Source organism: Levilactobacillus tongjiangensis (genome assembly GCF_003946345.1).
GTDB classification, from domain to species: Bacteria; Bacillota; Bacilli; order Lactobacillales; family Lactobacillaceae; genus Levilactobacillus; species Levilactobacillus tongjiangensis.
In genome coordinates this window covers 1-57,671 of record NZ_RHNY01000013.1, presented here as the reverse complement: position 1 = coordinate 57,671, position 57,671 = coordinate 1, and the positions used below count along the sequence as shown (strand labels likewise).

The following is a 57,671-nucleotide window of genomic DNA, read 5'->3' as shown; positions in this document are numbered from 1 at the left end:
TGCCGTGTGCAAATGACGAACGGCAAATGACAATTCAGGCGTAGGCCGCATATCATCGAAAACAAAACTAGGAATGTGGTGCGCTCCTAAAACGTGAGCTGCTTCATGGGCAAACTCAGTGGAATGATACCGGGAGTCAAAACTGATAGCGACCCCCTGTTGTTTCGTGGCGTCATCCAACGTGTCTAAGTACCGGGCCACCCCTTCGGTTGCTTGCCGAACGGTGTAAACGTTCATTTGGCCAATCCCGGGGCCCATCACACCACGCATCCCAGCGGTCCCAAAACTCATGGGGGCTGTGAAAGCGGCCTTTAAGGCATCGTCATCGTCCGCAATGGCGGTCAATTCTTTTTTAATGTAAGGAATCATGGTTGGTTGTTGTTGCCAAACCTGATAATTTTCTTGCCAACTCATTCTAATCTCTCCCTATTTCCGTAAGTATTGATAACTGATTGTGTGTTGTACCGGTTGGTTAGCTGGAAGGACCACGTCACCGAAGTCTGTGTGATGAATTGCGTCTGGCAACGTCTGTGCTTCCATGGCTAAAGCATTATAGTCATGCTTGGCCATGCGGTCGGCATCGGTGACGTTCGCCGTGAAGACCACCAGCGCGTTACGGTCGGAGTAAACCTGCACTTCCCGATGGCCCGTGGTGTCACCGATTTCAGCGATTGGTTGATCCTTGCTAGGAACCACGACAAAGGCGTCATCGTACTCAACGTGGCCATCCTGATTCAGCTGAGCCAACCCGTCCTTAACGGTCCGAGGTTGACTGAAATCGTAACCAGTACCAGCTGTCTTAACCATTTCACCAGTTGGAATCTTTTCTTGATTCAAAACTAAGCGCTTGTCGCCACTCAGCTTGACCCATTGATTGTCTAAGCTTTGTTGGTCATCGGTCACGTTAAAGTAAGTGTGAACCGTTGGATTGAACAACGTCGCGGCGTCACTCTCGGCATCAAACGTAATGTCCAGGCGATTTTCTTCAGTCAACGTGAAGGTCACCGTCGTCTTAATCGTCCCAGGATACTTGTCTTCCGCTTCAGTTGCCGTATGGGTCAGCACAACGCTAGCCGTGTCTTCAGTCTGCTTAGTGGTGGCATCCCAGTTCACAAAGGTAAATCCGTGAGGGCCCCCGTGACTGGCATTTGGTTTTTCGTTGGCATCCAAGTGAACCGTCTTGCCGTCCAGGTCAAACTGGGCACCAGCAATTCGACCAGCAACCCGGCCAAGTGTCTGGCATAAGTAAAATGAGTTATGATCGTAATCCTTCAGATTAGGGCGGTTCATGATTAAGTTATGTTTCTCACCATCTTCAACCACGCTAAATTCCTGCAGTGTCGCACCCCAGGTCAGGATAGCTACCCGAGTGCCCTGTTGATTCGTCAATAAATACTTCGATACTGCTTGCTGGTTTAATGTCCCAGCTGAGCTCTTCGTAATTTCCATGTGAATCACACCTCCAAAAAAAGAATCCGGTTTCATTGTATAATACTCGGGCTCTAAAGGCCAACATTTTAGTAAAATTTTTCTAACGTTTTTACCATTTTAACCTATAAATAGAATCACAGATATATAATTTTGGAATTAGAAAATATGTAAAAATAAACCATTTTCACTGGACTTATCATTTGATAATTAGTTATACTCATACCGAATAGTTCAACTTTACACAATTAATAACGTTTTGAATAAGGAGGAATTTTTTTATGCCATCTACAACTGCTGCCGCAGAGAAGCTCCTGTTACAAATGGTCGACGACTATACGGAACGGGAAATTAGTCCCCAGGATATGCCCATGGATAAGGCCGGTGACTTTCCCGCTGGCTTCATCCAAAAACTAACGAACACTGGCTTCTTAGGCATTATGCTCCCACAAGAATTTGGTGGCGCCGGCTTCGGACCTGAAGTCACCGCTGATGTGTTAAACCACATTGCCCGGGGGAACGCCAGCACGGCTGTGACTCTGGAAGGTCACTTCAAAACAATTGATCAGATTCTCAAATATGGGACTCCCGCCTTACAGAAGGCGCTGCTCCCTTCAGCTACTGACCGGATTTTTGCTTTCTCCATGACGGAAGCCAGTGGTGGTTCCAATCCAATGGGAATCGGCTCAACTGCTACCCGCGAGGGCGACCACTGGGTCATCACCGGTGACAAAATCATGATCACAAACGGTGGCCTGGCTCAGGTCTACTGCGTCCTAGTTAAGACGGCCCCTAAAGAACTCTCCGTATTCGTAGTTGATCAGGACATGCCCGGTTTTTCCTTTGGTAAACGGGAAGACTTCCTCGGCCTCAAAGGCACCCCAGTTGGTGAAATTGTGATGGATCACATCATTGTAGATGATGATCATTTGCTGGGTAAGGTTGGCGACGGTGGTATTATTGGTGATTCTGCTCACGATGACGCCCGTATCTTGATGGGTGCCGTGTTAACGGGCATCATGGAACACGATTTAAAGATTGCGACCGACTACGCTAAGGAACGGAAGGCTGGCGATACACCACTGACCGACCTGCAGGTTACGCATCGCAAGGTTGCCGACATCGCTATGCGAAAAGAAACAACGAAACTACTTTACCAAAAAGCTGCACAATTGAAGGCAGCTGGCCAACCATATAGCGAAGAAGCAGCTATGGCCAAGGCTCATGGTTCACGGGCTGCTGTCAGTGCCGGCGACGACACCCTCCAGATTCTAGCTGGTTACGGCTATAGTCGAGAATACCCCGTTGAGCACCTAATTCGGGACGCCCGGGCAATGGAAATTGCTGAAGGAACCGTTGAAAAGATGCGGTCCGCCATCGCCAAAGCTGAATTTAACAAATAGGAGGTTTCCCCATGAAAATTGTGGTTTGCATTAAACAAGTTCCTGAAACCAACAACGTCAAGATCGACCCAGTGACGCATAACCTGGATCGTCGTGGCTTAGCTGGTGTGATGAATCCATTTGATAAGAATGCCGTTGAACTGGCCTTGAATCTAAAGGACACTACCGGCGCTGAAGTGGCTCTACTAACCATGGGTCCCGATGACTACGCTGAATCCGTGCGTGAAGGCATGGCCATGGGAGCTGACTCCGGTTACCTCCTCTCCGACCGCGCCTTTGCTGGAGCCGATACCCTGGCCACTGGTTACGTTATTGCCCAAGCCTTGAAGAAGATCGGTGACGCCGACCTGATTCTCTTCGGTCGTCAAGCCGTCGATGCTGATACCGGTCAAGTGGGTCCCATCGTGGCTGAGTTTCTCAACCAGCCACAAATCACCTATGCGGCTAGCCTGCGGATGAGTGGTCCCAACGAAGTCACTGCTGAACGTCTACTCGAAGACACCAAGCAAACATTAGTGGCCCAACTACCGGCCGTAGTCAGCGTCCGGAGTGAATTGAACACACCCCGTTACCCCACGCCCCGCAACATTCAACTGAGCTTTGAAAAGCCACTAACCGTATGGCACCATGATGACCTCGACTTGGATGATACCCGGCTGGGTCAATCAGGTTCACCAACTGTTGTGACCAAGGTCTATGCACCGGAACCTGTCAAGCGTGAATTGACACCCCTCACTGGCACACCGAGCGAGGCTGCCAGCCAGCTGATCAAGGCCTTGAAAGAACATCAATTAATCTAAGGAGGAATCTGCTATGTCAAAACCAGAATTATGGGTCATTGCGGAACGCCGCTTAGACCACATTGAACCCACTACCCAACAACTGATTACTAAAGCGCGTGACTTAGCCGGTAACAGTTTCAAAACCGTTGTCATCTTGTTAGAAGCGACGGCGGACCATTTGGAAGACGAATTAACCCCCTACGGTCCCGATGAAATCCGGGTCGTTCGGGATGACCGGTTCCCAACAGCTACCGACGCTGAACACGCCGATGCCCTTCAACAGCTAGTTGAAACCTATCACCCTAACGGTATTCTCTTCGGTGCCACCATCACGGGTCGCTCGATTGCTCCCCGTTTACAGGCAAAACTGCAGACCGGGCTCACCGCCGATGCATTGGGCTTACGCTACGATGGTGAAACGTTAATTGCCGTGAAGCCTTCCTACGGGGACAACATTATGTGTGAGATTACCATCCCCGAACGTCGACCACAAATGGTCACGGTACGGCCCAACACCTTCGTTGCCGAAGAAGCTGCTGGTACCGCTGAAGTCACGACCACGACGGTCACCTTCCACCCGGTTGACCGGTTACAAGTGACTGCGGCAACACCAGTCGTTAACACTGCCACGACAGTTGGCGATGCCAGTCGCGTCGTCGCACTGGGCCGTGGTGCGGCTAGTGCCGCCATGGTCAACCACGCCACCCAATTAGCCGAAAAATTAGGTGGGCGGATTGGGGTCTCCCGGCCATTGACCGATCAAGACCGGTTCACCCATGACGATCAAATCGGCCAGAGTGGGAACACCATCCATCCCGAATTGATTATCAACTTCGGAATCAGTGGGGCCGTCCAATTCTTGGTTGGGATGCAGGACGCTAAGACGATTGTAGCGGTTAACTCCGATCCCGACGCACCAATTTTCGACGTTGCTGATTACGGCTACGTGGGTGATGCTCAAACATTCATGACTGCATTACTCGCCCAATTTAACTAAATTTTTCAATTTTAAAGGGATTACGCGTGCCAGTTGATGGCCTGCGTAATCCCTTTTTTTATCTTATATCGTTTGCGCTCCGGCGGCCAGGGGTGGGCCCTGCTGTGGGGAGAGAACCGGGCTTCTCGCTCGATTTGAAGCCAGGCCCAGCCCTGGCCGCCTCCGACTTAGACGGATAAAAACAGCAACAACCGTTATCAACTGGAACTGATACAAGGACAGCGCTAGAATTCTTGAACCTACAAGCTTGGCTCACAACGCTTTCACGCCTAGCCTCCTATTCATAGACCGCTTGCATTAAACAAACTTACCATAAAGCCTAATTAGAACCAGCTGATCTGCCACAAATACCACGGATAATGCGAACACCTCAACATAAAATTCGTACCGCTCACCTAAACCGGAGGTGGCCTGAAGTGGAGTTTGCTGTGAAAATGGCTTTGGCTAGTGTTTTACTAGCCTAGGCCATGGGCGACTTTGCAGACGCGTGAATTTCGTGGCTTCAAATCGAGCGGGAAGCCCGTCCTTTGGCTGGAGCGTCCCCACAGCAAGCGTAACTTCAGGCTACCGCAGTGCGCGGAAACGCTCTACAACTTAAGCAACTCTTGGAGTAATTTATGGGCGGAAGCATTGAGATTAGCCTGTGACTTGTCGCTACCCAGATGCGTGAAGATTTCACCAACGTAAACGTCATCCGCAAATAACCGGTCGAAGACGGCATCAATAATTGGTTGTGTCGCCGCCTGCTCCTGTACGGGTCCGAACGGATTGGCAAAGAAGGTGGTACTCATCCCCACTTCATCAGTCGTTCCTAAAGCACAACGTTTGCCGGCAACAAAGGTGGCCTTGGCCGTAGCCTGATCTTCAAAACGATGAACCCCAATTGCATCGTCATAGTTGTTGGCGTAGACCCACATATCGATTTCATGGTGCGCCACGACCCGGGGCCAAGTGTTCGCTGGAATGATGACTCGTGCATTCTTTTGTTCCGGATTCATATAGATTCCGCGGTCCATGTTGTTGAAAGCTACCTCACTGCTCAAGTCATCCAATCGGACAAAGGCCCCGGTTTCGGTGCCCTGCGCGTACAAGTGGTCGTCCTCTAACGTGAAGCTACCCATGTCATCAAAAATCGTTTCAATATTAGCAATCTGATCATCGGCCACCGCCTGCAAAGCTTCAATGGATTCAGACTTCCCAGCACCGGAATCCCCAAAGAAAACCACCGTCTTCGTTTGACCGTTGGCAAAAGTGATGCGAACCATCGAGCCGTGAATTGGTAACTTCTGCTCAGCAATCATGTGGAGGTTGTGCAGTGTCAGACACATTTTCTTCATGTAACCGAAGTAAGTTGTCTGGTCGTTGTAAGGAATCTGCCCCACGTAAAACCCATTCGTTTGATCGTAGTAGTAGTGGCCGTTTTCTGGATGATCGTCACTCACCACTCCCGGCGTCCCAAACAATAAGATGAGATCCGGCTGCTGCCCCGAGATTTCCTCAGTGTCTGCCATCTGAAAAAGATTAGCTAGGGCAATTCCCGACGCCAAATAGTCTCTGTGGAAGTAAATGTAGGCCAGGCTCTCGCCAATCTTAGCTGGATAACACAACCAGTCACGTTCAGTTCCCTTAAAGTTTTCCAAGGGATTCGTCTGCGTCGCTGTGAAGAGGCCCTTGCGCTTATTACTCTTCGTATGGAGCATCATTGGTGGTTGTAACATCATCCGACTAATAAAATGGATGTCCTTAAGGGCCTCGTAGCCAGTTGGCAATGGCCACGCAACTTCCCGTAGTAACAACGTGCCGTTAGTCCCAGCGTTGACTTCACGGTAAACGTGGTTCGCATGGCCCTTTAATTTTTCCTCAATGGCTCGGTATAACCGGATCACTAAATCGTTAAAATTTTGATCAATGGACATGAACTCACTGGCGACAACGTTATTCTCGTGGGCCGTCATTAGTGAGATTCGTAGGTACGTCCGGTAATACGTGTACAGGTCCTCAACGCTGGCCAAAATTTCGGCCGTCTTGAAGGGCTGGTACGCGGTCACTTGGTCCGTCAAAATGGCCTTGACTACGTCCATATAAGTTTCTGGCGTCGCTAGGTTAAAGGTCGTGACGGGGTCGGCATCGACTGGGACCTTATCGCGCTGTTGGTTCAAGAATAAACGAACAAACGCAATCAATTCCTCACTATTTACGAGGTCAAAAATACTTGTAATAAAGTGGGCATTGTAGTTTAAAACGGCAACGTTGCGGTCTGGGTTCGCGTAAAACGAAGGCGAATCGATCATGGTTGTGTTTGGCATAGGAAGGCCCCTTTCTGATTAAGCTTATCCGCTATTTTAGCGTACTTGCTCGTTCGATGGAAGCAACATTTTATTTTCTTTTTTGCTGACCAAATAACTTAAAGAGTTCGGCCAAATACGCGTGCTGGGGATTGTCCGCTCGATACATGGCGTAGATTACCCGGAGGTCTTCTGGAACCGCCACAGGAACTTTCACCAAGTCAAACGCCTCCAAATAGAGGGTATCGGCTACCAACCCCACCGCCGTCGACGACTGCACCATCCCCGCAATGGAAATCTCATCGGGATAAACAGCCTTCAAATCCAATTGATCACTTATCCCTTGCCGTGTCAGCGTTCGCTGAACCTTCTGCCCAATCAATAAATCCGGCGTATACGTGAGCACCTCGTAAGGCAACAAGTCGGTCAACGTCAATTGTGGTCGGTGGGCCAACGGATGGTTGGGCGCTACAACCACGATAAAGGGTTGCTTCAACAACGGATGATACAAGACACCCGGTCGCCGACCATCGACGGCGGCAATCCCTAGATCCAATGTTTTAGCTGCAAGTCCCCGTAACACGCGCTCCGTAGTTACACTGTGGAGTTCAAAGGTAATTTGGCGGGTGTGGGCTTGCTCAAATTCATGTAAAATCTTCGGTAAATACGTCCCAATAACAGTGGGAATGCAGCCAACCCGGATTTTAATCGGCTGTTGCGAGTCCGCCGCTATCACGGCCGCCACTCCATTGTCGAGTGTGGTCAGCGTTGTTTGTACCACCTGTAAAAGCGCATGACCGGTAGCGGTCAACGTAATGTGCCGACCCCGATGAGTGAAGAGTGTCAGGTTGAGTTCCGTTTCCAACCGGTGCACAGCGTTGGTCAGGCTCGGTTGGCTGACGTGCAACTCATTGGCCGCCTGCGTGTAGCTTTGCAACCGTCCCACACACGCAAAATACCGTAATTGATTTAGATTCATTGGCATCCCTCTGTTCTCTATTTCACAATCTATAGTCTCACGCTATAGGTGAAATAGCAATCAGTATTGGTAATTTCTAATCAAGCCTTCTAGCATTAAGTGTGATAGGAATAATCAGCATCTTTTAAAATTACATACATAAGCTATAGGAGGTAATTTTATGGAAATTGATGGACATACGCGGCTAGTTGGCTTAATTGCTCACCCTGCTGGCCACTCACAGTCACCCACCATGCACAACGCCGCCTTCGCCAAAGCTAATATCAATGCTAGATTTTTGGCCTTTGACGTTGCACCTACTCAGCTAAAGGACGCCGTCAACGCAATTCGTGCGTTTAATATGCTAGGCGCTAGTATTTCCATGCCGTTTAAACAAGCCATCATTCCTTTGCTGGACCACCTCGACCAGACGGCCCAGCTAGTTGGCGCGGTCAATACTGTCGTGAACCATAATGGTGAGCTGACCGGCTATACGACCGATGGTACTGGCTTTGTGGCCGCCCTCCAGGACAACGGCGTCGGCTTGCGGAACCAAACCATGACGTTGGCCGGAGTTGGAGGCGCGGGCACCCCCATCGCCATCCAGTCCGCCCTCGCCGGCCTCAAGACCCTGAACGTCTTTAATATCAACGATGCTTCGGTCAAAAACGCCAAACACATCGTCCAGATCATCAACGATCAAACCGACTGCCGGGCAAGTTTTTACCCATTGGAAGACCGGGAACAATTTCATAAAGCCCTGCAGACTAGTGACGTGTACGCGGACGCCACGGATCTGGGCATGGGCCAACTGGTCGACCGCTCCCTAGTCGATGAACCTAACTGGTTTCACACCAACATGACAGTCTTCGATACCGTCTACGCCCCCAGCGTCACGAAGCTCATGCGAGTTGCGCAACAAGCTGGTGTCGCTCACGTTTTGAACGGGCAAGGTATGCTATACAACCAAGGTGCCGCGGCATTCAAACTCTGGACTGGTCAGAAGATGCCCCAGAATTAAGAAATTAAGCTTATAGGAGGAATTTAACATGTCAGAATGGTTAGGATTAGCAGACAAAGTTTGTGTCGTTACTGGTGCCGTTGGTGGTATGGGCACCAAAATTTGTGAGGCTTTGGCTGAGCAAAAAGCCACGGTCGTTGCACTCGATATGGACCAGGAAAAAACGGCCGCCCTCGTGACTGACCTGATTAACACGTACCACGTCGCCGGTCTAGCGGTCAATTGTGATGTTACGAAAGAAGCCAGTGTGCAACGTGCTGTGGATCAAGTGAAGGATACGTTTGGCCGCGTAGATGTTGTGATCAACACGGCAGGCATTCTGAAATTCGATCCATTAGAAGATTTAGATTATCAAACGTGGAAGCAAGTACTCGACGTTAACCTTAACGGCTACTACCTGGTAACCCACGAATTTGGTAAGCTGATGATCGCGCAAAAACACGGGACCTTCGTCCACATCTCAACGGTGGCCAGTGACATCCCCGAAACTTATAGTGGTGCCTACAGTACCAGCAAGGCGGGCGTGAACATGTTATCCAAACAGGTGGCCGCTGAATGGGGCATGTTTGGCATTCGGAGTAACGTGCTGGAACCTTGCCTGGTCAAGACTCCCATGTCGGCAGCCTTCTATGCCGACCCCGCCGTCGAAAATGGCCGCAAGGAGTTGACCGCCAGCAAGCGAATTGGAACGACCGAAGACATCGCCAACGCCATTCTCTTCCTGGCCAGTGACCGGTCCAGCTACATTAACGCTGCTGGTATCGCCATTGATGGTGGTTTCAGCGTCATGATGCAAAACCAGATTCCCAAGCCAGGTGGCCGCCGTGGTTTTGCTGAAACGCACTAGTAACCTGGCCTTCTTTGGCTACACTTGATCACTGGTATTCCTAAATTAGTCTAAATTGATCGCACTCCGGTGGTCAGGGATTCTGCCCGCTGTGGGGACGCTTCAGACTGGAAAACCACCCGTCTTCTCGCTCGATTTGAAGCCACGAAGAACACGTGTCTCCAAAGTCGCCCGTGCTGTAAACTGGCTGAGAAAACGCCAGCTAACAGCACTTTCACAGCGGGCGCCATCCCTGACCACCTCCGGCTACGATTGCATTAGCATAATTGCCGCTGAAGAGCATACGTACGACACCCCGAACAGGTTAATTGCAGCAACTTTTGCTCAAAATGGGTGGTTTCTTAATTTTCAGACCTCTATCGTTGTCACAACAAGCCTAACTAACATACAAAGCTTTCAACATTAGGCTTACAACTAAAGGCTGAAAGCACTGAGACACTCACTATTCCTGATACAGCAAGGATTGGGTATTGGTGTTTAGTCAGACATTCAAGCTGGCTTAGATTCCAAGAAACCGTTTAACCGGAAGCGGTCAGAGGTGGAGCCTGCTGTGTCGACGGTGTTAGCCGATTTTCGGCTTACAGCGTGGGACGGGTTTGGAGACTGGTGGTTTTTCCAGGCTTCAAACCGAGCCGAAGGACCGCTTTTCAGGCCGTAGGCGTTCCCCACAGCAAGCGGAATCTCTGACAGCCGCAGGTGGCTGGGTGAGACTAATTTCACGTCTATAATGCCTTACTATTCTTGGTTTGATAATGGTTTTGGAACTTTCAACCTCTAGTCTTACAAATTTAAGTATAAAAAATGACTGTTGCAATCGCGCAACAGTCATTTTTATTTTCAGTATTATATAACACCATCGACAATCATCAAACGGTCCATCTAACAAACAGACTGTGACGACTATCTGAGCCGCTAGTGGTCAGGTACGGAGCCCGTGAAGGTCCTGTTAGCCCGAGTGGTTTTCTGGGTCTTACAGGACTAGGACGACCCTTAAGACTCACGGTTCTTGAGGCTTAAAGTCGAGTCTAAAGACCGCTTCACAGGCTTTAGACGGTCCCACAGGCGGAGTTGCCTGACCACTAGCGGCGGCAGGCAGCAATAAGTCACGCCTGTTTCCGACCGTCACGAAGCATAGCAGCGAAAATCCAGCCAACAACCGCAACCCCTAAAAATGTCCAGAAAACCGCATGGTACCCGGCTAGGTTAGCGGTAGCCGCTGAAGTCACCTTCAACTGTCCTGCCGTCACGGTGGCTAAAATAAGGGTTGCCACGGCAACCCCCGTCGATCCCAGAATTTGGCGAACCGTGGTAATTACCGCGGTCCCATGAGAAATCAACTGGTCCGGCAAGGAATTAGCCCCCAAAGTCACGGCCGGCATCATCACAAACGCGTTACCCCCTTCAATCAGGGCAGCAATCAAAATCATCGCAATCAGTGACTGCTTGCCACCAACCACGGCCAACCATAACCAGCCCAGGACAATCATCGACATCCCAGTCAGCATGGTGGCCTTAAATCCAATGCGGTCAGCCAACTTCCCTGTCAACGGGTTCAACAGGCTTAGGACCACGGCCCCAGGAACTAAGGCCATCCCCGAAGCAAATGGCGAAATCCCCAGGACTTCTTGATAATATAATGGAAAGACAATCGTAACCACGATTAAAGCGATATAGGAAGTTCCTGTCAATAGGACAGCCAAATCAAAGTTAACTGTCTTTAGGACCCGCAGATCCAGTAAGGGCGTGGCCACGTGAAATTGGCGAAAAACAAAGTAGGCTACTGCCAAAAGACTGATTACCAGCAGGCCGCCCATAACAGTCCAATTGACTGCCGCCTTGCCAATTTGGTTAACAACGTACAGGATTCCAATAAAACCAACACTACTGATGACGGACCAGTAGTCCAGGTGAGCCTTATGCTGAGGCATGACGTCCTTGATAGTTTTGATGGCAATCAAGAACACAATCGTGATAATCAGCATAAAGACAACAAAGAGGCCCTGCCAGCTGGTATATTTCAAAACAATTCCAGAAATAATCGGGCCAACCGCTAATGCCGAGCCCATGACCAGGCCAGCAAATCCCATGACGCTCCCCCGCTGTGCTTCCGGGGTGATTCGCAACATCACCGTCTGGTAGGACGGAAACATGATACCGACCGCCATGGCTTCCATGACCCGCCCCAGCATCATCAACGGAAAGCTGGTGGCTAAGTAGATAATAAAAGTCCCAACGTCAAATAACGCCAGCACGGTCACAAAGAGCACTGGAAACCGGATATTATTTAACAACCACGGACTGACCGGCATCATCACAACCATCACCAACATAAACCCCGTCGTCAGCCATTGAACTGTTGATGCTGGTACGTTAAAGTACCGCATCAATGTTGGGTACGCCGTCGACAGCGACGACTGGCTGATCGACATGGTAAAGGTCCCCGCCAATAGCGTCCAAATAAAGGCCAGATGACTATATGGCCGCCCCTGTAAATCAATTGCCTCTGAATCCAAGACACTCACTCCCTCATGCTACTTTAGAAACATTATCAACTGGTTTCTATCGTAGTCCTTTTACCGAGGACTGTAAACCGATTGGTCCCTGTTCAATCAAGTTACTTATGGTGCAAACTTTGGTACAATGAAATTATTATGTGGCTGGGCATTTATGACCAGTTATTGCGGACTACGCAAAGAATTGAGGGCGGACCATGGACTTAGTGACTTATTTAAAAGATGAAATTGACTTTCTCACGGAACAAATGAAACGCGCCGAGGATGAAAAAGATAACTCCATGCACTTCTTATGCGATGCACGGATCACCGAGGCCAAGCGAATCTTGACTCAGGTCAACGACGGTAAGATCAATCAGCTCAAAGCAGACTAATCAGCGGCCGAACGAGAAAGTCTCGTTCGGTCGTTCCTGCCGTATAGAACTTATTCGGCTGAGTCGCCTAAATGACTGATTAGGTGTACATTAGAAGTGAACATAATTTTTAGGAGGTAACACGTTGATAACCATTAAATCTGATCGTGAAATTAAGAAAATGGCCGAATCTGGTGCCGTTTTAGCTGGTGTCCACAAGGGCTTACGGGACATCATCAAACCAGGTATCTCTACCTGGGAAATTGAACGTTTTGCTAACAAATACATCGCTGAACACGGTGCCACCCCTTCAGAAAAAGGGTTTGAAGGCTACAAGTACGCCACCTGTGTCAGTGTTAACGATGAAGTCGCCCACGCCATCCCTCGCAAGGAACTCTTACTCAAGGAAGGCGACATTGTGGCCGTCGACATGACTGTCAACTTGGATGGCTTTGAAAGTGACTCTTGCTGGACCTACGCCGTGGGTAAAATCAGTGACGAAGCCCAACACTTGATGGATGTTACGAAGAAAGCCCTCTACTTGGGGATTGACCAAGCCGTTGTCGGTAACCGTATCGGTGACATTGGTCACGCCATTCAGGCTTACACGGAAGGTCAAGAACACATGGGCGACGTCCGTGAGTTGATTGGCCACGGGATTCAGCCAACCATGCATGAACAACCAAATGTTCCTAACTATGGGGAAGCAGGCCGTGGGTTACGTTTGCGGGCTGGCATGACGATTACCATCGAACCTATGATCAACTTGGGCACCTGGGAAATCATTTCTAAAGAAGTCCCTGACAAGTCGTGGGAATACTACGCAACGGCCGATGGCTCACTGTCCGCTCAGTACGAACACACGCTGGTAATTACCGACGACGGTCCTAAGATTCTGACATCGCAAGATCCCGACACTGACGCTAAGTACCTGCTGTAATTCCGACTAAAGGAGGTCATTTGCATGCCCCTGACCAATCAAACACCTGAAGACCAAGTGCAAGCCACTTTTGATGGTATTGCCCCCCAGTATGATCAGATGAATAATCTAATCAGTCTTGGTACTCACCGGCTTTGGCGGCAACGCGTGATGAACGCAACGACCATTCAATCGGGTGATTTCGCCCTCGACCTCTGCTGCGGCACTGGCGATTGGACGTTGGCGCTGGCAACTGCCGTTGGCCCGGCGGGTCGCGTAGTTGGCCTCGACTTTAGTGGCGTCATGTTACGTGAAGCCCGCTCCAAGGTTAAAGCGGCTGGACTAACCGACCGTATTACGCTGCGCCAGGGGGATGCCATGCACCTCCCTTACCCAGATAATAGTTTTAATCTAGTGACGATTGGCTTCGGCCTCCGTAATGTCCCGGATGCAAACCAAGTCTTACGTGAAATGGCACGGGTGGTTAAGCCGGGTGGACAAGTCGTTTGCCTGGAGACCTCACAACCAACCAATCCAGTTGTTCACACGGGGTGGCAGGTCTACTTTGGTCATATCGTGCCCCTGATGGGTAAGCTGGTGCACCATTACCAGGCCTACAACTACCTACAACAGTCGACTCACCAATTCGTGAGTGTGACTGAGCTGGCCACGATGTTTCGGGATGCTGGCCTCCGTCAGGTTCATTATCAGCAATTCAATTTGGGGGCGGCCGCAGTTCATTTTGGCCGTAAGCCTTACTAAATCTAAGATAAACAAAAGGTATCGAGACAACCGTCTCGATACCTTTTTGCTGTCTAACTAAAAGTTAGAAAGTTCAAAGAACGTTTTCAAGCCAAGAATCGATAGGCGTTATAGACTTTAGTCTCAATCAGCCGCCTGCAGCTGTCAGAAATTCCCGTTAAACAGGTTCTTGGAAACTAAGCTAGCTTACATGCCTGAATGACACGCAATAATATTGGCACTCTCTTAGGTAGCTGAGAGTGAGTCAAATTTGGACTCAGCCGTGAGATTTTCAAGTGAATTTCTTGAAAATGGCGACTTGAAGACGTGCTTTGCGGCTTCAAGCGAGGGACAAGACCGCCTTTAGGCTTGTCCCGTCCTCCCCACCGCGTTCCGGTCCAAATTTGGCGAACGGTAAGGCGACAATTTCCCACTATGTCTGACTAAATCTTAACAGTCAATCCTTGTTATATCAGGCACAGTGAGTGTCAGTGCTTTCACCTTTAGCTGTCTAAGCCTAACCGTCTAATCGTTCAGCGGGAACTCTTCAATCATCTGTAATAGCTTCGTATTGCTGTTCAAGCGGGCAAACGCGGCAGCATCTTGGAGGTCCTGCTTAATTTGATGGGAATCTCCTTGCAGTCTTTGCTGGTTCAAAGCGCGCTGATACAAGATACGTGCCAAGTAGTAGGTTACATGAAAGCGCGCACAGACCTCGACCCCATAGGTCAACAGGTCGTTACTATTCTTCAATTCACCATTGCGACCATAAAATTGACCCGTGTAAAAAATAATGTTCAAAGCGCGCCAAATGCTGTGGCGATTCTTAAAACTCAGATTCCGAATCTCTCCGGCAACCTTATTGAAATAAAAGCCAGCTCGTTCATCGTCATCCTCATTACTATAAGCAATCCCCATCCCGGTGTAAGCCAACATGGAGTACATGGAGTGATGGCCCTCATCGAACCGGTTCAAAATTTGTGAAAAGTCGTAGAGGGAGTCGGCAATTGGACCACCAGTCAACGCCGTGATATACCCCCGGATGAAGTAAAATCGCATTTGAAAAGTCAACGTGCCCGTCTCTGGATTGCCTAACTTTTTCAAACTAGCCGCGGCTTCCTTATATTCACCAATCAATAGTTGAAATTCTGCTTGTTCCAACGCTTGTGAACGAACGGAATCTTCATCGTGGTTCAACGGAAAAAGATCATTTAACGTTAATTCTAGCCGATCGCACAGTTGCAGAAGGATTTTTAAAGAAGGAACCTTGCCGTTACGTTCAAATTTACTAAGAGTTGCTTGTGTACAAATACCGTTAGCCAACTGGTCTTGCGACAAGTGCAGTCGCTTCCGTGTTTCAATAAAAATATCTATATTCATAAACTTATGCCATCCCTTAAAACGTTATGGGGCTATTATACCAAAGCCACCTCATCAACGCCTAGTTCTGCCAACCATGATCGTCCCGGTCCCAATCGCGTTTACGACTGCCGGAAACAAAGGGGTTGCCTGCAACCGTAAACCGCAATGGTCGATCCTGCCAGCTACCTGCACTGACCCCGACCCGCGATGTAGCCGCGACTTCCCGTGGTTGACGCGTCTTTTCTGCTGTAATTGTTAAATTATGTGTGCCAAGTAGCGTTCTGTTCAGGTCCTTGGATTGTAACCCGATAGCCGCTGTCAGTTTGCCTGGACCGTTACTAATATCTGGAACTGGCTTGTCACGGTGCTGCTGCATGAGGTCTAACCCTTCATGGGGTTCGATTCCCCGGATCAGGATTCCTTGCGGTGTGCCCGCTGCCTGAGTGGCCACGTCCAACATGTAGTAGCCGCGTAAAATATAAATGTAGATGGTTCCTGGTGCGTCATACAAAGCAGCGTTAGCGGCCGTATACCGGCCATTAAAAGCGTGTGCTGCGGTATCCTGTTCACCCAAATAGGCTTCCGCTTCAACGATCCACCCGCTCATTCTGCCTGCCGGCGTATCGTAGATCAACTCGTGTCCCAGCAGGTCTTGCGTAATCTCTGGGGTAGAGCGGCCCGCATAAAACTCAGCCAACTCATTTGTCATGGTCTCATTCGCTTCCTTTGCTTATTAACATACGTCAAGATTGTCCGCCTACGGCCGCCAGGGAGGGGCCGCTGTGGGGTCGCCTTCAGCCCAAATACCGGTCTTTCGGCTCGACTTGAAGCCCCGCCAAAACCGCGGGTCTCCAAGCTCGACCCATGCTGTAAGACCGGGGAAAACCAACCGCCCGGCCTAACACCATCGACACAGCCGCCCCTCCCTGACGACCTCCGGCTAAAATCCTGAACTAAATCCAACCTGGCGTCCTCTGCCAACGTGAAAAGCAATACGGTTACCAACATTAAGTTGGCCATAATACGTTTCCCTTGGGTCAAATGTAAACAGAGTACGCTATTAATTAAGACCTACTGTGTCTAACTTCATAAACATTACCCAACCCCTACGTCTCCGAATTGCTGCTCAGTATTATTATGACACCACCAGCTAATTCCGTGTAACGACCACAATCTAAGTCGGAGGCAGCCTGGGACGAAACTAACCGTGACAGTGGCGTTGACTCGAGGAGCAAGACCGCCCTTCGGCTTGCTCCGGTCCCCACGGCTGGTTTCGGCCCGGGCTGCCGGAGCACAGTAATATTAGTCACTCGATAAGATTTAATTCTCAGAACAGAGATGGTAAACTGGGAAACATGGAGATGGTATGAAAATGGCAATTAAATGCGAACGTATCTATACAAAACCAGCCGACCTAGACGGTTATCGCGTCCTGGTCGATCGGCTCTGGCCACGCGGTATTTCTAAGGTCAACGCCCAACTGGCCTCCTGGGAAAAGGAGATGGGCCCTACGACCGAACTGCGTAAGTGGTTCAACCACGAGCCCGCTAAGTTCCCAGAGTTCAAGGAGAAGTATCTCGTCGAACTCGCCGCTAACGCTGCCCTACCTGACTTTTTAAAGTTGGTAGCTGACCAGTTAGCCACTCAGGACGTTATCTTTTTATACGGTGCTAAAGATGAAGAACATAACCAAGCCGTTATTTTGAAAGACTTCGTGCTCACCCGACTGGCTGGCCAAGTGCCCGCAACACGGTTGCAAGACTAAGCTCCGTCGTATTTGCCAGCATGGCATCCGCGCCTGGTAATTCTTGCTGATTAATTCCTACCGTGTAACATCCCGCGGCCTTGGCCGATTGCATCCCAGTGACCGTGTCTTCAAATGCCACGCAATTTTTCGGTGGCAATCCCACTAGTTTCGCCGCAGCCAAATATACGTCAGGCGCCGGCTTACTGTGTTGGAGCTGATCTGCCGCAACAATCTTGGAAAAGAATCCGGTCAACCCCAACCGAACAATTTCAGCTGGCGCGTTGGTCGACGCTGAGGCCAGAGCCATTGGATAACCAGCCGCCACCAACTCCTTTAAAAACTTGGTTACACCAGGTAATCGGTTGGCTGGCGTCATTTTGGTAATCATTTGTCGATATAACTCATTCTCATGGGTGGCAATCGCTTGGAATTGTTGCGCCGTGAACTCGGACTGACGATTATCAGAACTCAAAATGGTCCGCAACGAATCACGCCGACTCATGCCCGGTAGCGTCTCAGCAAGCTGTGGCGTCCATGACACTTTAAGTTCTCGGGCAATTTGTCGCCAAGAGGCTAAGTGGTACTGCCACGAATCGGCAATCACCCCATGTAAATCAAACAAGAATCCCTGAACTGCTGGTTTCTGCATCAGAACTCCCCCTTTGAACACGTTTCGAGTATGCTTATTATACACCAAACTATGTGTGGATTAATAACTGATAGGCATATTTTGATTGAATAAACTAACTTAACCGCCAAACTGATTGAGTCGATACATCATCGATTGCCCGACAACTAATAAAAGTCCATTGAGCCTTCCACTTGGAAAGTTCAATGGACTTTTTTTGCTAAAGTACTCTAATCAAAAAACTAATCTTAACATTCGCCTTATTAGCCATATACTGATAGTTTTCCAGCCACCACCGACTACCGATGCCTAGCGAATCACGATAACTGAGACATCAGATTTTTTCGTCAATCGCAGTCCAATTGCCCCTGGATGACCATGGCTAGCAAAGTCCACGTCAGCCCCACAAACAATCAGGTCTGGTTGAAAGTCTGGTACGATTTTTTGCAGAATCACATCGTCCACGTCGCCACCTTCAGCCACAATGGGCCGAACCTGCTCAACGCCAAATGCGGTTGCCTTGTCAGCATATTCTTTAACGATTCGACGAAGATGATTCCGTCGTTCGTTCAATTTAGCTGGCATCAAGGACTCATAGATGCTGATGTCATCATTTTCCAAAACAGATGCAATGCCTAAATGTGCTTGATAATCGCGCGCCATAGTCATTGCGAACCGAAAAGCCCGGCTGGTCGATGGACGGTCGTCCTCGTCGATTGTAATTAAAATGCGCCGGAAAAACAGCGGATTGTTACTTTCATCTGCCATAAAGTTATTTTCCCTCCAATGGATGATTCGGCTTCATTGTATCATACCTCTACTCTCAAGAGTAGCACGCTAATTATCGAAAAAGTGTCCATACGCATCCAATTGAAACCACTAGATCCATATGAAGATATCAGAAAACGGTTCTCAACATCCCAACAGTAAGGCCGCAGAATTCCCGCTTAACACGTCTTGTTGAATGTCTCTGGTAGTTTAACCCGTAACGCGATGATTTACCCGGAATCTAATTAGTCACCCTTAAAACGCCATTCCTAGATATAAACCAATAATACCAATAATGACTGATTAGTTTCACCATTCAGACCTAACCATCGTGCTGCCCTGTAAAGAGACATTGGCGACCTCACGCAACCAACTTTGTCTGAATAACACAAAAACAGGTAACCTGCTAAATTCAGGGCTACCTGTTCGTTTAAATTCGTTTAATTAGCGTGGTCTGGTGATAAAATCATTGGTCCACGAACCGCTCGTGGCAATTCTACCGTAATCCGGCGAATCACAACTGGTTGTGGAACCACGACTGGTGCCACGGCATTCTTGGCCGTTAACATGTGCCAAATGGAATGCAGCAACAACAGACAAACAATCATCAGTGGGAATCCGGCAATCGTTGAGACCGTTTGAACAGTCTTGAAGCCCCCAACCATCACAATCCCGAAGGAGAAGATGATGAAGACAACGACCCAGATCATCCGGTTCCAGCGACTAGGTTCTTCTCCATCATCCAAGTGCAGGCTGGTGAATGAAGAAACGATAAACGCTGACGACGAGATGGTCGTGGCTAAGAAGATGAAACAAGAGATACAGTAGAGCGCCAAGATGATCATCTTAAATGGCAAGGTGGCAATGACTGTGGCAACCACAGCGGCCTGACCCTGTGTATTCAAGATATGGACCAGGTTAACGGCCCCGGTACGTTGCAGCCACAGAGAGTACCCACCAAAGATGGCGTAAAAACTCATGCAACCCAAAGCACCATAAGTCAACATCCCCACGAGAACCTGACGAATCGTCCGGCCTTTAGAAATCCGGGCAATGAACAGTCCCATAACGGGCATGTAGGACAACCACCAACCCCAGTAGAAAATCGTTTCTTGCTGAGCGGTACTGCTACCCCCGTTGGGCAACGTGTTGGTCGACATGGATACAAACTTTTGCGCCATCAAACCCAAACTGTTCGTTTCAGAATTTAAAATGTAAACCGTTGGTCCAATGACTAAGATAATGGCTAATAACCCCAGTGCCGTCCAAATATGAGCTGAACTCAACCGGTTGATCCCACCATTCAAACCATGGAACACCGTGACAGCAAATAAGATAAACAGAATAATAAAGAGCTCAATTTTTAGCATCAAATTGTCTTGCACACCGGTAAGCCGGCTCAGGACTTTGGAAATGATGGGAATTTCCATTCCGACTGAAGAGCCAATGCCCCCCATGATTCCAAAGACCACTAAGAAGTCGATGACGTGCCGTGCAACCACTTTACCGCGACTATCGCCCTGCAAACTGGTAATGGCAGCAGAAACCCGCTGAACCTTACCATGCTTGACGTACAGAACGTAAGCAATCGCAATCGTGGCTGGTGCAAACATCATCCAGGCCATGGGACCCCAGTTGAATTGCCCCAACATGTGGGCGGCACCGTATGCATCACTAGAGAATGGCTTCAAACCAAACGCTGGGTGTTGCAGGTACCGTAAGGGATCAACGATGGACAGCATTAAAATGCTGGCATCGATGGCCGTAGCGAAGACCATGCTTCCCCACTGAAAGTTACTGTAGTGGGGCTTGTCTTCGGGGTCACCCAATTTAACCTTACCAAACTTACCAAATGCCAAATACATAAAAAATAAAAAGTTGACCACGTACACCATCATATAGGCCCATGACATGCGAGTATCAATCCAGTTCAATATTGAACTCAGGCCGGCTTGTAACTGCCCACCGCCTAAAATAAATAGCAATGACGCGAGAATAAATAAAACGATGGTTGGTACGAATACTAACTTATCAATATTTTTACGCGCTAAAATAAATAATCCTCCTCATTTGTTTCCTGCAGGCCAAGCCTACAGCGGACGCTGCTTCGTGAGATTGTACGAAAAAAGCGCTAGTTCAGGGTCGTCATACGAGCCACCTGCACAGCGCTTAAACGTTAAATACAAATTGCTTACGTAAATCTCTTTGAAGCGATATCCAAAGTCTATTATACGCAGAAGGATTAATTAGTAAAATCTTGCGGATGAATAAGAAATTTCTACTGGAAATAAAGCGGTTACACATCCTATAGTCATTGGAATCTAAGAATTTGATTAGAATTTCAAGACAGGGCCCCTATTTCAGTAAATCTGGCCATTGTTCACGAGCCGCAGCATCACCAGTCGCACTATTATCAATTTGCTTAATGACCCGAGCTGGGTTACCAGCAATTACCACATCATCGCCAAATGACTTGGTAACCACAGAACCGGCACCGACCACAACGTTGTTGCCCAGCGTCACACCAGGCAGAATTGTAACCCGACCACCTAACCACGCATTATCACCAATTGTAATTGGCGCCCCCATCTCAACGTCGGCCTTGCGGGCCATCGCATTCAGTGGGTGCACCGGCGTGTACAGACCGATGTTGGGACCAAAGTAACAGTGCGAGCCAATCGTAATCGGACAGGTATCCAAGAGCGTCATATCATAATTCCCATAGAAATGGTCACCGATATGAATATTCCAGCCGTAATCAAACATAAACTCAGCCTCAACGAAGAAGCCTTCGCCCACGTCTGGCATTAAGCGCTTGTACGCCGCCATCCGTTCACCGTTGTCGTCAATCTGATTGGCTGCTCTCAGGGTCTTACGAGCCAGAACTCGGCGGTCGATCAGTTCCTTATCGAATTGATCATAGGGCTTACCGGCCGTCATATTTTCTCGTGCAGTTGCCATGTTTATCAATCACTCCTCTTGTTTTTAATCATAACACTTTTTAAAAAGGCCTTGCGAGCGACCGTTTTCTAGAACAACTGAAGGTTGAGAACTTTTAAAAGCCCATAAAGTCGGATATAGAAACAATACTAGGCAACCTAGTATGTCCCTTCCGCCTTACCGGCCGCCAGATATGGGCTGGAACGGTGCGGACACAACTTGAAGCCTCGAAAGCCCCGAGTCTCCAAGCTTGGTCTTCAGCTAAGTCAGTCGGAAAAACACCGACTAACTAAGCAGAACGACGCGCCTGAGCCCATATCTGGCGACCTCTCGGCTTACAAAGTATTTTGTTGCCAACTAATCTGCTGTCTATAAGGCTGCATACGTGTCGCAAGAAATCTTTCAGCGTTCACCATGACAAACCACAATCAAAAAACGGAGGTGGTCAGGGATGCAGCCAGCTGTGAAGGTGGTGTTTGCTGGTGATTTTTGCCAGCTTACAACACGGGCGACTTTGGAGACACAGGTTCTTCGTGGCTTCAAATCGAGCGAGAAGCCCGCCCCTTGGCTGAAGCGTCCCCACAGCAGGCGGAATTCCTGACCACCGGAGTGTGAATTTAGCAGTATCCATTTTTCAAATACTAATTTAAAACAAAAAATTTATTCTTCAACCTTTAGCAGAGCAACTAAAAAGTGGTGAAGACCTGCGCCTTCACCACTCTGAATACTGTTATGTCTATTCTGAATCATTCGCTGTATCTTCAGTGAACGTCATGCCTTGTTCCCGTAAGATCCAAGTAATACCGTACGCATCAACCACTTGACCCATCTTACCGCCGGCTCGTTGCGCCGTAAACGGACTGATGACCTTGACATCAGACTTCACCAACTGTTGATAAAGAGCAGACAGTGCCTTAACACTGGCACTGTCATCCTCATCCACAGCAATCATGAGTGAAATCTGGGTGGACGACGTCGGTTGCCCCATTAAAGCATCGGCACACTGAATATCTAGCCCCATAACTTGAAAACCACCACGCATGGTGATTTGCTCCAAGTCGACCGTGGGTTCCAAGCCTAAACGTTCGGCTTCTTCTGGCGTTGGACTGACTCGGTAGGCGTTCTTGGCGTCAAAGACATTTTGGTAATAAGTGATTGCCTCTTTCGCATTTTCAAATTCCAAATATGGAATCATTTTAACTTGCATCATCGGTACCCCATTCACTACAGTTTTTGTTCAGTGTTCAATTTATCATCTACCTTGAACGATTCCCCCAAATAAATGACCCGCATAATATTTATGAAACTATTATAGCCTTAATCGTCGCTAAAGGGTAGGTCTTGTAAATTTCTCGCAATATCAGCAACGGACTGCTCGCGACTTTGATGCGTTGAATCAGTCTTAGCTAAATCAGGCTTCTCAACTTGCGTATCCGTCGAAGTCTTCGGTGTTGCTTGCCCAGGAACCATTTGGTCCATCGTTTGATTCAGCAAATGATCGACGAACACGTTTCCTTGGTTAGTTGCGTGGCCCTTCGTCCAGGCAAACGTCAGCCCTGTAAATTGTGGTAACAACCGGTCGACCGCTTGCCACAGTTCCGCGTTGACTAATGGTCCGGCCGAGCGTTTCCAACCACGCCGTTTCCAGCCAGCTAGCCATCCCTTAGTCACAGCATTCAATACGTACTGGGAATCCAGAACGAACCGAATACCCGTTGCAGTCTCACCCAAAGATTCTAATCGCTTGAGGGCGTTCAGAAAAGCCATGATTTCCATCCGGTTATTCGTCGCACCAAATTCACCGTCTGATCCAGTGACAACCCGATCTGGTAATTCGATTCGGTAAGCCCAAGCAGCCTTATCAGCCGTCTTGACATGTCCACCGGCAACGTTCCCAGTATTTCGAGAACCCCCATCCGTGTACACTGTAATCGTTACTGGAAGCTGATTACTAGGCTGAGCTGGTTGGGAACGAGTAGCTGGTTGCCGCCGTCCTTTAGTTGGCACTGGCTTTTCACTGCCAGCCGTCCCCTGCATGAAGGCCTTGGCCTCAGTTGCCGAGGCAAAGCTTTTATATTGCGCACCAGAAAAGCCACTGACTTGTTTCTGTGTTTCTGGCCAGGTCCGGTAGATGCCCGGTTGCCGACCCTTCCTGACTGCGTAGTACTTTTGTGCCAATTGAATCCCCGCTTTCAAACTAATCTTAGCTAGTTTACCATACTTTACCGACCTATCAGTGAAATCGGCAATTACCATTTTTGTGTAGCCGTTACCATCTTGGTAACACCTAGGTAAACTTTTAACCAGCCTTTTCTAGTGATTCTTTTAAATTGCCTAAATTTAAAGTGTAAATTGTTTTCATAACTTTTAGATTATGCTAACCTAGTATGTGTGAGTAATTGACCGGAGCACCACAGAATCACTTAATTTTCCAACTCTAAGAGGGGGTTTTTCATGAAGAATCCGATCCGTGCATCCATTATTACCGTTGACCAAGCCCGTGAAATGTTAAAAGACCAGCGCGAACAACGCGATGAACGTTTTCCGCAGCTAGCTATCTCCGGCCAATACATTTTACCAGACTACCGGCTAACCCGTAAACGTGAAGCGTTTAAGATTCGCCGGCACACATTTCTTAAAAAGCATTTCCGCTCCTACGTGGCCTTTGATTCCGATAACGGTCAAACGTTATGGATTCACAACTTCCCTAGCCTTTCCGAAGCTTGTTTCTGGTTAAACACTGGACTCAAGCCTAACGACACGGATTCCGCGAAATCGTATAAGGAATGGAAGACGGAACATGTCGCAGAAATTGAAACTTTGAAAGAGCAATTACGCTCACTACACCTTGAAAAGAAGAAGGCTGCGCCAGCTGAGAAACCAATCAGCGTCACAACCGTCCAAAAGGCCAAGCGTTCCAAGGCCAAAAAATAACGCAAACAATAACGCCGCCATCAAGACCAGTCAACTGGTTGTGATGGCGGCGTTTTTATTTTATCAGATTAGGAAACCAAACAAAAAGCTGGCCCACTTTACTTATGTAAGATGGGTCAGCCATTAATTAAATTAAGTTTTAATAGTCTAAATGTGGTAAACGCCAAGCAACCTAACCCTTGCGCGTTGCATGTTCACGACAACGACTAAAGTTTTGTCCTTTTGGCAGAATCTTAGTGGCAAGCCAACCCAATTGTAGCCGTAGGATGCCAGGTACGGCGGCCGCTGTGTCAACGGTGTAGATTAGCGTTTTTAGCTAATCTACACCATGGGACGAGCTGAGAAACTCGGCGGGTTCCCGAGGTCCTCAGTCGAGGTGAAAGACCGCTCTTCGGCTTTCTCCGGTCCCCACAGCGGTTGCCATGCCTGGCAGCTGGAGGCGGCCATTTAAAACGACAGAATTACAGGTCCAAATGCACCTGCTTAGGATCGGTCTTCACCACAATCTTACCATGGTGAATCGAGTAAAGAACTTCGGAACGCTGGTTCAAAGCGTTGTAGAAGTTATCATTATTCATAATAATCAGGTTAGCTGGTTTGCCAGCAGTCAGACCATAGTGGTCGGTAACGTGCATCGCCTTGGCACCGTGGGTCGTCACAAATTGATAGGAATTCATAATGTCATCGTAGCCCATCATTTGCGTCACATGAATCCCCATGTGCAGGGAGTCTAACATGTTGCCATCCCCCATTGGGTACCATGGATCTTTAATGTCATCTTCACCAAAGGCCACGTTGACACCAGCTTCATTTAATTCCTTGACTCGCGTTAATCCACGACGCTTAGGATAAGTGTCGAATCGGCCACCCAAGTGGGTATTGATCAGTGGATTAGAAATCATGTTGATGTGGGACATCTGCAATAACCGCATCAATTTGTAAGCATAAGCATTGTTGTAAGACCCCATCGCCGTCGTGTGGCTAGCCGTTACTTGGTCACCCAGACCAGTCTCCAGTGCTAACGTAGCCAACGTTTCTAGGCCACGGGAAGCGGGATCGTCAATTTCATCACAGTGCGCATCGACTAATTTGCCGTACTTCTGAGCGAGGTCAACGGCAAAATGAAGTGACTCAACACTGTATTCTCGTGTGAATTCAAAGTGAGGGATGGCGCCAATGACGTCCACGCCCAACTTCGCAGCCTGTTCCATCAATTCCTTACCATGAGGGAACGATAGAATCCCCTCTTGTGGGAAAGCTACCAGTTGAAGCTCAATAAAGTCTTTAACCTCATCACGCACCTCAATCAGCGCTTTCAAGGCCGTTAAGCTAGGATCTGTTACGTCAACGTGAGAACGGACGAATTGAATACCATTAGCCGCTTGACGTTCCAGTGCTTGCCGTGCACGGGTCTTGACGTCTTCAATGCTCAACGTCTTCTTCCGCTCGGACCAAATACGAATTCCATCAAATAGCGTGCCAGACTGGTTCCATTCAGGATCCCCAGCAGTCATGGTACTGTCCAAGTGAACGTGTGGATCGACGAACGGTGGCAAAATTAGCTTCCCCGTTGCATCAATTACCCGTTCCCCATCTTGTGGGGTCAAATGGTCAGCAATAGCTGTAAACTTGCCATCCTCAATCCGAATATCTTGTGGTTGCGTTGCGTTCTCAATGTGTCCTTGTTGAATTAACATGCGCGTTAACCTACCTCCTGTACACGATTTTTTCAATAGAAACCGGGAATCGTCAGTCCGAGTAAGAGGACGGTACTATCTGCGACCATCCCTGCCGTGACCAAGATAGCCAAGCAGGTGGCCGGCACTAAACACCACCAAGGGCTCCGTCTAGCGAAGTGGACGATTCCTACTAAGCTTATCACAGTTAACCCTAGTCCGAGCGTCAAAGTCTCCGGTTCGTTGTGAAATAGTTGATAAAGACTATTGAACGCCCCCGACAAGGCCACCCAACTCGCCAGCGCACCGAATCCCAGCCAAATGCCTAAATACCCGATACTTTTGGTCATGCTGACTCCCCCCTGCCCCAGTATAAATAAATAAATTTAGCCTCAAGTGGTGGCGCTTCCACGGATGATTATGCTATGCTGAACTTGTTTTATATCTTTCATTTGGAGGTTTCGAGACTCATGACTAATTCTTACCCACAAGCCTTAACCATTGCTGGCTCTGATAGTGACGGCAGCGCTGGTATGCAAGCTGATTTACATACGTTTTTCGCCCGCGGTATTTACGGCGCTTCCGTAATGACTGCCTGTGTCGCCGGTAACTCCTATGGGATTCACGCCAGTGTTCCCATGCCCACGGATTTTATCGATCAAGAATTTGCCGACCTCGCTGATGATTACCAGATTCGGGCATCAAAAACCGGGATGCTGGCTGACTCAGCACTGATTGAAACCGTCGTAAAAAATTATCAAAAGGCAGACTTTGGACCGCTCGTTGTCGATCCAGTCATTATGACTAAGCACGGTAACCAATTATTGGAAGAAAGTGCCTTCAACACCCTGCGAACTGACCTATTGCCATTGGCTACTGTACTGACTCCCAACTTCTACGAAGCCGAAAAGATCGCCGAAATGTCAATCAAGAACGACGATGACATGGTACTGGCCACCAAGAAAATGCAAGCTATGGGTGCCAAGAACATTATCACGAAGGGAAGCCACGCCGACACCAATCAGCAAGAGGTCCGCGATTACGTGCTTCTCGAGTCCGGTGAGGGCTTCTGGTTAAGCGAGCCTTACCACGAGACCGACCGGGTCAACGGAACGGGAGACACCCTCTCAGCCTGCATTACTGCTGAACTGGCTAAGGGAACTCCTATGAAGAAGGCCATTCAAATTGCCAAGCAATTCGTGAACGCTGCCATCGGTGAACCAATCGAAGTCGGCCACAAGTTTGGCCCCATTAATCACTGGGCCGCTCTGGACCGTCAATTAAGCTAAGATCGATCACCTTTAATAAATCCTTGTAAAATCAATCAGTCGTGACCTAGCGCCACGGCTTTTTTAATGCCACTGGCTCACCAGCGGTCGGGACTCCAGGTCCGACCATCCACTTCGCCACCCAGTTGGTCATGGCGTTGGTCCTGCTCTCGAACGACCTCATCTAATGCTAGCCAGAACGCCCTGTCCGTAAACTTGGCCTGACGACTAGCTAACTTTTGAATGGCCTGGTGAAGCCACACCGTATCCTCTTCAGTCATCTTCCTGCTCCTTTATCATTGCCAGAGTATCCTGGAGTGTCTCCAGGTCCGTCTGCTTCTGCTTAAATGCTTCTTCAATCAGGCGGCCAGTTGACTGGTCTTGCTCAGCCAATTGCGCAATCATTGTCGCCAAATGGTCGCTAAACCACGCCTGACGGTTCTTTAAACTATCTGGTTGTTGCTGAGTCAAATACCGTTGATAGGCAATGACCAAACGTAATTTAGCCGGCTCATCCAGATAACTAAACTGATGAATGGCAAACGTTGGTAGCCAGGTCATTTTCGCTCGTTGTGCCACCGCCGCCAGCGGCGCGAGTGCGGCATCCAGTGTTAAGCCTTCCGCACCGCCCCGTTGAAATGCTTCGGCGGGCATACCGGTGGTCACGACCACCCCGAGCTCCTTGCCAGCTAAGGGGTATCGGTGATCACCATAGACAAAGGATCGCGTCAAAACGGTATCCTCCCACTGCTTCAGTCCGGCCGGTGCTGCATACCAATACAACGGAAACTGAAGGATTATGCGGTCCGCTTGCCGTAATTGGGCTTGTTCATACGCAACGTCTAAAACCGTCTGACTCTCAATGTGTTCCCACGAAATATTTTCTGCAGGCAAACTGGCCTTTAAAAATTCCTGCGTCCCGGAGTCCGCAATTTGTGGATGGGAAACCAATACTAACGTGTTCAATAACTCTCAACTCCTGACTTCAGTCTTATTTAGACCAACTTTATCACAATTTTTTTGAGCGACGCCCGTGAACGCTCGATAACTTTCACGAAAAAAAGTCAAAAGAAAAAGCTCAGTGCTTAACTGAGCTATGATTCGTTAACTTAATCGACGATTTGAATTATCGTGAAATTTATCTTCGCGGGTCGCCAGATGCTTACTCTTCTTACGGAAAGCCTCTCGGTTGTTCAGGTACAATTGACCCGCACCGGCAAGCACAATAATCAACAAAATAATAACTACAGCATGCATAGCAATTCCCCCCGTCAGCTTTAGGTTACATTTATATTATCGTAATGTTACAGAAAGATTGCAAGGGGTTGAACGCAATTATTAGAATTTCTTGATAATTTTAGTAGTTTACTTACTTTCAGACTCGGCGGAACTATCCGAAGTCTTGTGGTCGGATGACGAGGACTGCTTTTTATCCCGTATTTTTCGCACATGATTGGAAACTTGATCAGTTGGATTAACCTGCTTTTGCGCAACTAAATTAGATAAGGGGTACGCTACCAATAAGACGGCCAGCGAAATTCCCAGATAAATCAAGTTCTGCTTACGATTCCCATGAGCCTGCGTAATTTGAAAAAAGTAAAAAATCAAACTAATGGCCGCAAAAAACACCACAATTTCCGCAATCACGTGAACAACTGCCACAAGAGCACCTCCGTCCGTTTAAACTTACTCTACTCGCAGAACTATATTCCTGTCAATCGAACCCAATATCCACAATTGACAGGCCCTCTCGCCTTCTCTATAATTAGAGGTTGTTGGTTAACTACCTATTATGTCGCAATAGCTCAGCTGGATAGAGCAACGGTCTTCTAAACCGTAGGTCGAGGGTTCGAATCTCTCTTGCGACATCATTATTAAAAAGGTTTGGGACAAAAGTCTCAGACCTTTTTTTGTATTCCGAACATATATAGTCGAAACGTGTGACCCAAGGTAGTCAACTCCGCTTAACCCCGATAGACAAACAATCCAAGACCAGGATTATTCGTCTATCGACGTTAATGCTCATTGCCTAACCGCCTTTGGTCACACTCACTTTTTGTTTACGCTTGGTAAATCCCGACAACTGGTAAATCTTTCAGCACGCGCCGACCATGGGGCGATTGGCCATCAATTATGTGGGTCAATTCTTGACCCGCCAAATTGCCGTGGTGCTTGCCACCAGCCCAGGCAGCTTTGTCCGAAACATCGTAAACCGTCTGATCAACCGCAATATAAGCCGGTTGGCCATTTTGCCCATTATACTTAGCTAACTCTGCCGCATTAAAAACTTTTTCGCTCATCCAGCACAACTCCCTTTATTAGATGAATTTATCGTAACCGTTTTCATAATAGAACACAAGCATTTTACCTGTCACTTGATAGGTGAAGTACTTACCGATAATTGGACACAAAAAAAACCACCGACACACAGTCGATGGTTTTTTTAACTCGATTTAGGCTAAAATAAATTAGTCAACAACCGAAACGTTAGCAGCTTGTGGGCCACGGTCGCCTTGTTCTACATCAAGGGATACGTGTTGGCCTTCTTCAAGCGTCTTGAAGCCTTCACTGTTGATAGCAGAGAAGTGAACGAAAACGTCTGAGCCGTTTTCCAAAGTGATGAAGCCGTAACCTTTATCAGCGTTGAACCATTTAACAGTACCTTGTTCCATAAGAATGAAACCTCCATGCGCATAGCGCAATAATATTTGCATTTGAAAGCTGGGGTAAAAAGGAGCCATTCTTAAAGAACGTCGAGCCTTTAAAACTTCCGAACCATAAATACATTAACAATAGGATAACAGGTATTCCGCAGAATAGCAAATGGGAAGTTCGAAAAAACCGAATTAAATTTAGTCCAACCCTTTAGGTATTTTGTGTTATCCACGTTTGTGCGGCCAATACTTCTTGCGGCGTTAGCATATGACTGCCACCCGTCACCAACATTTCTGTGGTGGCACCAACCTGGTCACAAGCAGTTTGTATGCGTTGCACTGTGGCCACAGATACTAAAAGATCTCGCTGCCCAGCGGATAACCAGACTTGATAACCAGGACGTGAAACAGGGTGCGCAACTGGCAACCATAATGGATGAAATAAAACGGCCGCCTGCCCTGGGATAACTCCCGCACGAGCTCCGTAAGCGGCCATTGCTGCGCCATTAGAATAGCCGACCAGAATTAACTTATCCGCGTCCCACCGGTGTTCCTGACAGAGACTAATCACCGTTTCACCCAGCCAAACCGCCTCGTTATAGACCTGCTGTGGATCTGTCGGTCCCGCAGCCGTCTGTCGAAAATATTGGCGTTCAGCCCCACTACCTTGACGCCCGGCAATTGTAATCAAAGGACTTTGCGGCGCCAATCGCCGGCCAAAATTTAATATCTCTTGATTCGTCCCACCGGTGCCCTGTAACAATAATAAAGGCGCCGCAGTATTGGCGCCTGGCATCCATTCAATTAAATCTTCATCTACCATTAGTAACTCCTATCGCCGAACAATCAGTTCAATTAGTCCCTTTCTGGGTGCAAAATTCAACCCATCGCAAACTTCCGTTAAAATTTTTCCGTACTCCGATAAAACATCTGCTGGTAATGGTGTGTGGGTTCGCAAGTGTTCAATTAAGTCTTGCGCCGAATCCATGTCAGCCAACGTCACGAACAATAAGGCATTATTAATTAAATCTCGTAATAAATCCGTCAGCAAACCATTGGGCTTACCGGCAGCATCGGTGATGACGACTTGCTGGCTCTCAACCTCTTGGTGATTGACAGAAATATGTTTTAATACATCGAAAATCGTTTGCACGACTCGTCACTCCCTCATCTAAGCGTTGTGTTAACTAGATAATACAGCAATTCGTGTCGAACTGAAACTAATTACCTGAAAACGCTTGCGAATCCACTTGCTGCTGATACCGAACCATGATTTTTTCCTGGACTTTCGGAAGCGGCAAATCCGTGATTTCTGCCGCTGACACCCACTTCCCCGGATAGAAGGGTAACGCTGGCGCCGTTGGTAAGTTGGCCTCCAAGAGCTTCACTTGCCAGCGCTGATGCGTATACGTATGACTTACCGGCCGGCCCCCGACCGTCGTCAGCGAAAGCGGTACTTGGTAATCGGAAGCAAATAAAGTTTCCAAGCTTGCAAGATCCTGTGCCAGTGTCGCTTCATCAGCCGCTTCCGCCGATTGCAGTGACGCCTTCGTAACTAACGGAAACGTCCAATACCCCGTCAGCATTTCCCGCTCCGTCCGTTGAACCAGTAGGTACCCCGCCGGTGAATGAATAATTAAGGCGTAGTAGTCAATTCTTTTGGGTCGGGGAACCTTAGTCTTCACCGGATAGTCTTCAACCTTCCCTAACTGGTAAGAAGCGTCGAAATCTTTGACGGGCGAATGGGCTGGATCAGAGTTCTTGGGGGTCATGTAGCTGGAACCTAAATCCATGATGGCTTGATTAAAGGCACCCGGCCGGTCCGGATCAACAATTGGTTGAATAATTTCTTCAAATAATTGTCGCGTCTTGGGCTTAGCTATATCCGCATCAATCAATAATAATCGGCTGAAAACTCGGAAGGCATTGCCGTCGACCGCTGGAACCGCCTGTCCAAAGGCAATGCTGGCAATCGCACAGGATGTGTAGGGACCGATTCCGACTAATTCGGCCAAAGCAGCCGCAGTTTGGGGCCAGACGCCCCGATAGTCCGTGACAATTTGCTGCGCCGCACGCTGTAGATTTCGTGCCCGCGAATAATATCCAAGGCCCTGCCAAGCCTTCAATAAAGTTGCCTCATCCGCTTGTGCTAAATCAGTCACGGTCGGAAAAGTTGCCATAAATCGCTCATAGTACGGAATCACTGTATTGACCTGCGTTTGTTGTAACATCACTTCACTCACCCACACGTGATAGGGATCGTGATCCCGCCGCCAGGGTAAATCGCGGCCTTCACGATCGTACCAAGCCAGTAGCGTCTGCCGAAATTTTCGAATCGTTGTCTCAGACCATTCTTTCATCCTACGACCTCCTTTAGTGGTTCCAAGCGGCCAGCAGTTTAGCAATGCCGCTCCTAGGAACCAAGACTTAATTTTTATATTCTAGCGAATTTCACTAGCCACGACAAGCTAACGGCCCAGCAACGCTTGACGCCACCCCGGGACTCCCCTATTATCAGAGAAGATATTACATAGATAACGGAGTGGTAAATGTGAAACGATGGGGACTCGTTATATGTCTGGGATTGCTCTGTCTCGGCCTGACTAGTTGCAGCATTAGTCAGCGAGCAGATTCAACCAGCGATAGTCAAGGGGTAATGACCAAAAAGCAGGTGGTAACACTAGCTACTAGCCGGCCGTTAACCACTTTAGACACGGATAAAATGACTGAATTTGGCCGCTTAAATAATACGATTGAGGGTCTCTATACCACTGCCGATAATGGACAAGCGGCACTAGCGCTCGCACAAAAGGTCAAGATCAATGCCAGTAAAACGACCTATACGTTTACGTTATGGAAGGATTCCTATTGGAGCAATGGCGACCGCATCACTGCCAAGGACTTCGTTTACTCCTGGCAACGGGCTTTAGCGCCACAGACCAAGGCCCCTAACGCCGACCTTTTTACAGGGATTCACAACGCCCGCAAAATTCTTGCTGGTAAACTCCCCGCCAGTGAGTTAGGCGTCTCAGCTCCCGGCAAATTCAAACTGGTGGTTCACCTTGATCATCCTATGGCCGAACTGCCCCAGCGCTTAGCTTACCCCTTGTTTGGCCCCCAAAATCAAAGGATCGCTGAAAAATACGGCAAAAAATATGCCACTAAACCTCAATACCAAGTCTACGCCGGCCCATTTATGGTCGCCGCGCAAGGTAATACTAAGACTCACTGGCACATGGTGCCCAATCCACGCTACTGGGACAAACAACACGTGTACCTTCAACGAATCAACGTTGACGTCTATAACAACACGGCCAGCATGTGGCAAGATTACCGCAAGGGCAGATTAGATGAAGTGCGGCTAGTCTCCACGCAAAACATTAAATCATATCAGAAACAGACGGCTTATACTGCACGGCCCTACTCCAAGATGGTCATTTTAAATTACCGCCAGCAGGGACCGAACCCAAGCATTAACCAGTTGTTGCAGCAACGACTGGCCCGCCTAGCCATTTCCCATATTCTGAATCGAAAAAAGTTGGGACAAGCTTCATATGGTGTGACCTCGCTCCCGGCTCAAGGTGTCGTCCCAGCCGGATTAAGCCGCGGGCAAAAAGGAACGGCGGACTTTGCCGCTGCCCAACCCAAGCAGAAAACCTTGGCCTATCAGCCTAGGTTGGCCAAACAAGAATGGCAAACGGCTCGTCGCCGAGCGGACGTCAAGAACATCACCCTATCTTTGAGTTACCTCAACGCTCCTTACAGTCTCAAGGTGGCAAAAGAATTGAGACGCCAACTTACCCAGCTACCTGGCTTGACCATCAAGCTCAAATCTCGCGAGTGGGCCGTCAATCAATCAGATGGTCCAACCAACACCGACCTAACATTGGCCACGCAACACGCCCAGTACGCCGATCCTCTAGCCATGCTGGCCCTCTTCACGAGCTCCAACATGGCCAACACAGGACACTGGTCCAGTGCCGCGTACGATAAGCTCATCGCGCAGGCTAGCAACGCTCCGTCATTTAACAATCGGCGATGGCGGACTCTGCTAGCTGCTGAGAGCCGCTTAATGCAGGACCAAGGTGTCACACCACTGTTCCAACCAGCCAGCACGTACTTGGTCAATCCTAAGCTAAACGGCGTGCAATATAACACCGTGGGGACGCAGTCCAACTTTAAGGAAGCCTACTTTGTGAAATAACCTGACCTATTTTTAGTCGAAAAACCAATTTAAAAGAGAGGACCCGCTATGTGGCGAATCCTCTCTTTGTTTATATTGGCCGCAATTACTCTAAGCGTCAATCTCACAGATAAACGACTGATTTTCCTCGACAGTTCGCTCACAATATTGACTTTAAGTCGTTGTGTATTCAGCTATGTCGTAAGTCCCACCATAAGCCGTGACTACTTAACACAACCTTATCCACCGCCGCTTCAAACATTAGCCGCCATCACCCACAATATAAGTTGGAGGCCGTCAAGGAGGTGGTCCGCAGTGACAACCGTGTTATTTGGCGTTCTGAGCCAAATTACAGCGTGGGACGGCGTTTGAACTTACCGAGGCTTAACGCCGAGGGAAAAGACCGCCCTATGGCTTTTTCCGGTCCCCACAGCGGAACACCTCCCTGGCGACCGGAGACGACACCCAGTTCTGTTTTTACTGCTTGCCGTCTAAATGTTCGGTAGCGAGTTGTACCACGGCATCACTGACGAATTCACTAGTGAGCCGCTGCATAGGCGTGAACCCATGACGATCCTTATATGCAACGGGATAAGCTGCAACCACTGCCACCTTCAGACCATTTTCAGTCAGGAAAATCTGGCCAACACCGCGATACTTTCCCTTGCTGTGCCGTCCTGTGCGCCAGGAGTGTAATTTAAAATCGCCATCCGGTTCTCGTTTAATTTCATACTGGCCAGAGGCGTTCGCAGCCACTGGTACCCCGACGTACTGATTCACGTCATACTTAGCCTTCATTCAGCCACCTCCGTGAGTGCCGTGACAATTGGCAAGATAGCATCCGCCCCTAAAATGGCACTGTTTGCTGGCTGAGTTAGTACGGCCTTAACGGCAGCTGAAGTTGTTGCCACGCCTACCAACTGTTCGGCGATCTCAGCTAGTTCTGTGGGCGTCCCAACTGTCCCAAACAAGGCCATCGTCCGGAACTTGTCAGCGTGACGGGTAAAGTTCAAATGTAATTCCCCCGTTGCCAATTCAAGTTTACGATACTCACGAAAACCAGGATTAGCGCCATAATTCCACGCGTCAGTATCATATTTTTCAGCTAGACGTTGATCAATAACTTCCCAATCATGCGAACTCAAATGATAAGTCTCAATATCGTTCAAGTTATCGACTTCAAAGATATGACATAGGAGTGCCTCTTTAAATTCTTGAATATCTAGATTACGATATTCCGGTGCCAAGTACTGCCGCAGATTCGTAATCGTTACGCGGTTAGAATCCACGCCTCGGTGTGGCTTGTCACTTGCCGGCAGTAAGGCTTGGTGTGCGGCGTCAACGTTTAAATCGTACATAATCGTCCCGCCAGCGGCATAGCCATCCCCATTCTTAAACATTGTCATCCCGGAGAACTTCTTGCCGTCAACGACGAGGGCACTCTTATTACTGATTCCCGGGTTCTGCACCCCCATAGCCGTCAGTGCTCGCAAGATTGGTTGGGCAAAAACCGTATAGTCCCCAAATTTGGACCCATCTTGTGGATCACCATTAATAATGTGTTCAAAAATCAGGTTACGTTCGTCGTGATAGACTGCGCCACCACCTGACGTCCGCCGTACCAGCTGAACGTCGTGCTTGGCCAAATACTTAAAATCAACCTCCATCGTGACGGTTTGATTGATACCCACAATAACGGCTGGCTGATTGACGTACATCATCAAACCGTGTCCTGGTAATTTCAAATCATTGACCAAGTAATTGTCGATTGACTGATTCACAATAGCGTCCGTGACGACCTGTCCCTGGCGATTCGTATCAATTAGAAACATGGGTGACTCTCCCTTCGCTGTGACTAAATTAAGTTCAGTTTAGCATAAGCCCTCAGGCCCAACAACTGATAAACGGTGCCATGAGCAAGTTGTTGTCAGCGGTTACATCTAAAGCGTATACTAGATTCTATCAATGACATTAGGGAGGAATACACGATGACTGAACACCCACAATCATTTTGGCAACGACTCATGAACCTGTTCCGTGGCAAGCACACGGCCAGCACCCCGACTGTAACGGTCAAAGATGGCGTTTGGCTAGAAATGCGAGACCAGGGGCACTACCGCTTAGGGCTCGCTAGCGACGCTTTAGAGCAGATTGGTGACATTAGCTTTGCTGACCTGCCAATCCTCGCAGATGACGTCTTAGCCGCCGGAGATGACATCTTAGAGGTTGAGAGCGACAAGGCTGTCGAAAACTTCAAAACTCCTTACGCAGGAACTGTGGTTAAGGTCAATGAGGACCTCGTCACGGATCCCACCGTTATCAACGGAAATAAGCAGGCTGACAACTGGGTCCTAGACTTACAAGTAGCCTAATTATTGAAATATCTGCTTAGTCTTTAACCAATTTGGCTAGTGTCTGTTCGCTGTGACTATCCTGATAAATGTCGGCTGTATCGAAGAAATTAACATTCACATCATAGGCTGTCACTAACGTATTCTGGGCATCAGTTTCATCAAACAGATCCCCCATTGGGAACCTGACTACCACGTTCCTAAAGAGACTTCGCTGATATCAAAGTTGGTTTTCCCAGGTTTATGATGCTTCATTCACTTTCCCTACTTCCTCACATCAGTCCGGCCAGTGATTATGCCATCTATCATGCCGGTTTTTATTTTACCCATCAACGTTCGCGTGAAACCGGTTGAACAAAATATTTACCATTTCCTCATAAAAGGACTACCATAAAAGTTGAAGCCGGTGGCATATGCCAGTAACACAAACCGCTGACCCCAATTTTTATTTGGAGGTAATTGGTTATGGCTGTTGTAGAAAAGACTGCTTTATTGGATGAAAAAATGAGTGAAGTATTTGACTGGTCCGATGCTTCGTTACCTGTACGGGACGCTCTGTGGGACCACTTCATGGAATCCAATGGTCACAACACCGATGAAACTGAAGCTTCTATGAAGGAAGTCGACGCTAAGTCAGACGCAGAAGTCCGTTCTTACGTTGAAGAAAACCTCAAGAAGTAACCGGCTGTCTCAACCTAAAAAACACCCTGCTATTTATGTAGCGGGGTGTTTTTTTGCAGTTAATTCCTAGATAGTGAATTGGGAAAGTCAATTGCGCTCCGACGCTCCGGTGTTCCGGGCGGACGCCTACCCGTGGGGACGCTTCAGCCAAAAATCGGGCTTCTCGCTCGTTTTGAAGCCACGCAAACCACGTGTCTTCAAAAGCGCCCGTGCTGTAAACTGGAAGACCACCAGTTAACACCACCTTCACGGTAGGTGCCGCCCGGAACACCTCCGCTGAGATGGCACATCAAATCAAACAATATTGAATGCCACCACATTCAGGCTCTCAAAAATTCTCAACTACCTATTTTAAATCTAAAGACTGGTTGCCACATAAAGTGACAACCAGTCCTTGGATTTAAACAATCAATTTTATAAATCATAATTGCTTTGGTAAACATGATAAAACCCATTAAACCCCAATTAATCCAATCGCAATCATAGCCGGCAGTTGGCCGGGTGAGCGACGGCTGTGTCGATGCAGTTAGCTGGTGAACTACCAGCTTACTGCATGGGACGAGCTTGAAGACTCGCGTGATTTTCGGGAGGCTTCAAGTCGAGGAGCAAGACCGCCCTACGGCTTGCTCCGGTCCCCACAGCAGACGTTCATCCGGCCAACTGGCGGCGGTGAAACGTCTCGTATCAGGGTTTAATGCGAATCATTAGTGATTGACACGTGGTGTGACGTTGTATGACCGGAGATAACGCCGACCGCTAGCCGGATCAATCACCATCCGGGTAACGCTCGTATTAGCGGGTTCTGGAAGTGACGTGGTCGCCGGAGCATTCATCATCAGCAGTGTCGTTGCTTTAATAGTCAGGCCGTGACTGACCACCAGAATATGATCATCCGGATGGTCCACGACTTCTTCAGCCAGCCACTGTCCTACTCGCCGTTGAATGGTCAGATAGGATTCGCCACCGGCTTGCGTTAAAACGTCGGGTAAAGCTTCACCAGTTACCGGATCGAACTCAGCTGGTAACTTGTCCTGAAGCTCACGAAAGTTCGCCCCAGTCCATTCACCATAGTCTGCTTCCATCAGACGATCATCAAACTGCGGAAACACACTCAATGTCCGTGTTAAAGCTGCCGTTGTCTGCCGTGTCCGATGGAGCGGACTGCTAACCAGTTGATCGTAGCGTTCACTGCGTAGCCACTGGGCTAAGCGTTCCGCTTGCTGTAACCCACCCACGGTCAAGTGAGTCACCCCTGTATCCAACTGTCCCTGCATCAAATGATCAACGTTGGCTTGCGTTTGACCATGACGCACCCAATCAAAGACTGTCACACAATCACTTCCTTATTGTCGGAAAGGTTCGACCTTCCGACGTCCCTGCTGTAACAAGTAAATGGCCAAAATAACCAAAGCTGACCCAACAATTTCAGCAATGCTGACCTTTAAGCTTAAGAATATGATCGAAAGAATGAACGTAACCACCGGCTGCGTTGCATCAACGATACTGATGACGTCCGATGGGGCAAACCGCGTACTGTAAAGCACCAGCGCAAAAGGCACGATGGTTCCCACGATAATCACAGTGCTCATCGACACCACTAGTTCGGTTGTGATTGGTGGCATGCTGACCCATACGGGATGGACCAGGTTAAACGCCACCCCAGCAACTAACGTCCCCCACCCTAAAACTGTAATGGGCGAATGACCGTACTGTTTGATCAATGGTCGCGGCAACGTTACGTAAAAGGCCGCCGTCAGACCAGAGCCAATTCCCCACATCAGGGAGTCAAACGGAATGGATAACCGGGTAACATCTCCCCGTGTAATGGCCAAGAAGACCCCAATCATGGCAACGGCAAACGCCACCAAGTCACTCCGCAGTGGCCGATCATGCTTGAACAACAAGCTTCCCACCACAATAAAGAGTGGGCTTAAGTATTGTAGAATCGTTGACGCAGCCGAGTTACCAGTTTGAACGGACATGTAAAAGGTCATCAGGTTCGCACCCAGACCTAAGAGTCCGTAAGCCAGCAACCAGCCCACCTCACGCCAGCTCCGGAAGATGGTGAACGTTTCCTTACCATAAAAAATCAAACTGATGAGAATCAGTACAATCCCCGCACCTAAAGTTCTCGCTGATAAAAACCAACTAGCGGGAATCGATTGCCCCTGCGAGATAAATTGAAGGACAGTCCCTGAGACCCCCCACATTGCAGAGGCCACGATTGCCCAAAAAATCCCCTTCATCACGTTTTCGGTTGACGCTGTCGAAGTTTTCAAAGCCGAATAATCCTTTCTCTCCCACACCCCAAAATGGTATGCATCATAATCTATTTATTTTACCGAATGTCTATTAGAATTCACTGACAAAGATGGTAACGACTAACCATCATCATACTCTTTAATTTTAGCTCAAAAACCTTATTCAGTCCGAAAAATATTTTAACCAAATTTAACCGGGTGGAAAGTTCCTTTGGAACCGGGTAGGAACCCTTTATTAACAGCATCTTTGCACTACTAAATTCAGCAACTAACCCAGTCATCGAAACTTCTAACCCACTCGATGTATCCCTAAATCACAAAATGAGTTTGGGAACTAATCCCAAACTCATTTATTACTGCTAAATTCATCTGACTAAGACGTAGCAGGCTTAAGCTCTAGCGATTACCCCTAAGCATGATCAACTTTACGGGCCCAGAAATCCCCAATCAGTTGAATGGCAAAGACAATAACTAAGATAATCAACATTGCACCAACCGTGACGTCACTTTCAAATCGACTGTACCCGACGTTAATGGCCAAGTTCCCTAAACCACCACCACCGATAGCACCGGCCATGGCCGTCAAGTCGATCAGACTGATCAACGTTAGGACGGATGAGCGAATAATATCCGGCAGGCCCTCGCGCAAGTATACCCGGAAGATAATGGCAATTGGGCCAGAACCAACGGATTCGGCGGCTTCAATCACACCCCGGTCAACTTCAGCCAAGGCATTTTGAATCTGCCGTGCGTAAAATGGTGCAGAACCAATGACCAATGGCACAATTGCTGCGGTGGTCCCAATAGCGGTCTCAACGATCAACCGCGTCAACGGTGCAATGACGGCCAGCAAAATAACGAACGGAATTGACCGACACAGGTTAACCAATTTATCCAAGATATTGTAAACAACGCGGTTTTCCAAGATACCACCGGGTTGGGTCACAATCAGACCGATCCCGATAGCCATCCCAATGATACCGGCAACCACTGCGGTGAAGAACGTCATGTACAGTGTTTCCCACGTTGCTTGAATGAAGTCACCCTTCATCGTGACCGCATTTGGAAAGTATTTTGCTAACATTTAGGCCACCTCCGAGTTAGGATCGAGTTGTGTGACGTTGATACCAGCGTCTTCACAGTAAGTCCAGGCTTCATTCAACTGGTCGGGTTCACCAGCCATAACAACAATCAAGTTACCCAATGGCGTATCCTGAAGAATTTCAACGTTCCCATACAGGATGTTTGAAACAACTGAATACCGCTTGTACAGTTCCGTAATCAACGGGGCATCCGCAGTTGCGCCAACGTACTGCAGTTGGACCAGAATATGATGATCGTCCAGGCCCAGCGTTCCCGCTTGCTTGTAAATTTTTTCCATCGCCTGGTTGATTTGCGTGGCTGTATTGATAAAGTCTTGGGTCAATGGCTTATCTGGCTTACTGAAGATGGTCACCAAGTCACCACGTTCAATAATCTCACCAGCGTCCATGACCGCTACCTTGTTACAAATTTCCTTCACGGCTTCCATTTCATGGGTGATCAGCACCACGGTGAGGCCCAATTCCTTGTTCAACCGTTTCAGTAATTCCAAAATGGAGGACGTGGTCTTGGGGTCCAGTGCACTCGTGGCTTCATCACTGATCAGAATCTCGGGATCATTGGCTAAGGCCCGTGCAATGGCAACCCGTTGCTTTTGACCACCAGAGAGCTGAGCCGGATAGTCTTCCGCTTTTTCACTCAACCCGACTAGGTCCAGTAAATGCGCAACCTTTTGCTTCCGTTCCGCACGGGATAACTTACTACCCTTCAATGGGTAATCCACATTGTCCGCGATGGTCCGGGACGTCATGAGGTTAAAATGCTGAAAGATCATGCCGATTTTAGTCCGGGCGGTCCGCAATTCCTTGGAACTTAAATCTAGAATATTTTGACCGCTGACTTCGACAGTGCCGGCAGTTGGCCGTTGGAGGCGGTTGATTACCCGCACGAGGGTACTTTTCCCCGCTCCAGAATAGCCGACGACACCGTAGATGTCACCGCGGTTGACCGTCAAGGACACATTTTTCACGGCCGTTACGGTCTGACCCTTGTTCTGAAAGGTCACGTCGATATCTTTTAACTGAATAATCGCTTCGTTAGTCACAGACTTCATTCTCCTTACTCGCCAATGCCGGCAAATTTCATTTTGTTTCTATAATATATGACACTTTGATTCATTTAGACTGACTAACTGTTGTTACCTATGATTCAAAAATCACAGCACCGTCTACTATAGCAAGTTGGCGGGTACTTTGTCCACGGCTACAATCAGCTAATCCCATCACTAGATTACCAAGCTGGAATGGTCAAGCCGTGGTAGTACTTCTTCAACAACTTCTTCGTTGCTTCAGTCTGGTAAGCCTTCACAATCTTCTTGTAGGTCTTGTTGTTCTTGTCAGACTTGTTGGTTGCGATGATGTTGATGTAAGGAATCGAAGCCTTGTTGATCTTTTCCTTGAAGATAGTTTCCTTATTAGGCAACTTAGCTTCAGCGGCGAATTCGTTGTTGATAACAGCACCGGTTGCATCAGACAATGAACGTGGTGTTTGCGCAGCGTCAACAGCTGTAATCTTTAATTTCAACTTGTTTTCCGTGATGTTCTTTGGCGTAGGTAATTCAACCTTGCTATCAACCTTGATCAAACCAGCTGATTGCAGCAAGTGTAAGGCCCGGCCTTCGTTGGTGGAGTCGTTAGGAATCGTAATTTGGTCACCCTTCTTGATGGCTGAAACACTCTTAACCTTCTTGGAGTATAACCGTAGTGGTGCTCGAACAGTCTTCCCGATGGAAACGATGTTACTCTTGTGAGCCTTGTTCCATTGATCCATGAAGTACGTGTGTTGGAACGAGTTCAAATCAATTTCATGGTTGGTCAACGCAGCGTTAGGCTGGTTGTAATCAGTAAAGGTCACCAATTTGATGTTGATACCTTGTTTCTTTAATTTAGATTGAATGGGTTTCCAGATTTTTTCATCGGAACCCATGATCCCAATCTTCACAGTCTTGTTGCTGGAACTACTAGACTTCCCACAACCGGCAACGATTAACAATGGAATCAATAATAATAGGAGCCAGCTAAAATGTTTAAATGATTTCTTCATACTCAAAATCCCCTTTATTTTTCAATAATTTCTAAATCCTCAAAAGTTAAACGCCACGGTTGCAAACAATGACCAAAAGAAAAAGTCCGCTCCTAAATTAATAGAAACGAACTTGTCGTGGTACCATTCTAATTTAAGTCGGCATATAAAATAATGCTGGCTCCTCATTAACACTCGCCAGCTAACGCCTTAAAGTGCGTGCACGATAATGAGTGCCAGTCATTACCACCTCATCCTAAGGACTCAGTGATACCAATTAATTTCAGGCCATCTTCACCCCGCCGTGGGTTACTCGCTTCCAGCAAATCGCGAGCTCTCTTAGAACCATTGACGAAGGCTACTCTCCTGATCACATTGTTTTCAATCGCTTAATTTAATAGCAAGTCTAATGCAACTTTAATCCGGTGTCAAGAACGAATTTGGATAAATATTTTTATGTTAACGCCCACAACACGGGTCTTTACCTATATTGGCCCGAAAAAATAATATTGTCGCCATTATTTTTTCTCATCCAAATTTCACTTAGTCATCGAGAACTTGCTCGCGTAGAATTCCAGCCGCCAGTAAAAACATATGCGTGACGACTGGTCCAACAAAACTAAACCCCCGATGTTTTAAATCCTTGGCTACCGCCTTCCCAATTGGCGATTGATTAGTCAATTCATCCCGGGTCACAGCCGGTAACAGATACGGCGTCCCATTGACGAAGGCCCAGAGATAATCGGCAAAGCTGCCAAACTCCCGTTGTACCTGAATGATTGCCCGTGCATTCTGAATGGTCGCCCGAATTTTGCGTCCGTTACTGATCATGTCAGTGTCCCGGGCAATGCGTTCACCATCCAGCTCGTCTTCAAAACCAGCCACGACTTGCGGATTCAGCCCTGCAAATAGCCGACGATACACGGGTAATTTACTCGCGGCCGCCTGCCAGCTCAAACCAACTTGAAAGACGCCAACCGTTAGAAGCTCGTACAGGACGTGATCGTCATGAGTCGGCGTGCCAAAGTACGCGTGATATTCTTGGGTGCCGTTGGTCATCCACTCGTGGCCGTCATTTGGTCCAATTGCCATCGTCTCGTCACCATCCTCTGTCATCATGATACAACAATGAGCGGCGGATCGCTCACCATACCGGCGGCCAGCACGAACGACTTTGGTGATACCGGGTCTTCGGAGCACAAATAAATTGTCCTTTAGTCATTACTTAATGTACGCGTACTTATAACTCCACTGCGTTCCCGCCGTGTTGTGAATGATGCCTTTGGCAGTATTGCGTTGGAGGTAGGCATAATTAGCCTGATAAAGCGGCGTGAAGCTCTGCGTCTGGTTGAGCATCTTAGCTGCTTTAACCATATCCTGCCAACGAACCTCTGGCTGACCGGCATCCTGGTTCTGCGCCTTATTGATCAGTTGGTCATATTGCTTGTTTGACCACTTACCATAGTTCAGTGAATTGGAACTGACTGGAATTTGAAGGAAGGAAATTGGGTCGTTGAAGTCAGCTCCCCAGTGTGACAGATAAAGGTCAAAGTCTCCACTAGTTGCGCGTGACTGGGCAACAGACGCTGGTACGTTTTGAATCTTCAAATCGAAGCCCTTCAAGTTCTTTTCCAAAGCCCCTTTGAGATATTGCGTCACCGTGCTGGCAGCTGCATCATCGTTTCCAGCCATGATGCTCAGGTCGACCTTCTTGATGCCCAACTGCTTCAATCCTTGAGCCCATTTCTGTTGAGCCAATTTTGGATTGTAGGTAGTGGAATTTTTAACGGTTTGTTGCTTGGCAAAGTCTTCCCCCGTCTTGGGGTCCTTAGCCAAACCACTAGCTACGAAACCGGTTGGCGTCACGGAGCCGTCGCCCAAAACCTTCTTCGTCAACTGACTGCGGTTAATGGACAATGCAATGGCTTGCCGAATATTTTGATTGTTCATGATTCGGCGTTTTTCTTTATCGGCATCTTGGAAGTTATACTTCAGGTGAATCACAATGGAGTAAGGATATTCTTTAAATGCCTTGTCGTTCTTATAGTTTTTAACTTGTTCATTGGTCAGGTTAGCAAAATCGAGCTTGTTGTTTTGATACAGACTCAGCCCCGTCTGCGGGTTAGTCACAACCTGATACTTGATTTTTTGCAGCTTAACCACGTTCTTATCCCAGTACTGATTGTTCTTCACAAATGACCAGGTATTCCCCGTACCACTCCAGTTAGTAATCTTGAAGGGACCGCTGTAAACCATGTATTCTGATTTAGTTGCATACTTCTTACCGTATTTGTCGATAACCTTTTTGTTTTGCGGGGCAAATAAGGGATATGCCATCAAAATCTTAAAGTAGGCAATTGGTCTATCCAGCTTAACGACTACCGTCTGCCGATTCTTGGCGCGAATCCCAATCGTACTAGGATCAGCCTTCCCCGCAATAATCTTATCTCCATTCTTGATACCGGAGAACATGTTGGTGTAGGAAGACTTGGTGGCTGGTGTTAACGTCCGCCGCCAAGAATAAACGAAATCTTGAGCAGTAATTTTGTCGCCATTACTCCACTTCGCATTATCACGAATGTGAAAGGTCCAGGTCTTCTGGTCCTTGGACTCCTGAACTTTATCCGCCAAGCCTGGTGCTACTTGGCCGTTCTTTCCTAATCGATAAAAGCCTTCAAACACGTTTCCAGTTTGACCATAACCAGTGGCCTTGGCTAAATCAATTGTATCAAGCTGTGCGGTGGCAGGTAGGCGTAACTCTTGGGTGGGCTTCGCTGAGGAAGCTGATTGGCCACAAGCTGCTAACCCCAGGCTTAAAGCCATTACAGCTGCGACGAGTCCGAATCCGGTCCATTTTCTCATAAAATCATTGCTCCCTTGTCCTTAAATTTAGTGGTGTGCAATCCCTAAATCCAATTTTTATGCATAAAAAGCGGGTTACCCTTCACTCGTATCGTGAAAGGTAACCCGCTACACTGACAACCTGAGTCGTCGTTATGTATTGCTACGGTTTAGCCGGAAGTCCACGATATGAGCAACGCAAAAAGCACACGTTACATTCGCAACATGCAGCTAAAACCGTTTGAACTTGGTTGGCGTTCATCATCATCGTGGTCTCCCCTCCTTATTTTTAGTAATTAAACGGATTGCACAAAGTTAAATCTACCCCATCGCCAATCGTTTGTCAAAGAAAAAAACCGACTCACTAACATCTCCTCTAGGAAAACGGTATACTGGAATTAAGTTTGACTAGTAGAAAGGATTTGAACGTATGGACATCGAACGAACGCTTGCTGCACTGACGTTACCTGAGAAGGCCGCTTTGGTCTCTGGAAAGAATAACTGGTACACGGCCGCTGTAAAGCGACTAGGCATCCCTGCCTTGATGATGACGGATGGTCCGTCGGGGCTCCGAAAACAAAAGCCTGGTTCCGAAGCTGACTTCACGGACTCAATTCAAGCAATTGCCTTTCCCACGGCGGCGCTCAGCGCTAGTTCGTGGAACGAATCTCTCCTGCAGAAGATGGGAGAACATTTAGGAGAGGAAGCACGCGCTGAACAAGTGAGCCTATTATTAGGCCCCGGTATCAACCTTAAGCGCTCCCCTCTAGGTGGTCGTAACTTTGAATACTTCTCAGAAGATCCACTAGTCGCCGGTAAGTTAGGTAGCGCCTACGTAAAGGGTGTTCAATCCCAACACGTCGGTGTGGCGGTGAAACATTTCGCCGCAAACAACCGAGAAAATCAGCGGTTTACGGCTTCCAGTGATATGTCGGAACGAACGTTACGTGAGCTTTATTTACGAACATTTGAAATCGTCGTCAAGGCCGCACTGCCCGCTACCGTTATGACCTCATATAATAAAATAAACGGTGTCCTTAATTCTCAAAACCAACGACTCTTACGGAGCATTCTGCGGGATGAATGGGGCTTTCATGGCGCCGTAATGTCTGACTGGGGAGCCGTCGCCGATCACCCCCAAGCCTTGCGTGCAGGACTGGACTTGGAAATGCCTGGTAAGGGCCAGGCTTCCGTAGATGAAATCATTCGTGCGATTGATACCGGTGAATTAGACGAAGGAACGTTAAATAAATCTGTCCGTCACTTACTCCACATTATCGATAATTGGGCACCAGCTGAAAAAGCAAATACTTACGACCACGAAGCACATCACAACTTCGCTCGAACGGTTGCCGATGATAGTATCGTTTTGCTCAAGAACCACGCAAATGAATTGCCATTGACACCAGGTCACGAAGGCAAACTTGTTGTAATTGGTGAATTGGCTGAAAAGCCACGCTATCAAGGATCTGGTAGCTCACACGTTAACCCAACCAACTTGGTAACACCGTTAGCAGCGCTGAAAAATAGCGAGCTTAAAGCCGATTACTATCCCGGGTATCGTTTAGATCAAAGTGAAACTGATGATACTTTGGCGCAGGCAGCGCTCAACGCTGCCAAAAGCGCGGACCACGTCATTGTTTTCGCAGGTTATCCAGAAAGCGCCGAATCAGAGGGCTTTGATAAAAATTCACTGATGCTTCCTGAAAACCAAGGTGATCTGGTGGGCCAACTTGCTAAACTCAACCCCCACACGACGGTCGTTCTTCAAAATGGGTCTGCGGTAGAAATGCCTTGGGTCCACAGTACGGCCGCGGTCGTTGAAACGTACCTAGCCGGAGAATCAGTCGGTGAATCTACCTGGGATATCATCACCGGTGCGGTAAATCCCTCTGGTCACTTGACGGAAACTTTCCCCCGGCGTTTAACTGATACACCGATGGCACCAACCTTTGGTCAAGATCCCCATCATGAATACTACACAGAAGGTATCTTCATGGGCTATCGATACTACGATACGCATGAAATGCACGTTCTCTTCCCGTTTGGCCATGGACTGAGTTACACTAACTTTGAATACTCCAAGTTGGTCATTGACCAAAACGAACACGGCGCCACCGTCACCTTCGGTATTACCAACACGGGTGACCGGATTGGCCAGGCTGTACCACAACTTTACGTTGCTAACCATTCCACGCACAAGCCAATGCCTACCAAAGAGTTACGGGCCTTCACAAAACTGAGCATTGATCCTCACGAAACGAAGTTAGTCACGTTCAAATTGAATCGTCGTGACTTTAGTTGGTGGTGTGAACCCAAGCAACGCTGGGAAGCTGATACCGGTGACTACGAAATTATGATCGGTGAATCTTCCCGTGACATCCGGCTTCAAACGAAGTTGACCATGGACTTCAAAAATTCACCAGCACCAGTCACATCCGAAACCTACTTTGCTCAAGTTGTCCAGGAACCAAGATTACGCGACCTCTTCCAACGCATCGTTCTGGATTCAGAACAGGATCGCACAAATAACTTCTTAACGATTAAGGATGACGAGGGTAACCTGGTCTTGATGCAAAATCAGATGTTCCTTAACATGCCACTCCGTGCAGCCGTTGCACTAGGCGTTCCAGCCAACTTAATTTCTAGTTTCATTGCCGCTGCAAACGATCATTAGAACAGAAAAGGGTTTGAGACTTTCGTCTCAAACCCTTTTTGTGCTCCAAACTTAAATAGTCGAAACGTGTGACAACAGGCAGTCAACTCCGCTTAACCCCGATAGACAAACAATCCAAGGCCAGGATTATTCGTTTATCGACGTTAATGCTCATTGACTAACCGCCTTTTGTTCCACTCTCTTTTTTTATTGAATCGGCAATACCATATCCAGATGGGGAATCCCAGTATCCAAATACACTTCGCTGACTGGCTTAAATCCAAATGATGCGTAAAATTCCTGCAGATAAGCCTGTGCTTGAATCACAATTTGTTGAGCTTGGGGATAATCCTGTTGGGCAGTCGCAATTGCCGCTGCTACCAACTTTCGGCCCAGTCCCTGCTTACGGGCAAATGGCGCAACCACCACACGGCCAATTCGGACCTGACTCCCCTCATCCATAATGCGGGCGTAGGCGTTCAACCGCCGTGCTTCATCAAACCGCACTACATGCTGGGCGGTTAGATCCAAATCGTCCACTTCCTGGTATGCACATACTTGCTCCACCACAAAAACGGTGACTCGCAACCGATAGATCTGAAAAAGCTCGTTTGTCGTGAGCTGATCAAAGTTTTTCGATACAAACTCTGTCATTCGATCCACCTAGTTTAAGTGACTGACGTGTGGGGTGTGGTCTAACGGATACTCAACTGGCGTATCCCAATCATTCAACATCTCATCCGTTAACACAACCCGTTGCAGTTCTTGATTATCATACGGTTCCATGTAAAAGGCTCGTTCGTCCAAGCTCATGTATCCACGGTACTGCGTGTAATCACTTTTCCCATCTGCTTTTAGTTTAACGCCCTTAGGAATCGTGACCGTATCCAACAAATGCTGCAGTAAGTTCAACGTTGAAGGAATATCTGCCGTTGGAATACTGTAATGCTTATTATAAACCGTCCGAACAAACCGCGATGGCGACGTGTAGTCCCCAGGTAACCCTAAGGCCCCAGTTCCTGGTCCTTGCGTCTTCAAAGGCAGTCCTAGATAATCATGCAAAGGTCGTTCCTCTGCTTGCATTGTTCCGTACGTACTTAAGTTTTGTAAGTGCCAACTCAACTGTGGCGCATTGGCCATGACACCGACTGGATCATCAATCAAGTGTAAGTCCTCACTGGTCGCCTCTAACACAGCTGTATCACCAGTAGGATCACTGAAAATGTAGTGTAACGGTGTCGTTAATCCCAAAAGTGCTACTGGCACATCTAAGATTTGAATTGTTTTGACTAAGTCACGTAACTCAGCAACGCTTTTAGCATTTCCCAAAACCCAAGCCGTCACATCGTGCGGTGCTAAGCCCAGCTTTCCTGCCTTAGCCGTTTCTTCATATTGTGCATATTGTGGGAAGTAAAGTGCTGCGGCACCAAGACCAAACTCATTAACACCATCCACAACTATATAGTGGCTCAAATTACGCCCAGCCCCAACAAAACCATACTTGGTGGTAAACTCACCGGCGTCACCTTGAAATGTTTGATGACGCGGCATAAAGATTGGCTGGCCACCTAGTTCAAAGGCAAAGTCCATGGTGCGGGCCAGAAAATGGTCCCCCCGACTATTTTCAAAGGTCAAGCTAGTACACATCAAAACCATCCCGTTTCTAATTTAGTTATCAATTATTTTAAACCATCGGCGGGGAATGTGCACGCATAATCGTTAATTATATAACTATTTTTCTGTTTGATGGAATATCTCGTAGCTCCCCATGAAACGTTTGGTTTACCAATATTACCAGTCAATAATAATTCCCTAGCAAAGGTAGCTCAGCTTCTAAAGAACCTTTGAAAAAGGTAACATTTTGACGGAATCTCGTGGTTTACAGATGTTTATTCGAGATGAAGCGACTATCCTAAGGCTGAAAGGTTCTTCGCCATTCCAAACAATTTGGTAACGCTCGTCGTTTTCTCACGGATGATTACCCAATCACATTAGAAGCTTTTCAAAATTTGACAATTACCAACTACCGACACATCCTTGTAGGTAAAATCAACTACCCCATCAACTTCTCTTGTTCATCCCTCATTTTCCGGAAGTGGCTTTGAATCGACGTTGAGCTTTTCTGATTTAAGTCGTCAACCAACGTTGACGACTTTTTTTAATCCGCTAAGTGATAATGAATCGTGCTCTCACCATTCCCGGTAGCGACAACCTGCAGCTGATTGGGAACTTGATCCCGCAACTCGCTAACGTGACTGATGATACCAATCATCCGATGCTTGCCTTCAATCGTCTCCAACGAATCTAACGCCACCATCAAAGCATCCTCATCTAACGACCCAAAGCCTTCATCAATGAAGAGTGCGTCAACATCCACACTTCCAGTCGTTTGCTGAATGACCTCACCTAATGCTAATGCCAGTGCCAAAGATGCAATGAAACTCTCACCTCCAGAAAGTGTGTGAACACTACGTTGCTCACCCACATGATCATCATAAACATTGATTTCAAGCCCGGAACGTTTTTTAGAACTGGCTTGAGTCGAATCAATAATAAACTGATACCGCCCATTCGTCAGCTGATGCAATCGATGATTTCCAACAGACAGGATCTGCCGCAGATACGTTTGTAACACGTATCTTTCGAGGCCTAGCTTACTGTTAGGACCATCCCCATTTACCACACCAGTAAGTTCTGCAAGTTCCTGGGTCGTTTTCAATTCATCAGCTTGACGTGATACCTGTTTTTGAATCTGTTGAACCAACCCAGCATTGTGTTCTTGCTGGTTAAGCAGTTGTCGATGCTGGTCCTGCAATTCATCGGCATGACTATTGGCGCTTTGCAACGCCTGCTGAGTTGCCACTTGATCCGGCTCCGGTCGGCCTTTGACCCGCCCTTGTAAATCGTGTACTGTCGTTATCAACTTTTCCTTGGCCGTTTCAAAACTTCGTAATTTCTGTCTTTTGGCTGATAATTCGGCCACCAATGGAATTTGTTCAACGACTCTTTGTGCTGTGACCCGACTGTCTTGCTTCTGTCGTTGAGCAATGACTGTGGAAACTGTAGCCGTGGCCTTTTCCAACCGCCTGGTTTCCTGAGCAACCTCTTGCTTGGCCGTAACTAACCTCGTTTGACCGACAGCGAGTGCTTGTTTGGTAGTTTGAACTTGATTTTCCATTTCTGCCAGCGTTGTTTGGTGCTGCAGCAACTGAGCTTGTAATTGCTTATTTTGCTCCTTGAAGGTCACTAATGTTGGTGCATTTGCTGGCAGTTGCTTTTGCTCAGTAGTCAGCTCTGTTCTGACCTTCTCTAACTGGTTCTGTTGCTTCTTCAATTCAAGTTGGGCCTGCTGCAACGTTTCCTGACCGGCTGTAGCCTCTCGCGCCAATACTTCCAGCTGTTCCTGTGCTTGCTTGATTTGAGCCAATTGGCCTTGAATCCGTGTCCGGGCCTTTTCCTGTGTCACATGACGCTTCACTAGCAAGTCAGCCAACTGGGGAACGGTGATTACTGAAACTTCCATGGCCTGACATAGCTCAGTGATTGCCTGCTGCTGATTCACGGTGAGAGTACCAATCTGCGTTTGCTGTGAAGTCAGTTCAGCCCGTAAATGTGCTGCTTGATTTTCTTGCTTGTCAGCAATGGCTTGTAATGCTTGGACTTCTGTCTCAGCCACCTCAGTCACAGCGGTTACACCCGGGTGAGGATGTTCAACTGATCCGCAGACGGGGCAAGGTGTTCCGGCTGTAAGCTTGGCACTCAAAACGGCAATCTGACTCCGTAAGAATTCTTGATACTTGTCCTGAGCCAAATTGCGCTGTTGCGTCGCCTCAACCGTCGCCTTCTTTGCTTGGTCCTGTAAGTGATCTCGCTTGGTACCTAGTTGTTCAAGTTGGCGATCATTTTGTTGAATTTGATGCAATTGCTGCTGCCAGGCGTCCGATTGTGTTTCTTCCTGGGCCAAGCGCTTATCTGCCTCATAGACCTGTGTCTGCTGTTTCACAATTTTTTCTTGCGTATCTTGCAATTGTTGATTTTGCTGAACTGATTTTTGTGCATCAGTTTCAGTCTGCTGGGCTTTGGCTACCAGTGCGCGAAGCTGCTTCATCTGTTCAGTCAAATCACTAACTCGTTGATAGACTGGCAAAATCTTTTCTTGTTGCGCAATTGCCGTCGTTTCGGTAGTAATCTTTTCCTGTAACTCTTGACTGGCCGCTAATGTAGCCTGGGCTGTTTCAAAGGCTTTAGTCGCAGTTCTCACTTGTTCTTCCAAGGAACTTTGCGAATCTTTCCGGGCGCTCAACGCTTGCTGCGCACTGGTCTGCTCTGCTAATTGTGGCTGAACCGTTTGAACCCATTCAAGTTCTGCAATTAGAGCCGCTAGTTGTGCCATGGCTGGGGCTTGTTCTTGTAACGTTGTAAGTGTTAGTGTCTGTTCTCGCAACTGTACGCGATCCTTCAACAGCTGTTTTTCTTGTTCATCCTGTCGTAGTAACTGGTCAACCTTCGTTTTGGTTTCGACCAACTCTGTGGCAACCTTTTGATCAGCTGCTTGCATTGCTTGTTGCTGTGTTGCCATTAAGTCGATGACCTCAGCTGTCTGGTGCTTCTCAACCAACTCAGCTGCGCGATTTTGTTTATCAGGCTGCCATTTAAGTTCTGACTGTAAACGCTCAAGCTCCTGGGCTGACTCTCGATTAGCCGTTTGGTTCTGTTTCAGCTTTAGCTTAAGTTGATCCGTCCACCGAGAAAAAATTTCAGTATGAAAGAGCTGTTCGAGGACAGTCGCTTTATCCTCACTTGGTGCGATTAAAAATCGACGAAATTGTCCCTGCGGCAGTAAGACAATCTGAGCAAACTGGTCACCATCCATCTGTAACAAATCCTGTAGAAAATCACGAACCGGTGTCGCTTTCGTTATCTGATTGACCTCTTCCGTCCCCTGATATACCGTCAGTGTGACATTAGCCTTAGCTTCAGTGAGCCCTTCTCCCCGCTGCTTTTTAAGGAGTTGTTGTGGTTCACGAACTATTTCATACGTTTTAGCCCTATGAGTAAACGTAAACGTTACTCGGGTTCTATCCTCTGGCGTTGCGAAGTCTGAGCGCATGAACTTGGCTTCACGGTCAACACCAGATGTTTGGTCAAACAAGGCATAACACATCCCATCGAAAATGGTCGTCTTACCACTTCCCGTTTTGCCACTAATCAAGAACAACGGCGTCGTGGAAAATTTCGTGAAATCAACCATCTCATCACGATAGGGGCCAAAGTATTGTAGGTGTAAACTCACTGGGCTCATTCTTTATCCTCCTTTTCAGCTGCTTGTAGGGCCTCCTTCGCCCATTTTTGTTGCGTCACTTGCATCGGATGTTGTGTTACTTGTTCAAAAAACTCAGTCATCAGTTGCAGTGGATCACGTTGTACCTGATGGATATCCAGCTCATCTGGTGTAACCGTCAGCTGATTGATCCGTTGTAACTCAATCACTCTGGGGAAACGCGTCTTTAAGCGTTGCATCACATTCGGAATTGGCATCGTGTCCGTCAGCTCAATCGCAATAAAATCTTCTGACTGCACGTCATAGTCCTTTTCTGGATTCATCAAATGCTCAAAACTATCCGTTAATACTACTAAATCATGCCAGGGTTTTAGTGGTTTAAAGGTTACCGTAACCGGTGTCGTATCCGTGTCAACAATCCAAACCCCTTTAGTATCTTCAGACTCACTAGTCGAAAACTTTAGGGGGGATCCACTATATTTCACTGTTGGTTCATTTTGCAGAGCTTCTTTGCGATGTAAATGCCCCAAGGCAACGTAATCAAACGGTGAGAGCAAATCAACCGGCACGGCATTAAGCCCCCCTACCTGGACGGCCGTTTCAGAATCACTGTGCTGACTACCAGCAGCAAAAAAATGGGCAACTAAGACATGATGTTGTCCTTCCTGAAATTTTGCCTGCATAGCTGCAACTAATCGTGCCATTGCTTGATTGACCGTTTTAATCTGATCGTCTTGGAAAAATTGACGAGCCTGAAAGGGTTCAAAATACGGTAGCAAAAAGAACTGTGTGTCACCAATCGTTATCGGCTTGAGGGCACTCGCTAAAGTTGTCCGCAAATAAAATTCAGTACTCGTGAACCATTGCTGACCATAACCCAAACGCACACCAGAATCATGGTTCCCGCTGATGGCCAACAACGGAAATTTCTCTTGCCGGTTAAGGTCAACTAACATATCATCCAATGTCGCAACTGCGGCTTCACTTGGTAAAGCTCGATCGTAGAGGTCCCCTGCAACAACGACGGCATCTACTTTTTCAGTTTTAGCAATCGCCTTAATCTGTTGATACGCATCACGTTGTTCTGGTAACAAATCGTAGCCGTTTAATTTTTTTCCAATATGCCAATCTGCTGTATGTAAAAACCGCATGTCTGGTCCTCTCCTTATTGATTCTCCGGTGCCCAATCACAACTGAGCAAATGATCATTAACTAAGCCTGCTGCTTGCAAGAATGAATACACCGTCGTTGGTCCCACAAATTTAAACCCCAGCTTCTTCATCTCTCGCGAAATGTGCTGGGCCAAATCCGTCGTCGCAGGTATGTCCGCAGTGGTAGTTACGGCATGACGAATCGGCTGATCACCCACGAACTGCCATAACCAACGTGAAAAGTCAGCCTGCGCTGACCACTCGTGAATCACTTGCGCATTGTTGACAGTCGCTTCTAGTTTACGGCGGTTACGAATGATTCGCGAATCAGTCATCAGCTGATCAACGTCCGCCGATGTCATCCTTGCCACCCGTTCAATTTTAAATTCATGAAAGTCCTGTTGAAAAGCCGCACGTTTATTAATCACTGTTTGCCAACTCAGCCCTGCTTGATAAGTTTCCAAACATAATAGCTCAAATAGCTTCTGCTGATTGTGTTCTGGTCGACACCATTCCTCATCATGATACTGTTGCATTGCAGGCGAAGAATTCGCCCAGTCACATCGTTTAGCCATTTCAAATCCTCCAGTTTCTCTTCTAAAACTACTATACCAGATTGCTTCAGCGCAGCCAAACAAACGTTCTATTTATTAATATTTGGAAGCGCAATCATGCCTATTAGGCAACGATAATAGCGTGAATAATTTTTCGAATTCTATCACTTGACCAGGTGATTGGAAAAGCCTATGCTATTGTAAATGTTGAATGTTTTGGGGAATTAAGGGAGGTTAACATCATGCGCAGATTACACCATCTAAGGGTCCGTTCACTTCTCATGGTAGCAGGCGCTACCTTGTTAGTGACCCCCGTTGTCAGTAGCAGTGCAATCACAGCGGAAGCCGCAAGTGTCACACCATCGACAACCACGCTCAAGAAAAGTTCGAGTTACTACCGCAAACACGCTAAAACTCTAGGCAAGAAATACAAATTAGCGTTTGATGCGCAAACCGCTCTGAAAAAGAACGGTAAGGCTGTGGTTTATGTTAATACCAAGGACAAGAACCTTAAGCAAAGCGTCAAAGTAGCCATGAACTATTGGAATAAGCAACTGGGGAAAAAAGAATTCACGCAGGGTACTAAAAAGTCCCATACGTTGACATTCTCAGTCTCTAAAGCTAAGCCTAGCAAGCGTGATTCAAGCGATGCTTGGTGGACTCCTGGTAAGAAACAGTTGCAGATTCGACAATCCTACTACACTGCTGAAAAACAGGAAATTGGTTCAGCAATGACGGAACAACTGAATGATTCCTTCTACAAGCAATACAAGAGCACTATTGAAGCTAAAGCCAAGGCCAATCTTGTTGCCAAGGGTGTCTCCACTAGCGACAAGAACTACTCAACGTTGTTCGATCAAGAAGCTGGAAACGTTGAAACATCCCTGCCAGCGTATTCTACCTTAGTCAAGGACGTGAAGGCAGTGGAAAATAGCTATGCTAATACTGGCCGGATGTACGCCTATGCCAGCATCATTGCTCACGAAATGGGCCACGTCATGGGCCTGAATCACTCACCAAACACCAAAGATCTCATGTACTACGAGAGTGGCAACAGCAATGTTTACAGCTACAAGAAAGTTAAGGCGGGCTTATCCAAATACACACCCGTCACCAAGACTGACAAAGCCCGGGCAAAATTGGCTTTGAAGATTTATTCAGCTGTACACTGATTAACTACGTCAAAAGATTGCGACCGAATTTTTGGTCACAGTCTTTTTTGTTTGCAATCGAACTGTAACTAATTGTAAATTTCTAGTAACCTGTTCGCTTAGGTTACCGTGTACAATGGATTCAAATACTGAGGAGGACATCATTCATGCAAATTAGTTTACGTAAATTAGGGGCCAGTTTAGCTGCCTTTGCTGCTGTTGTCGCTGTTGGAGTTAGCTTAAACACTACCACTGCGAATGCCGCTGGCAAAAAAGTTGCTGATATTTCGCAATACCAGGGAAATATCAACTGGAAGAAGGCGTCCAAGGACTTAAAGTACGCCATTATTCGGGTGCAACACGGTAGTAAGGGTGACACTGGTTACATGGTTGACAGTAAGCGCAACGTCAACGCCAAGGGTGCATACAAGTATGGCGTCCCATTTGGTCAATACATGTTTGCCGAATTTACTAGCGTGAAGGATGCCCAACGAGAAGCTAAAGATTTCTACAAGCGGAGTAACTCCCACACGAAATTCTACGCTTTGGATGAAGAAAAGCGGATGCCTGGTGCCAAGAGTAAGGAACAGACTTATGTTAACGCTTGGTTAAAGACTATGCGTAGTTTAACTGATAAGCCACTGATTATGTACTCTGGTGAATGGTACGCTAGCTCCAACAACCTGAACTTCTCCAAGTTCGATGGGACTTGGATTGCCAAGTACAGTTCTACCAAGCCTAAAGTTTCTGGCACGTCCGTTGACCTATGGCAACACACGAGTTCAGGTAAAGTTTCCGGTATCAGTGGCAACGTTGACTTGAACAAGGTTTTAGACAATGCCGCTGTTAAGAGTTGGTTCGCAGGTAATACGACTCACTCAAAGACGAGCTACTACAGCTCAGCTAATGGGGTCACGGGTATCAAGACTAAGAAGGCTGTTTACGAATACTCTTCCACCCTCTTTACTAAGAGTCACCGCGGTACCAAAGTGGCTGCTGGTAAGAAGTTAGCCGTTAAGGCAATTGTGAAGAACAACAAGAATGCTTATCGTTTCCAATTAACGAATGGTAAATACGTCACTGCCAACCAAGCATACGTTTCAACTTACTAAAATTGTATTTAAAAGGCTCTTTGTCAACCGGTGTTGATGAAGGGATTTTCAGAGGTTCAATTCACTTTCGAATTGGACCTCTTTTTTGTATTCTGATTTTGA

56 protein-coding genes and 1 tRNA gene (1 of these 57 running past the window's edge) are annotated in these 57,671 nt (G+C 47.7%); 18 read left to right on the top strand and 39 right to left on the bottom strand.

Going from position 1 to position 57,671, the window contains the following annotated elements; all coding sequences use genetic code 11:
* Positions 1–414 carry the 5' portion of a phospho-sugar mutase gene (locus EKM75_RS08885; protein WP_125693873.1) on the bottom strand. Its footprint begins 1,320 nt before the window's first position, so only the first 414 of its 1,734 coding nucleotides appear in the window; the start codon lies at positions 412–414; the stop codon falls past the left edge of the window.
* Positions 415–426: 12 nt separating this feature from the next.
* Positions 427–1,449 carry an aldose epimerase family protein gene (locus tag EKM75_RS08880; protein WP_125693871.1) on the bottom strand — a complete coding sequence of 341 codons (1,023 nt, stop codon included), beginning with the start codon at positions 1,447–1,449 and terminating at the stop codon, positions 427–429.
* Between the two features lie 260 nt (positions 1,450–1,709).
* Between EKM75_RS08880 and EKM75_RS08875 the strand changes: the two genes are divergently transcribed.
* The 3 genes from EKM75_RS08875 to EKM75_RS08865 are packed head-to-tail and all read left to right on the top strand — an operon-like array spanning position 1,710 to position 4,610.
* A complete protein-coding gene (locus EKM75_RS08875; protein ID WP_125693869.1) occupies positions 1,710–2,831 on the top strand; it encodes an acyl-CoA dehydrogenase family protein in 1,122 nt (373 codons plus the stop codon).
* 11 nt (positions 2,832–2,842) lie between these two features.
* A complete protein-coding gene (locus EKM75_RS08870; protein ID WP_125693867.1) occupies positions 2,843–3,631 on the top strand; it encodes an electron transfer flavoprotein subunit beta/FixA family protein in 789 nt (262 codons plus the stop codon).
* A gap of 13 nt (positions 3,632–3,644) precedes the next feature.
* The gene (locus tag EKM75_RS08865) at positions 3,645–4,610 is read left to right on the top strand and encodes an electron transfer flavoprotein subunit alpha/FixB family protein (protein WP_125693865.1); all 966 of its coding nucleotides are present in this window, start codon (positions 3,645–3,647) and stop codon (positions 4,608–4,610) included.
* A 587-nt stretch (positions 4,611–5,197) separates the two neighbouring features.
* Here EKM75_RS08865 and EKM75_RS08860 read toward each other — a convergent pair.
* Positions 5,198–6,916 carry a phosphoenolpyruvate carboxykinase (ATP) gene (locus tag EKM75_RS08860; RefSeq protein ID WP_125693863.1) on the bottom strand — a complete coding sequence of 573 codons (1,719 nt, stop codon included), beginning with the start codon at positions 6,914–6,916 and terminating at the stop codon, positions 5,198–5,200.
* 70 nt (positions 6,917–6,986) lie between these two features.
* Positions 6,987–7,874, bottom strand: a complete 888-nt coding sequence (locus EKM75_RS08855; protein ID WP_164508775.1) for a LysR family transcriptional regulator — start codon at positions 7,872–7,874, stop codon at positions 6,987–6,989.
* 160 nt (positions 7,875–8,034) lie between these two features.
* Between EKM75_RS08855 and EKM75_RS08850 the strand changes: the two genes are divergently transcribed.
* Both EKM75_RS08850 and EKM75_RS08845 read left to right on the top strand, forming a co-directional pair.
* Entirely contained in the window at positions 8,035–8,874 is an 840-nt protein-coding gene (locus tag EKM75_RS08850; RefSeq protein WP_125693860.1) for a quinate/shikimate dehydrogenase, read from the top strand.
* 28 nt (positions 8,875–8,902) lie between these two features.
* Positions 8,903–9,721 carry an SDR family NAD(P)-dependent oxidoreductase gene (locus EKM75_RS08845; protein ID WP_125693858.1) on the top strand — a complete coding sequence of 273 codons (819 nt, stop codon included), beginning with the start codon at positions 8,903–8,905 and terminating at the stop codon, positions 9,719–9,721.
* 1,103 nt (positions 9,722–10,824) lie between these two features.
* Here the strand turns inward: EKM75_RS08845 and EKM75_RS08840 are convergent.
* Positions 10,825–12,234 carry an MFS transporter gene (locus EKM75_RS08840; RefSeq protein WP_125693856.1) on the bottom strand — a complete coding sequence of 470 codons (1,410 nt, stop codon included), beginning with the start codon at positions 12,232–12,234 and terminating at the stop codon, positions 10,825–10,827.
* A 197-nt stretch (positions 12,235–12,431) separates the two neighbouring features.
* Between EKM75_RS08840 and EKM75_RS12780 the strand changes: the two genes are divergently transcribed.
* The 3 genes from EKM75_RS12780 to EKM75_RS08830 all read left to right on the top strand — a co-directional run bounded on the left by EKM75_RS12780 (position 12,432) and on the right by EKM75_RS08830 (position 14,268).
* Positions 12,432–12,608: a hypothetical protein gene (locus EKM75_RS12780; RefSeq protein ID WP_164506427.1), complete on the top strand. Its 177-nt coding sequence runs from the start codon at positions 12,432–12,434 to the stop codon at positions 12,606–12,608.
* A gap of 124 nt (positions 12,609–12,732) precedes the next feature.
* A complete protein-coding gene (gene map / locus EKM75_RS08835) occupies positions 12,733–13,527 on the top strand; it encodes a type I methionyl aminopeptidase (protein ID WP_125693854.1) in 795 nt (264 codons plus the stop codon).
* Positions 13,528–13,551: 24 nt separating this feature from the next.
* Positions 13,552–14,268, top strand: coding sequence for a demethylmenaquinone methyltransferase (locus EKM75_RS08830; protein WP_125693852.1), 717 nt, complete (start codon positions 13,552–13,554; stop codon positions 14,266–14,268).
* 504 nt (positions 14,269–14,772) lie between these two features.
* Here the strand turns inward: EKM75_RS08830 and EKM75_RS08825 are convergent.
* Together EKM75_RS08825 and EKM75_RS08820 are read right to left on the bottom strand one after the other, a co-directional pair.
* On the bottom strand, positions 14,773–15,627 hold the full coding sequence (locus EKM75_RS08825; RefSeq protein ID WP_125693850.1) for a helix-turn-helix domain-containing protein: 855 nt from the start codon (positions 15,625–15,627) through the stop codon (positions 14,773–14,775).
* A gap of 61 nt (positions 15,628–15,688) precedes the next feature.
* Positions 15,689–16,318: a DNA-3-methyladenine glycosylase gene (locus EKM75_RS08820; protein WP_125693848.1), complete on the bottom strand. Its 630-nt coding sequence runs from the start codon at positions 16,316–16,318 to the stop codon at positions 15,689–15,691.
* A 663-nt stretch (positions 16,319–16,981) separates the two neighbouring features.
* Between EKM75_RS08820 and EKM75_RS08815 the strand changes: the two genes are divergently transcribed.
* Positions 16,982–17,374 (top strand): DUF488 domain-containing protein, encoded by a 393-nt coding sequence (locus EKM75_RS08815; RefSeq protein ID WP_125693846.1) that lies wholly within the window; start codon positions 16,982–16,984, stop codon positions 17,372–17,374.
* Here EKM75_RS08815 and pgmB read toward each other — a convergent pair.
* The 6 genes from pgmB to EKM75_RS08785 form a co-directional block, all read right to left on the bottom strand.
* Entirely contained in the window at positions 17,328–18,005 is a 678-nt protein-coding gene (gene pgmB, locus EKM75_RS08810) for a beta-phosphoglucomutase (protein ID WP_125693844.1), read from the bottom strand. The two genes, EKM75_RS08815 and pgmB, sit on opposite strands and share 47 nt — an antisense overlap.
* 288 nt (positions 18,006–18,293) lie before the next feature.
* Positions 18,294–18,752: a universal stress protein gene (locus tag EKM75_RS08805; protein ID WP_125682154.1), complete on the bottom strand. Its 459-nt coding sequence runs from the start codon at positions 18,750–18,752 to the stop codon at positions 18,294–18,296.
* Between the two features lie 440 nt (positions 18,753–19,192).
* Positions 19,193–20,806 carry a BCCT family transporter gene (locus tag EKM75_RS08800; RefSeq protein WP_382338851.1) on the bottom strand — a complete coding sequence of 538 codons (1,614 nt, stop codon included), beginning with the start codon at positions 20,804–20,806 and terminating at the stop codon, positions 19,193–19,195.
* A gap of 301 nt (positions 20,807–21,107) precedes the next feature.
* Positions 21,108–21,713 carry a sugar O-acetyltransferase gene (locus tag EKM75_RS08795; protein ID WP_125693840.1) on the bottom strand — a complete coding sequence of 202 codons (606 nt, stop codon included), beginning with the start codon at positions 21,711–21,713 and terminating at the stop codon, positions 21,108–21,110.
* 715 nt (positions 21,714–22,428) lie between these two features.
* The gene (locus EKM75_RS08790; protein ID WP_225426690.1) at positions 22,429–22,902 is read right to left on the bottom strand and encodes a VOC family protein; all 474 of its coding nucleotides are present in this window, start codon (positions 22,900–22,902) and stop codon (positions 22,429–22,431) included.
* Between the two features lie 107 nt (positions 22,903–23,009).
* Positions 23,010–23,870: a ribonuclease H family protein gene (locus EKM75_RS08785; RefSeq protein ID WP_125693906.1), complete on the bottom strand. Its 861-nt coding sequence runs from the start codon at positions 23,868–23,870 to the stop codon at positions 23,010–23,012.
* A gap of 276 nt (positions 23,871–24,146) precedes the next feature.
* Between EKM75_RS08785 and EKM75_RS08780 the strand changes: the two genes are divergently transcribed.
* Positions 24,147–24,626 (top strand): hypothetical protein, encoded by a 480-nt coding sequence (locus EKM75_RS08780; protein ID WP_125682160.1) that lies wholly within the window; start codon positions 24,147–24,149, stop codon positions 24,624–24,626.
* 461 nt (positions 24,627–25,087) lie between these two features.
* On the opposite strand, the gene codA is transcribed toward EKM75_RS08780, so the two are convergent.
* Positions 25,088–26,323: a cytosine deaminase gene (gene codA, locus EKM75_RS08775; RefSeq protein WP_125693838.1), complete on the bottom strand. Its 1,236-nt coding sequence runs from the start codon at positions 26,321–26,323 to the stop codon at positions 25,088–25,090.
* Between the two features lie 32 nt (positions 26,324–26,355).
* The gene (locus EKM75_RS08770) at positions 26,356–26,652 is read right to left on the bottom strand and encodes a hypothetical protein (protein WP_125693836.1); all 297 of its coding nucleotides are present in this window, start codon (positions 26,650–26,652) and stop codon (positions 26,356–26,358) included.
* A gap of 120 nt (positions 26,653–26,772) precedes the next feature.
* Between EKM75_RS08770 and thiD the strand changes: the two genes are divergently transcribed.
* Complete coding sequence (gene thiD / locus EKM75_RS08765) at positions 26,773–27,591, top strand: bifunctional hydroxymethylpyrimidine kinase/phosphomethylpyrimidine kinase (protein WP_125682166.1); 819 nt, start codon at positions 26,773–26,775, stop codon at positions 27,589–27,591.
* Between the two features lie 77 nt (positions 27,592–27,668).
* Here thiD and EKM75_RS08760 read toward each other — a convergent pair whose 3' ends face one another.
* From EKM75_RS08760 to EKM75_RS08750, 4 genes are all read right to left on the bottom strand, one after another.
* Positions 27,669–27,851 carry a hypothetical protein gene (locus tag EKM75_RS08760; protein ID WP_125682168.1) on the bottom strand — a complete coding sequence of 61 codons (183 nt, stop codon included), beginning with the start codon at positions 27,849–27,851 and terminating at the stop codon, positions 27,669–27,671.
* Positions 27,844–28,536, bottom strand: a complete 693-nt coding sequence (locus tag EKM75_RS08755; protein WP_125682170.1) for an NAD(P)H-dependent oxidoreductase — start codon at positions 28,534–28,536, stop codon at positions 27,844–27,846. Before EKM75_RS08755 ends, EKM75_RS08760 begins: the two co-directional genes overlap by 8 nt.
* Before the next feature lie 138 nt (positions 28,537–28,674).
* On the bottom strand, positions 28,675–28,827 hold the full coding sequence (locus EKM75_RS12775; protein WP_164506428.1) for a hypothetical protein: 153 nt from the start codon (positions 28,825–28,827) through the stop codon (positions 28,675–28,677).
* A 108-nt stretch (positions 28,828–28,935) separates the two neighbouring features.
* Positions 28,936–29,232: a hypothetical protein gene (locus EKM75_RS08750; protein WP_125693834.1), complete on the bottom strand. Its 297-nt coding sequence runs from the start codon at positions 29,230–29,232 to the stop codon at positions 28,936–28,938.
* 132 nt (positions 29,233–29,364) lie between these two features.
* Between EKM75_RS08750 and EKM75_RS08745 the strand changes: the two genes are divergently transcribed.
* A tRNA-Arg gene (locus EKM75_RS08745) sits at positions 29,365–29,438 on the top strand.
* A gap of 192 nt (positions 29,439–29,630) precedes the next feature.
* Here EKM75_RS08745 and EKM75_RS08740 read toward each other — a convergent pair.
* The 5 genes from EKM75_RS08740 to mutY all read right to left on the bottom strand — a co-directional run bounded on the left by EKM75_RS08740 (position 29,631) and on the right by mutY (position 32,584).
* Positions 29,631–29,870 carry a cytochrome b5 domain-containing protein gene (locus tag EKM75_RS08740; RefSeq protein ID WP_125682174.1) on the bottom strand — a complete coding sequence of 80 codons (240 nt, stop codon included), beginning with the start codon at positions 29,868–29,870 and terminating at the stop codon, positions 29,631–29,633.
* A 168-nt stretch (positions 29,871–30,038) separates the two neighbouring features.
* Positions 30,039–30,242, bottom strand: a complete 204-nt coding sequence (locus EKM75_RS08735; RefSeq protein WP_011668621.1) for a cold-shock protein — start codon at positions 30,240–30,242, stop codon at positions 30,039–30,041.
* Positions 30,243–30,435: 193 nt separating this feature from the next.
* Positions 30,436–31,047 carry an alpha/beta hydrolase gene (locus tag EKM75_RS08730; protein ID WP_125693832.1) on the bottom strand — a complete coding sequence of 204 codons (612 nt, stop codon included), beginning with the start codon at positions 31,045–31,047 and terminating at the stop codon, positions 30,436–30,438.
* Positions 31,048–31,056: 9 nt separating this feature from the next.
* Positions 31,057–31,377: a hypothetical protein gene (locus EKM75_RS08725; RefSeq protein WP_125682178.1), complete on the bottom strand. Its 321-nt coding sequence runs from the start codon at positions 31,375–31,377 to the stop codon at positions 31,057–31,059.
* Positions 31,378–31,444: 67 nt separating this feature from the next.
* Positions 31,445–32,584 carry an A/G-specific adenine glycosylase gene (gene mutY, locus EKM75_RS08720; protein ID WP_125693830.1) on the bottom strand — a complete coding sequence of 380 codons (1,140 nt, stop codon included), beginning with the start codon at positions 32,582–32,584 and terminating at the stop codon, positions 31,445–31,447.
* 191 nt (positions 32,585–32,775) lie between these two features.
* Here mutY and EKM75_RS08715 point away from each other — a divergent pair, with 191 nt between their 5' ends.
* The gene (locus EKM75_RS08715; RefSeq protein WP_225426689.1) at positions 32,776–34,428 is read left to right on the top strand and encodes a peptide ABC transporter substrate-binding protein; all 1,653 of its coding nucleotides are present in this window, start codon (positions 32,776–32,778) and stop codon (positions 34,426–34,428) included.
* A gap of 456 nt (positions 34,429–34,884) precedes the next feature.
* On the opposite strand, the gene EKM75_RS08710 is transcribed toward EKM75_RS08715, so the two are convergent.
* Together EKM75_RS08710 and EKM75_RS08705 are read right to left on the bottom strand one after the other, a co-directional pair.
* Positions 34,885–35,205, bottom strand: coding sequence for a DUF7671 family protein (locus tag EKM75_RS08710; protein WP_125693828.1), 321 nt, complete (start codon positions 35,203–35,205; stop codon positions 34,885–34,887).
* Positions 35,202–36,239 (bottom strand): lipoyl protein ligase domain-containing protein, encoded by a 1,038-nt coding sequence (locus tag EKM75_RS08705; protein ID WP_125693826.1) that lies wholly within the window; start codon positions 36,237–36,239, stop codon positions 35,202–35,204. The genes EKM75_RS08710 and EKM75_RS08705 overlap by 4 nt, the downstream gene beginning before the upstream one ends.
* A 156-nt stretch (positions 36,240–36,395) precedes the next feature.
* Between EKM75_RS08705 and EKM75_RS08700 the strand changes: the two genes are divergently transcribed.
* Positions 36,396–36,779, top strand: coding sequence for a glycine cleavage system protein H (locus EKM75_RS08700; protein ID WP_125693824.1), 384 nt, complete (start codon positions 36,396–36,398; stop codon positions 36,777–36,779).
* 16 nt (positions 36,780–36,795) lie between these two features.
* On the opposite strand, the gene EKM75_RS12930 is transcribed toward EKM75_RS08700, so the two are convergent.
* On the bottom strand, positions 36,796–36,936 hold the full coding sequence (locus EKM75_RS12930) for an aldo/keto reductase (RefSeq protein ID WP_225426688.1): 141 nt from the start codon (positions 36,934–36,936) through the stop codon (positions 36,796–36,798).
* 287 nt (positions 36,937–37,223) lie between these two features.
* Here EKM75_RS12930 and EKM75_RS08690 point away from each other — a divergent pair, with 287 nt between their 5' ends.
* Complete coding sequence (locus EKM75_RS08690; protein ID WP_125682189.1) at positions 37,224–37,439, top strand: P8 family protein; 216 nt, start codon at positions 37,224–37,226, stop codon at positions 37,437–37,439.
* 704 nt (positions 37,440–38,143) lie between these two features.
* Here EKM75_RS08690 and EKM75_RS08685 read toward each other — a convergent pair.
* The 7 genes from EKM75_RS08685 to EKM75_RS08655 all read right to left on the bottom strand — a co-directional run bounded on the left by EKM75_RS08685 (position 38,144) and on the right by EKM75_RS08655 (position 45,685).
* Positions 38,144–38,770 (bottom strand): histidine phosphatase family protein, encoded by a 627-nt coding sequence (locus tag EKM75_RS08685; RefSeq protein WP_125693822.1) that lies wholly within the window; start codon positions 38,768–38,770, stop codon positions 38,144–38,146.
* 12 nt (positions 38,771–38,782) lie between these two features.
* Positions 38,783–39,685 (bottom strand): DMT family transporter, encoded by a 903-nt coding sequence (locus EKM75_RS08680; protein ID WP_125693902.1) that lies wholly within the window; start codon positions 39,683–39,685, stop codon positions 38,783–38,785.
* Between the two features lie 424 nt (positions 39,686–40,109).
* Positions 40,110–40,784, bottom strand: coding sequence for a methionine ABC transporter permease (locus EKM75_RS08675; RefSeq protein ID WP_125693819.1), 675 nt, complete (start codon positions 40,782–40,784; stop codon positions 40,110–40,112).
* A complete protein-coding gene (locus EKM75_RS08670; RefSeq protein ID WP_225426691.1) occupies positions 40,785–41,831 on the bottom strand; it encodes a methionine ABC transporter ATP-binding protein in 1,047 nt (348 codons plus the stop codon).
* Positions 41,832–42,031: 200 nt separating this feature from the next.
* The gene (locus EKM75_RS08665; protein WP_125693816.1) at positions 42,032–42,844 is read right to left on the bottom strand and encodes a MetQ/NlpA family ABC transporter substrate-binding protein; all 813 of its coding nucleotides are present in this window, start codon (positions 42,842–42,844) and stop codon (positions 42,032–42,034) included.
* A 522-nt stretch (positions 42,845–43,366) separates the two neighbouring features.
* Positions 43,367–43,915, bottom strand: a complete 549-nt coding sequence (locus EKM75_RS08660) for a DNA-3-methyladenine glycosylase I (RefSeq protein ID WP_125693814.1) — start codon at positions 43,913–43,915, stop codon at positions 43,367–43,369.
* A 129-nt stretch (positions 43,916–44,044) separates the two neighbouring features.
* Entirely contained in the window at positions 44,045–45,685 is a 1,641-nt protein-coding gene (locus EKM75_RS08655; protein WP_125693812.1) for a peptide ABC transporter substrate-binding protein, read from the bottom strand.
* Between the two features lie 409 nt (positions 45,686–46,094).
* On the opposite strand from EKM75_RS08655, the gene EKM75_RS08650 reads away from it, so the two are divergent.
* The gene (locus tag EKM75_RS08650; RefSeq protein WP_125693810.1) at positions 46,095–48,341 is read left to right on the top strand and encodes a glycoside hydrolase family 3 C-terminal domain-containing protein; all 2,247 of its coding nucleotides are present in this window, start codon (positions 46,095–46,097) and stop codon (positions 48,339–48,341) included.
* Between the two features lie 186 nt (positions 48,342–48,527).
* Here EKM75_RS08650 and EKM75_RS08645 read toward each other — a convergent pair whose 3' ends face one another.
* The 5 genes from EKM75_RS08645 to EKM75_RS08625 form a co-directional block, all read right to left on the bottom strand.
* Positions 48,528–48,974, bottom strand: a complete 447-nt coding sequence (locus tag EKM75_RS08645; protein ID WP_125693808.1) for a GNAT family N-acetyltransferase — start codon at positions 48,972–48,974, stop codon at positions 48,528–48,530.
* Between the two features lie 9 nt (positions 48,975–48,983).
* Positions 48,984–49,967, bottom strand: a complete 984-nt coding sequence (locus EKM75_RS08640) for a choloylglycine hydrolase family protein (protein ID WP_125682207.1) — start codon at positions 49,965–49,967, stop codon at positions 48,984–48,986.
* Between the two features lie 511 nt (positions 49,968–50,478).
* Positions 50,479–53,622 (bottom strand): AAA family ATPase, encoded by a 3,144-nt coding sequence (locus EKM75_RS08635; RefSeq protein WP_125693806.1) that lies wholly within the window; start codon positions 53,620–53,622, stop codon positions 50,479–50,481.
* Entirely contained in the window at positions 53,619–54,752 is a 1,134-nt protein-coding gene (locus EKM75_RS08630) for an exonuclease SbcCD subunit D (RefSeq protein WP_125693803.1), read from the bottom strand. The genes EKM75_RS08635 and EKM75_RS08630 overlap by 4 nt, the downstream gene beginning before the upstream one ends.
* 14 nt (positions 54,753–54,766) lie before the next feature.
* Positions 54,767–55,327, bottom strand: a complete 561-nt coding sequence (locus tag EKM75_RS08625) for a DNA-3-methyladenine glycosylase I (RefSeq protein WP_125693802.1) — start codon at positions 55,325–55,327, stop codon at positions 54,767–54,769.
* A gap of 221 nt (positions 55,328–55,548) precedes the next feature.
* On the opposite strand from EKM75_RS08625, the gene EKM75_RS08620 reads away from it, so the two are divergent.
* Together EKM75_RS08620 and EKM75_RS08615 are read left to right on the top strand one after the other, a co-directional pair.
* Entirely contained in the window at positions 55,549–56,478 is a 930-nt protein-coding gene (locus tag EKM75_RS08620) for a matrixin family metalloprotease (protein WP_125693800.1), read from the top strand.
* A 146-nt stretch (positions 56,479–56,624) separates the two neighbouring features.
* Positions 56,625–57,569, top strand: coding sequence for a GH25 family lysozyme (locus EKM75_RS08615; RefSeq protein WP_125693798.1), 945 nt, complete (start codon positions 56,625–56,627; stop codon positions 57,567–57,569).
* The last annotated feature ends 102 nt before the right edge of the window (positions 57,570–57,671 follow it).

What these genes read in the sequence shown, in the direction of transcription:
- EKM75_RS08880 (WP_125693871.1), bottom strand. Translation starts at nt 1,449, where the DNA reads ATGGAAATTACGAAGAGCTCAGCTGGGACATTAAACCAGCAAGCAGTA.
- EKM75_RS08875 (WP_125693869.1), top strand. Translation starts at nt 1,710, where the DNA reads ATGCCATCTACAACTGCTGCCGCAGAGAAGCTCCTGTTACAAATGGTC.
- EKM75_RS08870 (WP_125693867.1), top strand. Translation starts at nt 2,843, where the DNA reads ATGAAAATTGTGGTTTGCATTAAACAAGTTCCTGAAACCAACAACGTC.
- EKM75_RS08865 (WP_125693865.1), top strand. Translation starts at nt 3,645, where the DNA reads ATGTCAAAACCAGAATTATGGGTCATTGCGGAACGCCGCTTAGACCAC.
- EKM75_RS08860 (WP_125693863.1), bottom strand. Translation starts at nt 6,916, where the DNA reads ATGCCAAACACAACCATGATCGATTCGCCTTCGTTTTACGCGAACCCA.
- EKM75_RS08855 (WP_164508775.1), bottom strand. Translation starts at nt 7,874, where the DNA reads ATGAATCTAAATCAATTACGGTATTTTGCGTGTGTGGGACGGTTGCAA.
- EKM75_RS08850 (WP_125693860.1), top strand. Translation starts at nt 8,035, where the DNA reads ATGGAAATTGATGGACATACGCGGCTAGTTGGCTTAATTGCTCACCCT.
- EKM75_RS08845 (WP_125693858.1), top strand. Translation starts at nt 8,903, where the DNA reads ATGTCAGAATGGTTAGGATTAGCAGACAAAGTTTGTGTCGTTACTGGT.
- EKM75_RS12780 (WP_164506427.1), top strand. Translation starts at nt 12,432, where the DNA reads ATGGACTTAGTGACTTATTTAAAAGATGAAATTGACTTTCTCACGGAA.
- EKM75_RS08830 (WP_125693852.1), top strand. Translation starts at nt 13,552, where the DNA reads ATGCCCCTGACCAATCAAACACCTGAAGACCAAGTGCAAGCCACTTTT.
- EKM75_RS08825 (WP_125693850.1), bottom strand. Translation starts at nt 15,627, where the DNA reads ATGAATATAGATATTTTTATTGAAACACGGAAGCGACTGCACTTGTCG.
- EKM75_RS08820 (WP_125693848.1), bottom strand. Translation starts at nt 16,318, where the DNA reads ATGACAAATGAGTTGGCTGAGTTTTATGCGGGCCGCTCTACCCCAGAG.
- EKM75_RS08815 (WP_125693846.1), top strand. Translation starts at nt 16,982, where the DNA reads ATGGCAATTAAATGCGAACGTATCTATACAAAACCAGCCGACCTAGAC.
- pgmB (WP_125693844.1), bottom strand. Translation starts at nt 18,005, where the DNA reads ATGCAGAAACCAGCAGTTCAGGGATTCTTGTTTGATTTACATGGGGTG.
- EKM75_RS08805 (WP_125682154.1), bottom strand. Translation starts at nt 18,752, where the DNA reads ATGGCAGATGAAAGTAACAATCCGCTGTTTTTCCGGCGCATTTTAATT.
- EKM75_RS08795 (WP_125693840.1), bottom strand. Translation starts at nt 21,713, where the DNA reads ATGGCAACTGCACGAGAAAATATGACGGCCGGTAAGCCCTATGATCAA.
- EKM75_RS08790 (WP_225426690.1), bottom strand. Translation starts at nt 22,902, where the DNA reads ATGATGCAAGTTAAAATGATTCCATATTTGGAATTTGAAAATGCGAAA.
- EKM75_RS08780 (WP_125682160.1), top strand. Translation starts at nt 24,147, where the DNA reads ATGAAGAATCCGATCCGTGCATCCATTATTACCGTTGACCAAGCCCGT.
- codA (WP_125693838.1), bottom strand. Translation starts at nt 26,323, where the DNA reads ATGTTAATTCAACAAGGACACATTGAGAACGCAACGCAACCACAAGAT.
- EKM75_RS08770 (WP_125693836.1), bottom strand. Translation starts at nt 26,652, where the DNA reads ATGACCAAAAGTATCGGGTATTTAGGCATTTGGCTGGGATTCGGTGCG.
- thiD (WP_125682166.1), top strand. Translation starts at nt 26,773, where the DNA reads ATGACTAATTCTTACCCACAAGCCTTAACCATTGCTGGCTCTGATAGT.
- EKM75_RS08760 (WP_125682168.1), bottom strand. Translation starts at nt 27,851, where the DNA reads ATGACTGAAGAGGATACGGTGTGGCTTCACCAGGCCATTCAAAAGTTA.
- EKM75_RS12775 (WP_164506428.1), bottom strand. Translation starts at nt 28,827, where the DNA reads ATGCATGCTGTAGTTATTATTTTGTTGATTATTGTGCTTGCCGGTGCG.
- EKM75_RS08740 (WP_125682174.1), bottom strand. Translation starts at nt 29,870, where the DNA reads ATGAGCGAAAAAGTTTTTAATGCGGCAGAGTTAGCTAAGTATAATGGG.
- EKM75_RS08735 (WP_011668621.1), bottom strand. Translation starts at nt 30,242, where the DNA reads ATGGAACAAGGTACTGTTAAATGGTTCAACGCTGATAAAGGTTACGGC.
- EKM75_RS08730 (WP_125693832.1), bottom strand. Translation starts at nt 31,047, where the DNA reads ATGGTAGATGAAGATTTAATTGAATGGATGCCAGGCGCCAATACTGCG.
- mutY (WP_125693830.1), bottom strand. Translation starts at nt 32,584, where the DNA reads ATGAAAGAATGGTCTGAGACAACGATTCGAAAATTTCGGCAGACGCTA.
- EKM75_RS08710 (WP_125693828.1), bottom strand. Translation starts at nt 35,205, where the DNA reads ATGAAGGCTAAGTATGACGTGAATCAGTACGTCGGGGTACCAGTGGCT.
- EKM75_RS08705 (WP_125693826.1), bottom strand. Translation starts at nt 36,239, where the DNA reads ATGTTTCTAATTGATACGAATCGCCAGGGACAGGTCGTCACGGACGCT.
- EKM75_RS08700 (WP_125693824.1), top strand. Translation starts at nt 36,396, where the DNA reads ATGACTGAACACCCACAATCATTTTGGCAACGACTCATGAACCTGTTC.
- EKM75_RS12930 (WP_225426688.1), bottom strand. Translation starts at nt 36,936, where the DNA reads ATGGGGGATCTGTTTGATGAAACTGATGCCCAGAATACGTTAGTGACA.
- EKM75_RS08690 (WP_125682189.1), top strand. Translation starts at nt 37,224, where the DNA reads ATGGCTGTTGTAGAAAAGACTGCTTTATTGGATGAAAAAATGAGTGAA.
- EKM75_RS08680 (WP_125693902.1), bottom strand. Translation starts at nt 39,685, where the DNA reads ATGAAGGGGATTTTTTGGGCAATCGTGGCCTCTGCAATGTGGGGGGTC.
- EKM75_RS08675 (WP_125693819.1), bottom strand. Translation starts at nt 40,784, where the DNA reads ATGTTAGCAAAATACTTTCCAAATGCGGTCACGATGAAGGGTGACTTC.
- EKM75_RS08665 (WP_125693816.1), bottom strand. Translation starts at nt 42,844, where the DNA reads ATGAAGAAATCATTTAAACATTTTAGCTGGCTCCTATTATTATTGATT.
- EKM75_RS08660 (WP_125693814.1), bottom strand. Translation starts at nt 43,915, where the DNA reads ATGGCAATTGGACCAAATGACGGCCACGAGTGGATGACCAACGGCACC.
- EKM75_RS08655 (WP_125693812.1), bottom strand. Translation starts at nt 45,685, where the DNA reads ATGAGAAAATGGACCGGATTCGGACTCGTCGCAGCTGTAATGGCTTTA.
- EKM75_RS08650 (WP_125693810.1), top strand. Translation starts at nt 46,095, where the DNA reads ATGGACATCGAACGAACGCTTGCTGCACTGACGTTACCTGAGAAGGCC.
- EKM75_RS08645 (WP_125693808.1), bottom strand. Translation starts at nt 48,974, where the DNA reads ATGACAGAGTTTGTATCGAAAAACTTTGATCAGCTCACGACAAACGAG.
- EKM75_RS08640 (WP_125682207.1), bottom strand. Translation starts at nt 49,967, where the DNA reads ATGTGTACTAGCTTGACCTTTGAAAATAGTCGGGGGGACCATTTTCTG.
- EKM75_RS08635 (WP_125693806.1), bottom strand. Translation starts at nt 53,622, where the DNA reads ATGAGCCCAGTGAGTTTACACCTACAATACTTTGGCCCCTATCGTGAT.
- EKM75_RS08630 (WP_125693803.1), bottom strand. Translation starts at nt 54,752, where the DNA reads ATGCGGTTTTTACATACAGCAGATTGGCATATTGGAAAAAAATTAAAC.
- EKM75_RS08625 (WP_125693802.1), bottom strand. Translation starts at nt 55,327, where the DNA reads ATGGCTAAACGATGTGACTGGGCGAATTCTTCGCCTGCAATGCAACAG.
- EKM75_RS08620 (WP_125693800.1), top strand. Translation starts at nt 55,549, where the DNA reads ATGCGCAGATTACACCATCTAAGGGTCCGTTCACTTCTCATGGTAGCA.
- EKM75_RS08615 (WP_125693798.1), top strand. Translation starts at nt 56,625, where the DNA reads ATGCAAATTAGTTTACGTAAATTAGGGGCCAGTTTAGCTGCCTTTGCT.